Consider the following 55,429-nt stretch of genomic DNA (forward strand, 5'->3'; position numbering starts at 1 on the left):
GCAGTTTTGGCCCAAAAAATGAAAGTTTTTTGAAACTCACATAGATTCAATAAGTTACGTTCCAAAATTTCTTCACCGCCACTCCAGTCGTCCTCATTCCCCTCCTCGCCACGCCTGAAATCGCCCCGAAAACAGGCCTGAATCAGATTCGTTTTCGGCGATTCCAGCGAGTCTCCCCGTTTGAGACCCGGATTTTTATGCGAATCCGCCCGGATCACGCGTCCCGACTCGGGCACCCCGCAAACACTAGCTCTACAGCCCCCTTATATAAGTAGTATGACATCCGCCCGATAGCTGTCCGGTGCCGCCAAGCTTCCGGTTCTTCTCCCCCACCGCACGGAGAAAAGCTGGCAAGTCCGCATCACGCATGCCGCCATGCAGAATACAGCCTTCCCCAGCTCCGTTAGCGCTGCTATGAGGCCCGCGCACATATTAGGAGAAGGACCGATGGGTTATCGTGTCGTTGTCGCTGGTGCCACGGGCAACGTGGGCCGCGAAATGCTGAACATCCTGGCCGAGCGCCAGTTCCCTGTTGACGAGATTGCAGCTCTGGCCAGCCGAAAATCTCTCGGCACCGAAGTCAGCTTTGGCGACACCACTCTCAAGACCCAGGATCTCGACACCTTCGATTTCGAAGGTTGGGATATGGCGCTCTTTGCTGTCGGCTCTACCGCCACAAAGACCTACGCTCCGAAGGCCGCGGCCGCTGGCTGTGTGGTGATCGACAACAGCTCGCTCTATCGCTACGAGCCAGACATCCCGCTGATCGTGCCCGAGTGTAATCCCGACGCGATCATGAATTACCGGAACCGAAATATCATCGCGAACCCGAACTGTTCGACCGCTCAGATGGTCGTGGCACTCAAGCCGCTGCATGATCGCGCCCGGATCAAACGTGTGGTCGTGTCGACCTACCAATCCGTGTCCGGCGCCGGCAAGGAAGGCATCGACGAGCTTTGGAACCAGACCAAGGGCATGTATGTCCCCGGCCAGGAAGTCGAGCCGTCCAAGTTCCAGGCCCAGATCGCCTTCAACGTCATTCCCCATATCGACGTCTTCATGGAAGACGGGACGACCAAGGAAGAGTGGAAGATGGTCGCCGAGACCAAGAAGATCGTCGATACGTCGATCAAGGTCACGGCCACCTGCGTCCGGGTTCCGGTCTTCGTCGGACATGCGGAGTCGATCAATATCGAGTTCGAGGATTTCCTCGACGAGGACGAGGCCCGCGATATCCTGCGCGAGTCGCCCGGGATCATGGTCGTCGACAAGCGCGAAGACGGCGGTTACGTCACCCCGATCGAATGCGTCGGCGAGTTCGCGACCTATATCAGTCGCATCCGGCAGGATTCGACCATCGAGAACGGCCTGAACATCTGGTGTGTCTCGGACAACCTGCGCAAGGGCGCCGCCCTCAACGCGGTCCAGATCGCCGAGCTTCTGGGCAACCGCGTCCTCAAGAAGGGCTGAGTCGCCGCGAGCGGATGAACTGCGAAAGATCTCGGGCGAGAAAGGGATTTCTCCGCCCGAGACCGACCTAAACGCACAGTTAACACAACGTAAACCTGCGCAAATCCCGAAAAAACCTTGACCTGAAGGCTTGTGATCCGTCTTGTCGATAGCGCCAGTTTGGCGAATGAGTCGAGTCGCACTGCCATGCATGTCGACACATTGAAGCTGTTTTAAGAGCCGTGTTTTCGGGGGATTAAGGGTGCATCAGACAGGTTCAGGGCAACGGCCCAAAATTCGTGTTGCGATCCCGTGGATCAGCTTCAACCCGTTGAACCAATTTCGCGCTCACCGAGCGGCAAACGCCGCGAAGACACGACGCAATGCGCTCAAGGCTGAGATTTCGAGAGATATGTCGGTGATTGCGCCGCCGCCGCTGCGGCGCCAGATGGCCTCGAAATAGAGATTTCCCCTCCGAGACTGTAAGGGCGCCATAGGAATACGGCGCCCTGTTTTGTTGTTCAGACCCGGGCGAACCGCCCCTCTTCCGGCAAGTAGTGCTCAAGCGTCCCTTCGCCGATGTCGAACCAGAGTCCGTGCAGCGACAACCGTTCCTCCTCGATCGCCTTGCGAACGAAAGGAAACTCCCAGAGGTTCTCCAGCGAGACAACCACCGCTTCCTTCTCCAACGCCCTTAGAAGAGTCGGCTCATCTTCGATATGGGCGACACGCTCGTGACCGGGGCGAAGGATTTCCAGCCAACGCCCGATGAAGCTCTCCTTGCTCTCCATTTCCGGTGCATGCCCAGAGCACATCTGGTGGCACCCCCTGATGCCGCCGCAATCGGAATGTCCGATCACCAGGAGATGCGCCACGCGCAACACATTGACCGCATATTCCACCGTCGCAGAAGTGCCGTGCGGATCGCCGTCGGGCAGGTAGGGCGGCACGACATTGGCGATATTGCGGTGCAGGAAGATATCCCCGGTCTCCGCGCTGAACACCTTGTTCACATCAACGCGGCTATCGCAGCAGGCCACGGCCATGATCCGCGGATGCTGGCCATCGCTGGCCAGGCGGCGATACCAGATCTTGTTGTCCCGATAGGTTGTTGCGCGCCAACCGGCATAGCGGGTGGAGAGATAAGGCGGCAGTGGTGCGGCATGGACCTCCGCCCCTTTCGATTGCTTGATATCGTCTGTCATCTCGCGACTCCGTCTGTTTCCCCATCCCTAAGATGGATTTTTACGAAATTCGAGCGCAAATCCTGCTCCGCGCACTAACCGAATGTTCAACGCCCTTCGCGATCCTGTCGGCACCCAAGGGGTGGGATTTTGAACAACACGGGGATTCCGGTGGCCTATTTCGCGACACTGAACCATGAGGAACAGGTTCGACTCGATCCTGACAGTCTTGAATCGCTCTATGCGGAGCTTGGTCCCGCAGGGGCTGAGAACGTTGTCTGCCGGGCGATGGAGGAACTTGCGCTCCGCCTGGCGGACCTTGCCGCTTTGCACCGAACAGGCCAGCTGGACGAACTAACCCGTGTGGCGCGCAGCCTGATTGCGATCTCCAGCCAGGTCGGGCTCGCCAGCTTTGCCCGAGTCGCCAGGGACGTGGCGGACTGCGCAGAGGGCGACGATCCAATTGCCCTCGGGGCCACGCTCTGCCGCCTGGAGAGGATCGGGGACCGGTCACTCACAGCGGTCTGGGACCTGCAGGACCCGCCCTTCTGAAGGCTCTTGCAGGCAGGCCGCGAGGCGTTACTGTCCAATCTCCAATCACCGGATTGAGGACTGCCCAAAATGACGCTCCGCTTCGCCGAGCCCCAGGCCCCCGCGACCAAGCTTTATGTCGTTTCGCAGGAGGATCTGACCTCCTGGCGGGAAACACTCGCGCAGGAGCCGCGCAACTGGCTGGAACGGCTCAACTTTTCTGCGACCCTTGGAGAAGTCGCTCTACTTCCGGATGGACCTGGAGCAATCGCCGTCGCTGGTTGGGGCAGCCCGGCCAAGCAAGCGCGCGGCCGGTTCCACATGGCGACCATTGCCGGCAAGCTGCCCGAAGGGACCTACGAGATCGCCACGGAACTGCCCGAAGAGTTGCTTGCCGAAAGCGCTCTGGGCTGGCTCCTCGCCGGCTATGCCTTCGACCGCTACACGTCGAAATCCGGCGCAAAGGCACGACTCAAGGCACCTGACGGCATCAACGCCCCACTGATCGAGGCCATCGCGGCGGGCGAAGCGCTGACCCGTGACCTGATCAACATCCCGGCCAATGACATGGGCCCGGACGAACTCGAACAGGCCGCTCGCAACCTCGCCGAGGCGCATGGTGCCGCGATCGAGGTCACAACCGGCGATGCCCTACTCCCGGCAAACTTCCCACTGATCCACGCCGTCGGCCGCGCCTCCCCGCGTGCGCCGCGCCTGATCGACATGCGCTGGGGGGACACCGGTCCAACCCTCACCCTCGTCGGCAAGGGCGTCTGTTTCGACACGGGCGGGCTCAATCTGAAGCCGGGCGCTTCAATGGGGCTGATGAAGAAGGACATGGGCGGGGCGGCCAACGTTCTCGGGCTTGCCTCCATGATCCTGTCGCTCAAGTTGCCACTTCGCCTGCGCGTCCTGATTCCGGCAGTGGAGAACTCGGTGTCCGGCAACAGTTTCCGCCCGCAGGACGTGCTGCCCTCCCGCAAGGGCCTGACCGTCGAGATCAACAATACCGATGCCGAAGGTCGCCTCGTCCTCGCCGACGCGCTGGCGCTGGCCACCGAGGAGGACCCCGACTGCCTGATCTCCATGGCCACGCTCACCGGCGCCGCCCGCGTCGCCGTCGGGCCGGATATCGCACCCTTCTATACCTCGCAGGAGCCCATGGCTGCCGCCCTCGGGCCCGCCGCCGCCCGGGTCGCCGACCCGGTTTGGCGCATGCCTTTCCATGAACCATACGAATCCATGATCGAACCCGCCGTCGCGGATCTCGACAACGCTCCAAAGGGCGGCATGGCCGGCTCCATCACCGCCGCGCTCTTCCTGCGCCGATTTGCCGAGGGCGCCCGCAATTACAGCCATTTCGATATCTATGGCTGGCAACCGGCGGCCGCTCCGGGCCGCCCGGTCGGCGGCGTTGGACAGGGCATCCGGGCCATACTCGACGCGCTTCCGGAGGTGCTCGAGCTGTGACCGACCGTCGCCTGCTGCCTGCGAATGCGCGCGTCGTCGCCTCCGAACTGTCAGATTCGCACGCCGCGCGCCGCGTCACCGACGGAAGCTGGCACCGCGTCAGCCCGCCTGTCGTTGACCTGCTCTGCACCCCCGGTGGGAAGCGTGATCGTCAGCTCCTGCATGGTCAGCGCGTCCGCGTCCTCGATATCAACGAAGGTATGGCCTTCCTGCAATCCGAGCGCGACTCCTATGTCGGCTACATCCCCGAGACGGCGCTTGCTCCGGATGCGCACGCGACTCACCGCGTTGCGGCCCGCGCAACGCATCTCTACCCCGCGCCAGATCTCAAGAGCCCCGAATCCGGTTGGCTCTCCCATGGTAGCCTGGTGACTGTCACAGACCGGACCGGGACCTGGTGTGAAACCGACATGGGCCACTTCGTCCATCACGGCCATCTCGTCCCGCTCGGCTCACCGCCCGCAGACCCAGTCGAGGCTGCAAAAGTGCTTCTCGGTACGCCCTATCTCTGGGGCGGCAATTCCAGCGCTGGCATTGACTGCTCGGGCCTCATCCAGGCCGCGCTTTTCGCGGCGCAAATCCCCTGCCCCGGCGACAGCGACCTTCAGTGCGAGGCTCTCGGCGAGATGCTCCCCGAAAACGCGTCGCCAAGGCGCGGCGATCTCTTCTTCTGGAAGGGCCATGTCGCCCTTGCTGTCGATTCCGAAACCCTGATTCATGCCAATGCGTTTCATATGGCCGTCGCCTATGAGCCCATCGACACTGCCCTCGCCCGCATCGCCGCGAACGAGTTTGGTGCCCTGCTGGTCCGCAAGCGCCTCGCGTAGGGCCTTAGTCCACCGACCGGATCAACTTCCGCTCCAACACGCGCAGGACCGTCTTCAGGTCGTGCCCGCGCTTGAGGATCTGGCCGTCCATACCGATCACCGCGTACATGCCCTGCCTATGCCGCAGCTTGGGGCGTTTCTCGATCCGATAGAGGGGCTGTTCCGCGGTGCGCCGGAAGATGGAAAAGACGGCGACCTCGCGCAGGAAGGAAATCCCGTAGTCCCGCCACTCCCCGGCCGCGACCATTCGGCCATAAAGCCCGAGGACAATCCCCAGTTCCTTGCGATCAAAGGCCACCTGCTCCGGCAGGCGGCCGGACATCAATGGCGTGGGTGTCTCCATATTCATGGTCCAAGATTGAATCCTTCCGCACCCGAAAATCAAGCCTTGCCGCATTTCCGCCGCAAAATGACCCCCAGCTTTCCCACTTTTCCCCGCACCGACGCCCCAGCGCTTCGGCATATTATCGTCATGTAGAGAGCTCAGGCTCAATCCGGTGCCGCGAATTCACAGCCCCCACCCAGATCGCGGCACCGGATCTACATGCTTCCCTTCCGACCATTGACAGTGGCCCGCCGAACGGGCTACCCCGCCGCCCTCAATACAAAGGGACTCTCCATGGCACGCAGGCGCAAGGGGCGCGATATTTCGGGTTGGGTCATCATCGACAAACCCGCCGGCCCGACCTCCACCGCAGTGGTCAACAAGGTCCGCTGGGCCTTCGAGGCGAAGAAGGCCGGCCATGCGGGCACGCTTGATCCCGCCGCCACCGGCCTGCTCGCCATCGCGCTCGGCGAAGCGACCAAGACCGTTCCTTACGTGACCGACGCGCTGAAGGCCTATCGCTTCACCATCCGTTTCGGTCAGGGAACCAATACCGACGATGCCGAGGGCGAAGTGATTGCCGAGAGCGATACCCGTCCCGAGGATGACGCGATCCGAACCGCCCTCGCACCTTTCATTGGCGACATCCTGCAGGTTCCGCCGAAATACTCCGCCGTCAAGATCGATGGCGAGCGCGCCTATGCTCTGGCCCGCGACGATGAAGATTTCGAAATCGCGGCCCGCCCCCTCTACGTCGATAGCCTGGAACTCGTCGCACGGCCCGATGCGGACACAGCTGTACTGGAGATGGTCTGCGGCAAGGGCGGCTATGTCCGGTCCATCGCCCGTGACCTTGGCGCAGCCCTCGGTTGCCACGCCCATGTTCTGGAGTTGCGCCGCATCTGGTCCGGTTCCTTCGACACCGAGGGCGCGCTGACCTGGGAAGAACTCGAAGCCAAGGCCCGCACGCCGGAGTTGGACGCCCATATTCGCCCGCTCGAAGAGGGATTGGTCGACCTGCCCCGCCTGCCTTGCACGCCCGAAGGGGCCGCGCGGTTGCGTAATGGAAATCCGGGCATGGTCATGGCGGCACCGGATGTCGAATATGGCGACACCGCCTGGGCCGCCTATCAGGGCAAGCCGGTCGCCATTGGCATCTATCGCAGCGGCGAACTGCATCCGGCGCGCGTTTTCAACCTGCCCGAAGCCGAATGATCACCCGCGAAGCGATGAAGGGCGACGCCGCCTCCTCTGCGCTTTACTCGGAGTGTGAACAGTACCGCTACGCCCTCACCCGCTGTTGGGACACGGGCGGCAAGCGGTTGCTCTACATCATGCTGAACCCGTCCAAGGCAACGGAACAGGCCAATGACCCCACCATCGAGCGCTGCGAGCGCCGTGCCCGCGCGCTCGGCTATGGCGCCTTCCGAGCCTGCAACATCTTTTCCTGGCGAGAAACAGATCCGGCGGCGCTGAAACGCGCCGTCGAACCGATCGGCCCGAAAAACGATTCCGTCCTCCTCGAAAGCTGCAACTGGGCAGATGACATTCTCTGTGCCTGGGGCGCGCATGGCGACCACATGGAGCGCGGTCAGGATGTCGGCAGGCTATTGGCTGAGACCGGTCGCCCGCTGCTCTGTCTCGGAGAGACCCGCGCCGGACATCCACGCCATCCGCTCTACATCGGCTATGGCACCCGTCCGACGCCCTGGCCAGCCAGGCTCTGACAGAATCAAAGCGTGATGACGTCAATCAGGACGATCGGACCCGTCCTCAGCCCCTGGGCTCCACTCACTTCGGCCAGCAAAGCGCCGTCGAGCAAAATCGAGGCACCATCACCAGCCTCGTTATTCTCAGCCTCGACAACCGGCGAATCGTTCACCGTGCTGTCATAGATGACCGCAATCTGGTCTTCGCTGGTATCGAAATCGGTCACGATAGCCGGGTCGTCATCGACACTGAAGATGCCCTACACTCCGAGCGGACATCCAGAACCCAGAAGAGCCCAAAGCAAATCGGCGGTCACAGTACCCTCGACTACCAATCAAGAAACTCGGACGGACGCTGCCAAACAACGCCAAAATGGTCGAATTCTCCTGAGGCTCAAAGCAATATGGAAATAATATATATTTCCTATGCAGCCATTCTTTGCGCCTCGAAACAAGTGAACCCCTTGGCGAAAGGGCTTCCTTCAGGAACGAGAATCATCTATCAGCCCCCATCCGCCCAGCGAATCCGCCGGACGGTGTTTCTCCAAGGGCCTTGCTGGACGACATCCCGGCTCGCGCCATGAACCCTTTAGCCAAGGAGACCCCGATGTCGATCACTGTTGAAGAAAAGAACCGCGTCATGAAGGAATTCGCGACCAAGGAAGGCGACACCGGTTCGCCCGAAGTTCAGGTCGCCATCCTCACCTCGCGGATCAACACCCTGACCGAGCACTTCAAGACCCACAAGAAGGACAACCATTCCCGCCGTGGTCTTCTGAAGCTCGTCGCCCAGCGTCGTAAGCTGCTGGACTACCTCAAAGGCAAGGAAGAGGCCCGTTACCAGGACCTCATCAAGCGCCTCGGCATCCGCCGCTAAGAGTTTTCTCCGCAAGGAGACATGCGACGCCCGCCCCGCAAGGAGCGGGCGTTTTGCGTTCAGTGGCCCCGCATCGTCGCCTCGACCCGATCCCACCGGCCAGCGGCCATGTCCTCGGGACGGATCCAGAATTTCAGCGACCCCATGTCGCCAAAGCCCAATTCCATCAGGTTGTCATGGCTGAGCTGCAGCAGCATGTAGCGGTCCGCCATTTCGGCGTTCTCCTCCTGGATATCCCCCCCCGCGCCAAAGGCCTGATGCCACCCATGCGCGTGCGGCAGCCGGTATTCCCGCGCGATGATGGTCCGGACCTCTTCGGGCAATGTTCCAAAGGTCTCTGGCGGTGCCGAGGCAAGCGCCCGCAGCGTGTCGCTCGCGACGGCCTCAAGGCTGTGGTAGCGCCGCCCGCCCTGATCGTAGAATATGCCGAAGCGGCTTTGGACATTGGCGAAGAAGTCGAAGCGGGTCTCGGCGAAATACGCCTCCAGCCGCGCGATATCCTCCGGTCCCAAAGCCGCCCAACGGTCCCAACGCCCTGCCCAGCCGGAAATCTCCGCCTCAAAGTCCCTGAACTCCCCTCCCCCGTCGCGTGCCATGCGCAGATCCTGCTCGGCAATCGCGCATTGCTCTTTCAGTTTCGCGACCCGCTCCCGGTTCCCTCCACGCTGGATCGAGTCCAGGTCGCTTTTCAGACGCGACAATCGGGAGGTCGCGCGCTTCTCGGCGCGGGCCATCTCCTCGGGCGTCAACCGCAGCGAGCTTGCGAAACGCTGTGCGCTGTCCCAGAGCCACGGGCCTTCGCCATTGGGCAGATGCGCGGCAAAGGCCTTTGTTGAGAGGAAGTACCCCGCAGGTTCTCCGGCGATCCGGAAGATCTCGGCACGATCCGGCTCGCCCCTGTCATTGGCAGCAAGGCGGTGGAAGCTTACCGGCCAGCGTGGAAAGGCTCGAAGATCCTGTCGGTCCGGAAAAGCCCGTGCCTGCAACACCCCGCCGCTGCCCTGGTCCAACCGGTCCAGATCGTCCGGCGGCAGGGACATGCCCGGCGCAGTCACATGCACGACGCAAGGCGCGCTCATTCCATCGATCAGACGGAGGAAAAAGACCAACTGCCCGACCTTCGGAAGCCTCGCTTCCGGGATCTCCCGGGAAAGCTCCGGAAGATCCAGCGTCGCCAGGTGATGCATCGCCCGTCCCGAGGCATCGCGCGGCCAGGGACGGTTACCGAGAGTCGGCAAGCCTCCAAGCCAACTCGATCCGCGCCCGAAGGCCGCCCCGTCACCGCGATAGTCACGCAGAACGAGAACCGGCGGCAAGGGCTTGACCGGCTCCGGGAACATCGCGTCGATCTCGTCGAGCGACATCGCGGAAATCGCCTCGGCTTGTTTGCGGATCTGCTCTGGCATCCCCGCATCCGGATCCTGCGACCGTTCCTGCTCCGTCGTGTTTTGCGCGAACTCGTCGAAGACGGAGGCATAGCTCCGCTCCTCCAGCGTCGCTGGCTCCGCCACGGGTTTGCCCGGCTCGCTCATGGCCTCCGACAACCTGTCCGACAGGGCCTGTCGTTCCGTTTCGCTCATGCGATCCGTTTCGGCCAGCTTGTCGAAAGCGCTGCGTCGTTCCTCGCGCTTTCGAAATATCCCGCTCAATAATCTCAACACCATGACACACTCTACCCCTTCCGGCCCGGAGCTCTGACCGGTTCCTTCAAGGATTGGCACGCAATGCCAAGCATTCAAACTGTTTTCTTCAGGACGCTGCCTTCATCAGGACCAGTCCGGACAGGATCAGCCCCGCCGCGGCCAGCCGCATCGGCGTCACCGCCTCACCAAGCAAAACCACCCCCAGGAAGAAGGCGCCAAGCGCGCCGATCCCGGTCCAGACCATGTAGGCGGTGCCGAGCGGAAGGCTCTTCATCGCCAATGCCAGCAGCCAGACCGAGGCGATCATGGTCACCACCATAACCGCCGTTGGCCCAAGCCGGGTGAAGCCATCGGACTGTTTCATGCAGAAGGCCCAGATGATCTCCATCAACCCGGCCAGAAAAAGAAGGATCCAGGGCATGGAACGCTCCCCTCTACGGGCCGTCCCGATTGCTGCCCGTTGCGGGGGAGGCCGTCCTCCATCGCGCCATCGCGATCACCGCAGAACCTAGCCATTCCAAAGCTCCCGGGCAAGTCCAGCCCCTTTCCAAGTCAACGCCTTTCGCCCATATCAGAGACATGACACGCTGCCTGCTGACCCTCGGCCACGGCTATTCCGCCCGCGCCCTCGCCCACCGCCTTGCCCCTGAGGGCTGGCGCCTTCTCGGTACGACCCGCACGGCCTCCGAAGCGGGCGAAAGCCGCGCCGATCCGACCGAGATCCACCTCTGGCCCGGCAGCCCGCTCGAACCGCTGCTCGAGCAGGCCACGCACCTGCTCCTCTCCGCCGGACCGGGCGCCGAGGGCGACCCCTTCCTGCCCCATGTCGCCGACGCGCTGCGCAAGCACCCGCCTCACTGGGTCGGCTATCTCTCCACCGTCGGCGTCTATGGCGACCATCAGGGCGGCTGGGTCGACGAGGAGACGCCCCTGACCCCATCGACGAAGCGCGGCCAGCTCAGGGTCGAGGCGGAAGCCGGCTGGCAGGCGCTGGCCGAAGAGGCCGGGCTGCCGCTCCACATCTTCCGTCTCGCCGGGATTTATGGCCCCGGTCGCGGCCCCTTCGCCAAACTCCGCGCCGGCACCGCACGGCGGATCGTCAAGCCGGGCCAGGTCTTCTCGCGCATCCATGTCGAGGATATTGCCAGCGTGCTCCTGGCCTCGATGGAGCGGCCCAATCCCGGCGCGATCTACAATGTCTGCGACGACCTCCCTGCCCCGCCGCAGGATGTCATCGCCCATGCCGCCGAACTGCTCGGGCTGCCTGTCCCGCCAGCACAGGATTTCGAGCCCGCAGATATGACCCCCATGGCCCGGAGCTTCTATGCCGAGAGCAAGAAGGTCCGGAACGACCGCATCCGCGATGAGCTCGGCGTCGAACTGCGCTACCCGAACTACCGGGCCGGGCTGGAAGCTCTTGCGCAGGCGGAGGAAGCGACGACGGGAAGATGACCCAACTCGCCCTTCGCGCATTTGTCAGCACGGCCCTGTCCCTGCTCTTCGCCCTCATCCTGCCGCTGCTGGCGCAGGCGAAGGAGGCGCCCCATGGCCTTGCCTGGAATCGCACGGGGCTGCCGGCCGTGTTCCCATTGCAAGTGATGACGCGGGAGGGGCAGGATTACTTCCTGACCTTGCTGGATGCCGAAACCGACCAACCCGCAGTCGGGGCGCATATCGACGGGGGGCGCTTCTTCAAGCTGCTGGTGCCGCCCGGGACCTATCGGCTTCGCTTCGATGCTTTGCGCGCTGATGCGCCGCCATCGGAAAGCTTCTCCCTGCGCGATCCCCTGACCTTCGAGATCCGCGGAACGAGGAAGAAGTCGGGACATCTCGTGGATATCTCCGGCATCGGGTTGCTGGAGGCGAGGGCCGCCGAGATCCGGCCGCAAGTCATTTGCCAGGTGCTGGAACAGGATTTCGAGCCGCGCTTTCCGCTCGTGACCTTCGACGCCGCAGGCATGCCCCTGCCATATCAGCCGCGCGACTGGGCCAACTACCCGTCGCTGAACACACGGTCCTATTTCTGCGACTGAAGCGGGACGGGCTCAGCCCGAAGCGCTGGCTGCCCCGATCCGGGCGACGCCGAGCGTGTCGAGCACCTTGGCCTCGATCTCTTCGGCATTCATGCCGGCAACAGCATACATGTCCTTCGGGTTGGCCTGGTCGATGAAGATATCCGGCAGCACCATGGAGCGGTATTTCAGCCCCGTGTCGAAGATGCCTTCCTCAGCGAGGAGCTGCGCGACATGGCTGCCGAAACCGCCAATAGCACCCTCTTCGATGGTGATCAGCGCCTCGTGATTGCGAGCCAGGTCGAGAATCAGCTCCCGGTCGAGCGGCTTGGCGAAGCGCGCGTCTGCAACGCTCGGGCTGACCCCGCGCCGCGCAAGATTCTCGGCCGCTTTCTCGACCTCCTGAAGCCGCGTTCCAAAGGAGAGAAGCGCGACACCGCTGCCCTGCCGGATCATCCGGCCCTTGCCGATCTCCAGCACCTCGCCGCGCTCGGGCATTTCAACGCCAACCCCTTCCCCGCGCGGGAAACGGAAGGCGATCGGGCCATCGTCATGGGCGACCGCCGTGGCCACCATGTGCTTCAGCTCCGCCTCGTCCGCCGCCGCCATGACAACGAAACCGGGCAGGTTGCTGAGGAACCCCACGTCGAAAGCGCCGGCATGGGTCGCACCATCGGCGCCGACAAGACCAGCCCGGTCTATGGCAAAGCGCACCGGAAGGCGCTGGATCGCCACGTCATGCACGACCTGATCATAGCCGCGCTGCAGGAAGGTCGAATAGAGCGCGCAGAAGGGTTTCATCCCGCCAGCCGCCTGTGCGGCGGAAAAGGTCACCGCATGTTGCTCTGCGATGCCGACGTCGAAACACCGCGACGGGTAACGCTCAGCAAAGAGGTTAAGGCCGGTTCCGTCCGGCATCGCGGCGGTGATTGCGGTGATCCGGTCATCTTCCGCGGCGTGCTGCATCAGCGCCTCGGCAAAGACCTTGGTATAGCTCGGCGCGTTGGAGGTCGCTTTCTTCTGCGCCCCGGTCACGACGTCGAACTTGCCAACGCCATGGCCCTTGTCCAGCGCCTCCTCGGCAGGTGCATAGCCCTTTCCCTTGCGGGTGATCGCGTGGATCAGCACCGGCCCATCGGCGCGGGCCTTCACCGTGCGCAGCACCGAGAGCAGCATATCCATGTCATGCCCGTCGATGGGGCCGATATATTCGAAACCCAACTCCTCGAAGAGTGTGCCGCCGACGGTGGCATGCTTGACCATGTCCCGCGCCCGCTTCGCGCCCTCGTAGAAGGGTTCCGGCAGGAAGCTCAGTGCCCCCTTGGCCGCCGCCTTCAGGTCCTGGAAAGGCGCGCCGGCATAGAGACGGGAGAGATATGAGGAGAGGGCGCCCACAGGCGGCGCGATGGACATCTCGTTGTCGTTCAGGATCACGATCAGGCGCTTGTCGAGATGGCCGGCATTGTTCATCGCCTCAAAGGCCATGCCGCCGCTCATCGCGCCGTCGCCGATCACCGCGATGGCATCGCCCAGCCCTTCTTCTGTGATCCCGCCGAGATCGCGAGCGGTGGCAAAACCAAGCGCGGCAGAGATCGAGGTCGAGCTGTGCGCAGCGCCAAACGGATCATAGGGCGATTCGGAGCGCTTGGTGAAACCGGAGAGCCCGTCTTTCTGGCGCAGCGTGCGAATACGGTCGCGCCGGCCGGTCAGGATCTTGTGCGGATAGCATTGGTGGGAAACATCCCAGACCAGCTTGTCCTTCGGCGTATCGAAGACGGCATGGATGGCGACGGTCAGCTCGACCACGCCAAGCCCCGCTCCAAGATGCCCGCCGGTCTCGCTGACCGCCGAAATCGTCTCGGAGCGCAGTTCCTCGGCCAGATCGACCAGCTCGTCATCGCTGAACTGTTTCAGATCGGCCGGGCTCTTCACCCGGTTCAGAAGCGGCGTGGTCGGTCTCGTTCCCATGGCTCGGCCCTCCGTTGGCCGCGGCTCCACCGGCCCTGTCCAGGGCCGGTCGTCAATTCTCGCGCGCGACGACGAAACGGGCAGCTTCCCGCAGACGCACGGCGCGCGCACCATAAGCGGATAACGCCTCTTCCGCCTCCTCCACAAGGGCAAGCGCCCGCGACTTGGCGCCCTCCAGCCCCAGCAGCGAGACAAAAGTCGCCTTGCCCGCCTCCTCATCCTTTCGCAACGCCTTGCCCGCCTTGTCGGCATCGCCCTCGACATCCAAGATGTCGTCCGCGATCTGGAAGGCAAGTCCGAGCGCGGTCGCGTAGCGCCGCATCGGCTCCGGATTGGCCTGGCCCAGGATCGCACCGGCCTCGGCGGACCAACGGATCAAGGCACCGGTCTTGTTTTCCTGCAACTCGGTGATCTGCTCCAGCGTCAGTGGCGTTGACGCGGTCTCGGCAGAAATATCCTGCGCTTGTCCCAGCACCATTCCACGCGCGCCGGCCGCCTTCGCCAACGATCCGATCAGGCGTAGCCGAACCGCCGGATCGGGGGCGCAATCCTCATGCGACAGCAACTCGAAGGCCAGCGTCTGCAGGGCATCGCCAGCGAGTATCGCCGTAGCATCATCCCATTTCCTGTGCACGGTCGGATGGCCGCGCCGCAGATCATCATCATCCATCGCCGGAAGGTCGTCATGCACCAGAGAATAGGCATGCACCGCTTCGATCGCCGAGGCCGCCCAAACCGCCTGCCAGGCCGGAACGTCATGTAGCGCTGCGCTTTCCAGCACGAGGAAACCGCGCAGCCCCTTTCCGCCGCCAACCGCATATCGCATCGCGGCAATCACGGGCTGCTCCGCATACCCTGCCAGTTCGACCGACAGATGCGTCTGCACGCGCTCCGCCGCATCGGTCAAAGCCTCCTGGAAACTCATTCCGCGTCGAAAGCCTTGGTGCCCGTCGCGGCACCGCCGGCATCGGTGGTTATCGCCGCCACCTTCTCTTCGGCCGCCTTGAGCTGCGCCTCGCAACGCGCTTTCAGTGCCGCGCCGCGCTCATAGAGGAGGATCGACTCCTCCAGCGCCACCTGGCCATTCTCCAGCTTCTGAACCACCTGCTCCAATTCCGCCATTGCGGCTTCGAAGCTCATTTCATCAACCGGTGTCTCGCTCATCCGCTCCGCTCCATCAGCACTTTCACATGGGCAGCCGTGGAGGCCGCCAGCGCCTCCAGATCATAGCCGCCTTCCAAAGTCGAGACGAGCCGCCCGCCCGCATGGCGGTCCGCAAGATCGCAGAGCGCCTCCGTGACCCAGACAAAATCCTCAATCCCGAGTTCAAGCTGCGCTAGCGGATCGTCCTTGTGCGCGTCGAATCCGGCGGAGATCAGCACAAGTTCGGGTCGGAACTCCTCCAGGGCCGGCAAGACCTGCGCCTCCATCACCCTCCGAAACGCTGCGCCATCGGCCCCCGGCGGCAGTGGCGCGTTTAGGATATTGCCATGCGCGCCCGTCTCCCGCGCCTCGCCCGAGCCGGGATAGAGCGGCATCTGGTGCGTCGAGCAGAAGAGAACCCGCGCCTCGTCCCAGAGCAGGTCCTGCGTCCCATTGCCGTGATGCACGTCGAAATCGACGATCGCGACCCGCTCGAGCCCGTGATGATCCAGCGCCCGCTTTGCGGCGATCGAAACATTGCCAAAGAGACAGAAGCCCATCGGAGCGGTCTTCTCGGCATGGTGCCCGGGCGGGCGGATGGCGCAAAACGCATTGCCAACCTCGCGAGCCATCACTGCATCCAGCGCCGTTACGACGGCGCCGACCCCGCGCAGCGCTGCCGTCAGCGAGCCCGCCATGACATGCGTGTCCGCGTCCAGAGCGACCGAGCCCTCGGAGGGAATCGCTGCCTCAACCGCCGCGACATGCGCCTCCGGATGCGCCCGAAGCAGCTCCGAGCGCTCCGCCATCGGCGCCTCGCGCCGGTCAAGAGCGTCAAACTCCGGAGCTTCCAGCGCCTTCCAGATCGCACGCAAGCGGTCCGCCCGTTCCGAATGTCCCTCCGGCGTCAGATGCCCGAGACAATCAGGATGCGTGTACAGCGCTGTTGCCATGAATGGCCCCTCTTCCCTAATCAAAAATTCTCTCCGCCGGACTCACGATGTTCCGGCAGACCCTCTCCTCAGGCGCAGCGCCATCAATCCGGCGCCAGCATATATCCCGAGCCGCGCACCGTCTGGAGATAGCGCGGCTGGCGCGAATCCGTCTCGATCTTGCGCCGCAGCCGCGTGATCTGAACGTCCACGGCCCGTTCCTGGGCCGTGCCGCCATCGCGGCCAAGTTCCTCGACAAGGCGTGCCCGGCTCAACGGCTCGCCCGGATGGGCCGCGAAAATCCGCATGAGCGAAACCTCCGTCGCCGTCAGCCGAACAGGTTCCTCGCCGCTCCACAGTTCTGCCTTGTCCACGTCATAGCGCACCGGCCCGAGCGTCAGCATCTTCGGCCCGGCATCCACCCGCGCCTCCGCCGGCACCCGCCGCAGGATCGCGTTGATCCGAAGCAACAGCTCCTTCGGCTCAAAGGGCTTGGCGAGATAGTCATCCGCGCCCGCCTCCAGCCCGGCAATCCGGTGCTCGGTCTCGCCCTGTGCGGTCAACAGAAGGATCGGTGTTGGCATCTCCGCTCGAAGCGCGCGCGTCAGGCTCATGCCGTCTTCGCCCGGCATCATCACGTCGAGCACGATCAGGTCGAATTCCAGCCCCCCGAGCAGGCGCCGCGCATGCGCCGCATCCCGCGCCGCGCTGACAAGGAATCCGTTCCGCATCAGGAACTTCTTCAGCAAGCTCCGGATTCGCTCGTCATCATCCACGATCAGCAGATGCGCCTCGACTTCGGCGCCCGCCGGTATTTCACTCATCGGCCATTCTCCGTCAGCCGTTGATAGCGCCGCCGCATCTCCGGGTCCATCATCGCTTCGAGCACAGTGCGGAAACCGGCCACGGCACCGGGCCCGGCGGCCCGGAACGCATCCCGCACCCGCGCCTGCTGCGCATCCGAAAGCGCCCGCTCCAACAGCTTGCCCTCTTCGGTCAGGTAGAGATTGCGTTCCCGCTTGTCGCGCGTGCCGACCCGACTCTCCACCAGCCCATCCTCGATCAGCGTCCGAAGCACCCGGTTCAACGACTGCTTCGTCACCCCGAGGATCGCCAGCAGGTTGTTCACCGTGGTTCCCTCGGAACGATGGATGAAATGGACTGCCCTGTGATGCGCCCGCCCATAGCCGCGCGGCTCCAGAATACGATCAGGATCGGAGGTAAACCCCTTATAGGCAAAGAACATTGCCTCGATTCCCTTGCGCAGCTGTTCATCCGTCAGAAAGAGCAGCGTCTCGCCGTGTTGCCCGCCGGGCCTGGGACCTTCCGCCATATTCGCCTCTCGTCTCGTCTCTGCATCACGTTTTATGTCAGCCTTGTTGACATTGCTAGGGGCAACTGTTAGCTCCGATCAGTTTTTGCGCAATATTACGTCCGAAGCGGGCATTATTTGCGCAACTTTCGAAAATGGCCAAGGAGAATACGGTTATGGCTGGCGCTTATGATGATCGAGACGGAGTCATCTGGATGGACGGGAAACTCGTGCCCTGGCGCGATGCGAACGTACATGTCCTGACACATGCGCTGCATTATGCCTCCTCCGTATTCGAAGGCGAGCGCGCCTATCATGGTACGATCTTCAAGAGCCGGGAGCATTCCGAACGGCTTCGGAAATCCGCCGAGATGATCGATTTCGAGATCCCCTATTCGGTCGATGAGATCGAGGCGGCAAAGGCGCTCATTCTAAAGGAATCGGGGCTGCAGGACGCCTATGTCCGTGCAATTGCCTGGCGCGGAGCCGGTGAGGATATGGGTGTAGCGTCTGCGCGCAACCCGGTCCGCATGGCCGTCGCTGCCTGGGAGTGGGGCGCCTATTATGGCGACGCGAAATTCAAGGGCGCAAAGCTCGACATCTCCAAATGGAAACGTCCGAGCCCGGAGACCATTCCAAGCGCCGCCAAGGCGGCCGGGCTTTACATGATCTGCACCATGTCCAAACACGCCGCTGAGGCGAAGGGTTGCTCGGATGCGATGATGTTCGACTATCGCGGCTACGTGGCCGAGGCGACCGGCGCCAACATCTTCTTCGTCCGCGATGGAGAGGTGCACACACCGCTGCCCGATTGCTTCCTGAACGGCATCACGCGTCAGACCGTGATCGAGATGCTCAAACAGAAGGGCATCGAGGTGAAGGAACGCCACATCATGCCGGAAGAACTGGAAGGTTTCGAGCAATGCTGGTTGACCGGAACGGCCGCTGAAGTCACGCCCGTGGGCCAGATCGGCGACTACAGTTTCGACGTTGGCGCCCTGACGCGGGACATCGCTGACTCCTACGAGAAGATGGTCCGCGCCTGACCCTTTGCCGGCCCGCAAAACGGGCCGGCTTTTCTTAAAAACCGGGGCAGCGCTTAACGGCATATTGTCAAATGCGGTGCATCACTGCCCATATGGCAAAGTCGATCCAAGCCCACTCCCGGCGGCAACTCTCGGTCATCGCGATCCTCATCGTTGCAATCGCCACGCCGGCCACTCTCGCTCTAAGTTATTACCACATAACGGGAGATCCGACCTTTCGCCCACTCGCCCTGACGGTCGAACGGCTTGTCGCACGCGGAATCACGGTCGAACATATCGATGTTCAGGGCATCGTGAGGACGGATGGTACAAGAGAGGGCAACCTTGTGGGAAAAGAGCTCGCGCGAAAGCTCAATCGCGCTTTCTACGGAAAGGGTCTCAACTCGGTCTTCCGCATACAGCCCGTTGAAAACAATGGTCCGCCACAGATCTTCTATCATATCGACCAGAACCGATTGGGCCCCTTCTCCATGCGCGACGCACCGAACTCGGTTCGGTTCGCGGCCGAAGCAGTCGCGATCAACAAGCGCGAAAAGACGCGCGCGATACTGGAACACAACTGGTAGCGGCCTAGCAGATCACGCCCGAGGCAAAGCGAACAGGAAAGGCGGCCCGCAGATCAGACCGTGTATCCGCGGTCGATCCGGAAAAAGGCTCGCGCCCGCAGAGACGCGTTCATCGGCCCCTTTTTCCGACGCAGGAGCTGTTTCGCGGCAGGGTTGGAGCCTTCCGGAGCCGTGCGGCGGGTGACCTCGGCAAAGGGCATCACCTTCGAATGGGTCCGGCTGTGCTGACGATCAAGAATATGCTTGGTCATGGGATCCTCACTTGGTGTGTGCCTCATCCTACACGATTCGGCACGGGACCAGAAATGACCCTGATCAGATCGCGCGGGACAATCGATCCAGCGCCCAACACGCCGCATCGCTCACTACAGGGTCCGCGTCACCAAGGCAGCGTGCCGCAACCTCCCGCAACTCGGGCCGGCCGGAGTTTCCGATGGCATAGAGGACGTTGCGCAGAAAGCGATCCCGCCCGATCCGTTTGATCGGACTGCCGGCGAAACGCGCCCGGAAGGCCGCATCGTCCAGCTCGGCCAGTTCCGCAAGCTTCGGCGCGGCCAGATCATCCCGCGCCGCATAGCGCATTTCCCGCGCCTCAACTGCGAACTTGTTCCAGGGACAGGCGGCGAGACAGGCGTCGCACCCATAGATCCGGTTGCCCATCTTCGCCCGCAGATCCGGGGCGATCTCCCCGCGATGCTCGATCGTGAGATAGGAAATGCAGCGCCGCGCATCCATCCGGTAGGGCGCGACAAACGCATCGGTCGGGCAGGCATCGAGACAGGCACGACAGGAACCGCAATGATCGACCTCCGGATCATCCGGCGCCAGGTCCAGCGTCGTGAAGACCGATCCGATGAAGAACCAGTTCCCCAGATCCCGGCTGACGAGGTTGGTATGCTTGCCTTGCCAGCCCAGCCCAGCCGCCTCTCCCAACGGTTTTTCCGCCACGGGTGCTGTGTCCACAAAGACCTTCACCTCGCCGCCCGCCTCGGCAATCAACCAGCGTGCAAGGCGCTTCAGCCGCTTCTTGACCAGGTCATGATAGTCCTTGCCGCGCGCATAGACCGAGACAGTGCCGCGATCCGTGCGGGTGATGCTGACCTCTGGCACCTCCTCGGAGGTGTAGGGCTCCGCCAGGACAATGATCGAACGCACCTCCGGCCAGAGCGCTTTCGGGTCGCCCCGCCAGCCCATCCGCTCGGCCATCCAGTTCATCTGTCCGTGAAATCCCTGCCCGACGAAGTCTTCCAGCGCGGCAGGGACATGCCCGATCCGGTCCGGCGGGCAGATACGCATCTCCGCGAAACCCTCGGCAGAGGCCTGTCGCGCCAGACGCGCTTTCAGGTCGGCAGGATCAGAAGTCGAGATTGGCATATTGGCGCGATGGCGGGAAACCCGGAACCTGATCGGCCAGAAGCCCGCGGAAGGCCGGGCGCGACTTGATCTTGGCATACCAGTCGCGGACATTCGCGCTCCGGTTCCAGTCGACATCGCTGATATAGTCCAGCGCCGAAATATGCGCCGCGGCCGCGAAATCGGCCAGAGTCATCTGATCTCCGGCCAACCAGCGCCGCTGGTCGAGCAACCAGGTCATGTAATCGAGATGGTAGCGGACCGCCCGCGCCCCGGCTTTGACGTTCTTGCTCTCCGGGTAGCCCTGCTTGGTGATCTTCTTGTTGACCCGCTCGTAAAGCAGATTGGCCGTCACCTCGTGGTGAAACTTGTCGTCGAACCAGGTACAGAGCCTGCGCACCTCGTAGCGCTCCTTCGCCCCCTTGGGCAGGAGCGGCGGCTCGGGCACCGTCTCGTCGAGATATTCGCAGATCGCCTGGCTCTCGGCCATGGTCATCCCGTCCATCCGCAGCACCGGCACCTTGCCGGCCGGATTGCGTCGCAGGAAATCCGGATCCTGCTCCCAGTAGCGCTCCTCGACCAGCTCCACCTCGATCTTCTTCTCTGCCAAGGCGAGCCGCACCTTGCGGCAGAAGGGAGACAGGGGGACATGGTAGAGACGATTCATCGAAAGCCTTTGAACATAAAGCCGGAGGGATGGCCTTTTCTGCCGCGCCCAGCCGAGTTTTTCAATCCTCGAAACAGGCTGACCGGCCATCTGACGCGATGGTCGCAGCCCCGTCAGCGATGGATGACGCCCGCCTGCGCTGACTCTTGCTCAGATTGGCCGCATCGCGGCCCTTCGGATTGGGAAGGACGGCCGCGATCCGTGCGGCCTGCGCCGCGGTCAACCGGGACGCCGAACGATCGAAATAGGCGCGCGACGCCGCCTCGATGCCGAAGACGCCCTCATCCATCTCGGCCACGTTCAGATAAACCTCGAGGATCCGCTTCTTCGGCCAGACAAGCTCAACCATCGGCGTGATCCCCGCCTCCAGCGCCTTGCGCAGCCAGGACCGCCCCTGCCAGAGGAAGACATTCTTTACAGTCTGCTGTGTCAGCGTCGATGCGCCGCGATTGGCGCCCTCGTCCAGAGCGGCCCGAATCGCCGCCATGTCAAAGCCCCAATGCAGGCAGAAATTCGCATCTTCCGCCGCAACCACCGAGCGGGGCACGTGGTCCGGGATCTCCTCGATGGATACCCATTCCCGCTCCACCCCGCCAAGCCGACGGGCTTCTGTCCAGATCGTGTGGGTCGTCGGCGGGTTCACGAAGCGGAAGAGCAGGACGAGCAAGAACGCCAGCACAACGGGCGCCAGCATCGCTCGCCAGATCCACCTGCGAATGAACAGCGTAATTCGCACCACGAACGGGTCTCGCCGTGTGCGTCCGGCTTTCGCGCCGGTTTTCTTCTTGCTGCTCTTTGCCTGTGCCACGGTCGAAGGAATGCCGTGCCCGGCGCGGCGGCGTCAAGCATCCGGTTGCTCGCAGCGCCTTCCCGCGCGTGGGTGCCGCCGCAGGGTCACAAAAAGAAAGACCCCGGCCGAAGCCGGGGTCTCTCGATGAACGACTGTCGGGCTCACTCGGCAGGGATCGCCCCCTGCTCGATCGACAGCGGATGCGGGATATGAATCAGCATCTCCTTGGGGCAGACCTGCACGAAATGGCGCAGTTCCAGGTCCCAATGCTGGAGGATATCGGCCGCCTTGACCGATTCCGTCTCCGCCACATGCTTCTCGATCAGCCCCCGCAGTTCGGCTTCCCAATGCGGATGCGAGACCGGCGCCGTCACCAGAGTCTCCATGTTCATCATCTCGCGCGAGGTGCCGTCCGGGTCGTAGAGATAGGCCATGCCCCCGGTCATGCCGGCGCCGAAATTCGAGCCAACGGAGCCGAGGATGACCGCAACGCCACCGGTCATGTACTCACACCCGTTGGAGCCACAGCCCTCGATCACCACCTTGGCGCCCGAGTTCCGCACCGCGAAACGCTCGCCCGCGCGACCGGCGGCGAAGAGATAGCCATCCGTGGCGCCATAGAGCACGGTGTTGCCGATGATCGTGTTGGCATCCGCCTTGAGCGGCGAATTCATCGGCGGGCGCACGACCACGGTCGCGCCCGACAAGCCCTTGCCGACATAGTCATTGGCGTCGCCCGACACTTCCAGCTTGAGCCCCGGCGCGCCGAAAGCCCCCAGCGACTGTCCGGCCGAACCGGTGAGCTTGACCGTCAGGTGGTCCGGCTGCAGCGCGTTGCGCATGCCGAAACGCTGCACGATATGGCTCGACGTGCGCGTTCCGATGGTGCGATGCGTGTTCTGCACCGCGTAGGAGAGCTGCATCTTCTCCCCATCCTTCAAGAACCGCGCCGCGTCGGCAACGATCTGCGCGTCCAACGTATCCGGCACCGGGTTGCGCGGCTTGTACAGGTCGTAGGTGATCTCGTTGGCCCCATCGACCGTGATCAGCAGCGGGTTGAGATCCAGATCGTCCAGATGCGCATTGCCGCGCGAAACCTGAGCGAGCAGGTCAGTGCGGCCGATCACCTCTTCGAGGCTCTTGGCGCCAAGCTCGGCGAGGATCTCGCGCACCTCCTGGGCGTAGAAGGTGATCAGGTTCACCACCTTGTCCGCGCTCCCGGTGTATTTCTTGCGCAGGTCCTCGTTCTGCGTACAGACGCCGACCGGGCAGGTGTTGGACTGGCACTGCCGCACCATGATGCAGCCCATGGAGATCAGCGCCGCCGTGCCGATGCCGAATTCCTCGGCGCCAAGCATGGCTGCGATGACGATGTCCCGGCCGGTCCGCAAACCGCCATCGGTGCGCAGCGTGATCCGCTCGCGAAGCTTGTTCATCGCCAGCACCTGATGCGCTTCGGTCAGGCCCATTTCCCAGGGCAGGCCGGCATATTTGATCGAGGTCGCCGGCGAGGCGCCCGTTCCGCCATTATGGCCAGAGATCAGGATCACGTCGGCTTCAGCCTTGGCCACACCGGCGGCGATGGTGCCGACACCGGAGGAGGCCACGAGCTTCACCGTCACCTTGCAGCGCGGGTTGATCTGCTTGAGATCGTAGATGAGCTGCGCGAGGTCCTCGATCGAGTAGATATCGTGATGCGGCGGCGGCGAAATCAGCGTCACGCCCTTGGTGGAATGCCGTAGCCGCGCGATCAGGTCCGTGACCTTCATGCCCGGAAGCTGGCCGCCCTCACCAGGCTTGGCACCCTGGGCAACCTTGATCTCAAGCTCTTCGCAATGGTTGAGATATTCCGCCGTGACGCCGAAACGCCCCGAGGCCACCTGCTTGATCTTCGCCGAGGGGTTGTCACCATTGGGCTCCGGCACGAAATGCGCCGGATCTTCGCCGCCCTCGCCCGAATCGGACTTGGCGCCGATGCGGTTCATGGCGACGTTCAGCGTCTTGTGCGCCTCCGGGGAGAGCGCCCCGAGGGACATGCCCGGCGTCACGAACCGCTTGCGGATCGACGTGATGCTCTCGACCTCTTCGAGCGGAACCGGCCGACCGAGCGGCTTGAAATTCATCAGGTCGCGCAGATGGATCGGCGGGTTGGCCTGCATCTTCTTTGAATACTGCTTCCACAGCTCGAAGGAGCCGGAGTTACAGGCCGATTGCATCAGATGCATGGTCTGCGCACCCCAGGCATGGGTCTCGCCCGACTTGCGCGCCTTGTAAAAACCTCCCAGCGGCAGGATGTCTGTGCCGCCACCCCAGCCATCACGGTGCACTTTCTCCGCCTTGCGCTGGATACCGGCGATGCCAATGCCGGAGATGCGGCTTGTCATGCCGGGGAAGAACTCCGCGCACATCGCGCGGGAGAGCCCCACGGCCTCGAAGTTCAGGCCGCCACGATAGGAAGAGATGACCGAGATGCCCATCTTGGACATGATCTTGAGCAGACCTGCATCGATCGCATTGCGATACCGCGTCACCGCTTCGTTGAGCGGGCCGTCCAGCAGGCCACGGTCGATCCGATCTGCGAGGCTGTCCTCGGCGAGATAGGGGTTCACGACTGTGGCGCCACAGCCGATCAGCACCGCGAAGTAATGCGGGTCGACACATTCGGCAGAACGAACATTGATCGAGCAGAAGGTCCGCAACCCCTTGTTCGTCAGGCCGGAATGTACCGCCGACGTGGCCAGGATCATCGGCATCGAAACCTTGTCTTGCCCCTGGTAGTGATCCGTCAGCACGATATGGCCGGCCCCCGAGCGCACGGCATCCTCGGCTTCGGCGCGGATCCGATCCAACGCCTCGCGCAGCGCGTTTTGCGCGCCGCCTGCCGGGAAGGTACAGTCAATTTCGACCATCGGTGACTTGAACTCGCCAACCAGTTTGTCGAACTGCGCATTGCCGACAAAGGGGCTTTCGAGGATCAGGATTTCGGTCTGCGAGCTGTCCTCGTCGAGCACGTTCTTGAGATTGCCGAACCGCGTCTTGAGGCTCATCACGCGATACTCACGCAAGCTGTCGATCGGCGGGTTGGTCACCTGGCTGAAGTTCTGCCGGAAGAAATGGCTCAGCGGACGGTATTTCTCGGACAGCACGGCGGAGGGCGTGTCATCGCCCATGGAGGCGATGGCCTCCTTGGCGTCCTCGGCCATCGGCACGAGAACCTGTTCCAGTTCCTCCACGGAATAGCCGGCCGCGATCTGGCGCTTGCGCAGCTCACCGCCAGTATAGATCGGCGCCTCGGTCTCACCTTCGAGCACGGCCTCGAGGTCGACAACCTTCTGTACCCAGTCCCCAAATGGCTGGGAGGCCGCGAGCTTATCCTTCAGCTCGACATCGTGATAGAGCTTGCCGGTCGACATGTTGACCGCAATCATCTGGCCCGGACCAAGCGCGCCCTTCTCGACGACGCTGGTCTCGTCCGTCGGCACCATGCCGACCTCGGACCCGGCGATCAGCAGGCCGTCCCCCGTCACGACATAGCGCATCGGCCGCAGACCGTTGCGGTCGAGCCCACCCACAACCCAGCGGCCATCGGTCATCGCCAGCGCGGCGGGGCCATCCCAGGGCTCCATGACGGAGTTCACGTAGGAATACATGTCCCGCCACGGCGTGGGCAGGTCCACCGCCTGCTTTGACCAGGCTTCGGGCACGAGCATTGTCTTCGCCATCGGCGCGCTTCGTCCGGCGCGGACCAGCATCTCGAAGACCGAATCCAGCGCGGCGGAGTCCGACGAGCCCTGCGCGATGATCGGCTTGATGTCCTCGGCCATTTCCCCAAAGGTGCCATGCGCCATCCGGATCTCGTGCGATTTCATCCAGTTGGTATTGCCCTTCAGCGTGTTGATCTCGCCATTGTGGGCGAGCATGCGGAAGGGCTGGGCCAGCCACCATTGCGGGAAAGTGTTGGTCGAGTAGCGCTGGTGATAGATCGCGAAGGCGCTTTCGAAGCGCTCGTCCTGCAGGTCCGGATAGAACTCGGCCACCTGCTCGGCCAGCATCATTCCCTTGTAGATGATCGAGCGGCAGGACATCGAACAGACATAGAACCCGTCGATCCGCGACTGCGCGGCGGCCTTCTCGATCCGACGGCGGATCACGTAAAGCTCGCGCTCGAAGGTCTCCTCGTCCACGCCTTTGGAGTTCGAAATCAGGATCTGCTCGATCTCGGGACGGGTCGCATTGGCCTTCTCGCCGAGGCAGGAGATATCGACCGGCACGTGACGCCAGCCATAGATATAATAGCCCATCCGCAGGACTTCGCTCTCGACGATGGTCCGGCAGGCCTCCTGCGCGGCGAAGTCGATCCGGGGCAGGAAGACCTGGCCCACGGCAATCAGCTTCTCCACATCCGGCTCATGCCCGGTCCGGCGGATCTGATCATAGAAGAATGGAACCGGGATCTGCACATGGATGCCCGCGCCGTCGCCCGTCTTGCCGTCAGCGTCAACCGCGCCACGGTGCCAGACCGCCTTCAGCGCGTTGATGCCGTCCTCGACCACCTTGCGGCTCTTTTTGCCGTCGATGGCCACAACGAGTCCGACGCCGCAGGAGGAATGCTCCTCTTCCGGGGCGTACATTCCGGTCTCGGCGATCTTCGCGCGCGTCTCTTCTTCCCGCTTTGCCCAGCTTTCATCGAACTTGGTCATCAGGACTCTCCTTGTGCAAAGGAGGCATATTTCGCCTCGACTTCGGATTTCGTTTCGGTGGGACGCTCGCCGGCAAAGGAGAACCCTTGCGGCTTGCAGTCGATGTAGATTTCCTTGGCCAGCGCGAAGCCGCCGGCATCTTCGAACAGCCCCGCGGCGACCGCATATCGCTCATGCCCGGGCAATGTGACCTTGTACCAGAGCGTCGAGCCGCAGGTGTCGCACCAGGCCCGCTCGGCCCAGTCGGAGGAGGCGATGGTTTTCACGGGCCCCGCGACCGTCAGATCCGGTGCCGCAACGTCGATCTCGACGAAGACGGACCCGGTCCAGCGCCGGCACATCTCGCAATGGCACGCGTGCAGTTCGCGTTTTTCGGGCGCCACGTCCAGCGTGACCGCGCCACACATGCAGCGTCCCTTCATTCCGTAGCTCCCCCGTTCTTCGGGCGGAACAGGATTTCCTCGCTCGCATTGCATCCGTAGAGCGGAGTCATGTCAGTGAACCCCGGCTCGCCGGGACGGATGAACCGGACCGGGCTGAAATCATTGGACATCTCCTCGCCATTCTGGAGGAAGCTGTCAGGGCCGAGGAAGAAGAGCCGTTCCTCGACCAGCACGTATTGATTTCCGGCGACGGCGAAAATCTCCTCGCCGCTCACAGCGTCCATCGCGGTGGAGGCGAACTCCGTTTCCAACAGCTCCACGCCGTCGATCTCGACCTTGAGGCCCGTGAGCGTGTCATACCCCTGGTGAACGATGTCGCGCGTCCCTTCCGGCCCGTCCTCGCGGATCACGAAGGCATAGCTATCCGCGCCGGTCTCCAGAAGTTCGGTCAGCGAGGCCGGATCCGGCGCGTCGCCGACGAGATGCTCGCGGGTGCCGTCCCGGTAATACTGGCTGTCCAGCCACTGGAAATCGTGATCATAGACAGAGAGCGAAAAGACCCCTTCGCTGTCGTAATGCACTTCCCAGACCGTGCCATCCGGAGCCTTCTCGCAGCGCCAGTAATGCGACACGCCGCAGTTCTTTTGCTGCACCGTCAGGAAAGCTTCGCACCCCGCGGGCACCTCCACGGTCTCCGCCCGCGCCGACGCCGACAGCGTTACGGCACACGCGACAATCCAGATCCCTGTCAGATGTCGAACCACGTTCCGATCCCTTCCTGCGCCCGGAGCGGCCCTACTCGGCCGCCACACCATGCTTGGCTGCATCGAACCGCTCGATCATCGCATCGGCCGCTTCGCGTCCATCACGGATCGCCCAGACAACAAGCGAGGCGCCGCGCACGATGTCGCCGACCGCGAAGACGCCCGGCATGGAGGTCTCGTGGCTGCGGAAGTCCGCCTTGATCGTGCCCCAGCGGGTCACTTCAAGTTGAGGCGTGCCCCAGAGCGACGGAATTTCCTCCGGCTCGAAGCCAAGCGCCTTGATGACGAGATCGGCCTCCTCGACATAATCGGCCCCCTCGATCACCTCGGGACGCTGACGGCCAGAGGCATCCGGCGCACCGAGGCGCATCTTCTGCACCATCACGCCCGAAACCGGCTCGCCGGTGAAGCCCTTCGGTGCGGTCAGCCATTCGAAGACAACGCCTTCTTCCTCGGCATTCTGCACCTCACGCAGCGAGCCCGGCATGTTCGCCCGGTCGCGGCGATAGAGGCATTTTACCGAAGTCGCCCCCTGCCGGATCGCCGTGCGAACGCAATCCATCGCCGTATCACCGCCACCGATGACAACGACCTTGCGTCCCTCGGCATTCAGCTCGCCGCTGTCATATTCCGGCACCGCATCGCCGAAACTCTTCCGATTGGAGGCCGTCAGGTAGTCAATCGCCCGGACGATCCCCTTGGCTCCGGAGCCCGGCGCCTGCAGGTCGCGCGTCTTGTAGACGCCGGTCGCGATCAACACCGAGTCGTGCTTCTCGCGAATCTCGGCAAAGGAGATGTCCTCGCCGACATTGCAATTCAGCACGAAACTCACGCCGCCCTGCTCAAGCTGCTCGTTGCGGCGCATGACAATGTCCTTCTCGAGCTTGAAGCCCGGAATGCCATAGGTCAGCAGCCCGCCCGCGCGGTCGTAGCGATCATAGACGGTCACCTGCACGCCGGCGCGCCGCAGCCTGTCCGCCGCGGCCAGCCCGCCTGGGCCGGCGCCGATGATGCCGACACTTTCGACCCGTTCGGTCAACGGCGTGATCGGCTGCACCCAGCCGTTTTCCCACGCCGTGTCGGTGATGTATTTCTCCACTGCACCGATCGTCACGGTGCCATGCCCGGACTGCTCGATCACGCAATTGCCTTCGCAGAGACGGTCCTGCGGACAGATCCGTCCACAGATCTCCGGGAAGGTGTTGGTCAGTTGGCTGACCTCATAGGCTTCCTGCAGACGGCCCTCGGCCGTCATGCGGAGCCAGTCGGGGATATTGTTGTGCAGCGGGCAATGCGACTGGCAGTACGGCACTCCGCACTGGCTACACCGACCGGCCTGCTCTTCGGCTTTTGCCTCGGCAAATTCGCCATAGATCTCCAGGAAGTCATGCGCCCTCTGGTCAGCCTCGCGCTTGGCGGGCATCTGCTTGTCCACGGACACAAATTGGAGCATTCGCTGTTTGGCCACTGGCTGCCTCCATCATTCAGTCCGCGCTGCTTACACCCCTGCGACAGGGAAATAAAGTCATAAAGCATGACCTATTTGCAGGAAAGCCCCCTCCAATCCATACAACTTACGCCGCGTCGCCCCAAATTTAGGTCAGCATACGCGCCATACATGATCTCTTTCCATTCGAAATCATCCGGTTACAGTGCGCGCGATTTTCCCAAGAGGCCGCGCTCAGATGACCCTGTTTCACATTCTTCTTGTCGCTGTAATTCAGGGCCTTACCGAATTCCTGCCTGTTTCCTCTTCCGGCCACCTGATTCTTCTGCCCAGCCTGACCAACCTTGACGACCAGGGCCTGACAATCGATGTCGCCACCCATGTCGGTACGCTCTTCGCGGTCATCCTCTATTTCTGGTCGGATGTGAGAACCGCGCTTGGCGGCGTACCGCGCCTCATGACCGGCAAGGCAGACACGCCCGGCGCGCGCCTCGCTCTCCTGCTGGCCATCGCCACAATCCCGGTCGTAGTCGCCGGTCTGGCCCTGAAAGTGACCGGTCTCGACGAGGCTATGCGCTCCATCGCTGTGATTGGCTGGACGATGCTGGTCTTCGGCCTTGTCCTATACTGGGCGGACCAGAAGGGCGCGCAGGATCTCAAGGCCGAAGAGTGGTCCATGAAACATGCCTGGATCATGGGTCTCTGGCAGGCCGTGGCGCTGATCCCCGGCACGTCCCGCTCGGGCATCACCATCACCGGCGCCCGGCATCTCGGCTATGAGCGTTCGGATGCGGCACGTATCGCGATGCTGATGTCGATCCCGACCATCATCGCCTCGGGCACGCTGCTCGGCCTCGAAGTGATCTCGGATGGTAACATGGCGCTCCTGAAGGACGCCTCCATCGCCGCCGGATTCGCCTTCGTCGCAGCCCTGCTCGCACTGAGCCTGATGATGCGCCTGCTGCGTTCGACCAGCTTCACGCCTTTCGTGATCTACCGCGTCGTGCTTGGGCTGGCAGTGCTCTGGATCGCCTATTCCTGAACGAGAAAGGCCGGCGCGAGGCCGGCCCTTGCTTCCATGAAGATCGAAGACTGTCAGACCTTCAGGTTATCCGCTGATTCCTTCAAGGTTTCGAACTGTCCGGTCGGGCGATAGCGCCAGAGATACTCCGGCAGGACCGACCCGGCAGCAATCGGCTCGATCCCGAGCTCGGCAAAGCCTTGCGCCCCATCAGAAACGACATTGTCATGCGCCAGGTTCTTGATCTGGTCGCGGGTCAGCGGCGCGTCGATATTTCCGAAGCTGATCTTCTGGATCACACCGAACGTCCCGGCCATGAGATTGGCGATTCCCTTGGGCATGTCGTAGATCAGCTTGCCATCGCGCCGCACGATCCGAAGCATAAGCCGCATCCAGTCGCGGAAAGAGGCCACATCCGGCCCGCCCAGTTCATAGATCCCCGGGGCCGCATCCGTCACACCCGCGACGGCCGCCTTGGCGACATCGTCGACATAGACCGGTTGGAATTTCGTGTCTGCCCCGATGATATTGAGCACCGGACCGAAGCGGGACATGGACGCGAAACGATTGAAGAAATTGTCCTCAGGCCCGAAGACGACGGATGGCCGGAGGATCACCGCGTTGGGCACATGGCGCAGAACGGCAGCCTCCCCGGCGGCTTTGGTCCGGGAATATTCCGCCTCGGCTTGCGCATCCGCACCGATCGCGGAGATATGAACCATCTTTTCAATTCCTGCCGCCGCAGCCAGCCGCGCCACCCGTTCGGCTCCCTCGACATGAACACTGTCAAAGCTGTTCTTTCGGAAGGCCGCGAGAATTCCGACACAGTTGATAACAGCGTCGGCCCCCAGCATTGCGGCTTCAACGGACGCTTCATCGCGGATATTGCAGGCAACCGGCTCAACCTGCCCGACCTCGCCATAGGTGCGCACATACAGGTTCTCATCTGGCACCCGCGTTGCGACCCTGACGCGCCAGCCATCCTTGGCCATGCGGCGCGCGATATAGCGTCCTACAAAACCGGAGCCGCCATAAATCGTGACGAGCTTGGACATTTGGGCTTCCTCCGTTCGGTGGCTTGCGCTTCGAGATAGCGCCGCAATGGCTAGGGAACAAGCAGCGATTGCGTCGCGGCTGTATCGAAACTGCACACCCGATCGGGTGGCTTCTTAAAAAAGCGCCCAATAGCCGTTGACACCCCCTGAGACCGGATATAATCACCGCGCTCACGACACCTGCCCAGGTGGCGGAATTGGTAGACGCGCTAGCTTCAGGTGCTAGTGTCCGTATGGACGTGGAGGTTCGAGTCCTCTCCTGGGCACCATTTCCCCCTCAAGAACCCCTTAAATCATTGGTTTCGCTAGGCGTTCGGCTGGCGTTGTGGGAACTTTTGTGGGAACACGGGTGGGAAAAAGATGGTGGTCGTGGTGAAGCTGAAACACGTCGAAGAGAGAAAAGGCGGGACCAAGAGGTTCTTCCGCCGCTGGCCCAAAGACGTTAGAGACAAGCTCCCCAGTGACGGCATGAAGGTGACCATGAAGGCCCGTGAAGGGGCCGCGATGGTATCGGAGCAAGCCAAGCTGGTCAGAGAGTTCGATCACCGAGTCGCTATAGCCCGCAAGGAGACCACCCCAGCGCCCCGTGAGCAACACCGCATGGACAAGGCCGAAGCTGACCAGATGGTGTCCGAAGTGGTCGGTCTTGAAGGGCAAGAGGATGACCGCAGGGATGTCTTAGCTGAGTCGCTCGTCAGAATAGGCTATCGCCCCGAAGTGGTCCGTCTGGTATTGGATGGGGCCGCGAAACCCCCTTCGGTCACCCTTGAGGATGCCCGCCAGCACTACCTGAAAGAGGTGATAGGGGCCGACCAACAGAAGCAGAACAGACTTGATCGCGTTTGCAGGCGGCTGGTGGAACAATGGGGGCCACTGGACCAAGTTACCATAGCAGCCCTAACCCCTGAGCAGGTACGGGACCTCCGAGACGTTATGCTTTCCTCGGCCTCCAACAAGGGGAAGCCGCTTACGCCCGCGACCGTGAAGCGTGAACTTGGGATGGCGAAGGCGATGGTGAATGAAATCATCGAAGCCCTCAGGTTAGAACGGGAGCTAGACAATCCCTTCCGCATCAAGATGCCCGCCGAGGAGATTGTCAGTGGTTATGGTGAGGAACGAGAGTCGCTCCCAGCTGACGTTCTCTCTGCCATGAGAGCGCAGTTACTCGGTCATTGCGCTACCCCAGAGCTTGTCCTGATCTGGCGAATTATGACCGGTACCGGCGCGCGGCTGGGCGAGGTAACGGGGCTGGAAATCGGCGACGTTGTCCTCGGCCATGAGTTCCCCCACGTCCACCTCCGCTTCAACTCCATCCGGCGTCTGAAGAACAAGTCATCAATCCGCAAGGTGCCCCTCTCAAGTGACGCTCTTGCTGCCGCAAGGGGGGCATTGGTCGTCCGTGAGGGAGCAGCATCAGGCGAGCCGCTATTCCCGCGCTATGGCAAGCCTAGGGGTGCTGACGGGGCGTCTCAGGCGTTAATGAAACACCTGCGGAAGGTGACGACCAACGACAAGCACACCAACCACTCCCTCCGTCATTGTATGAAAGACTGGTTGGTCTCGGCTGACGTGCCTGACCTCGTTCAACAAATCCTCCTTGGCCACAAGCGGGAGGGGACGGGAAACACCGCCTATGGTAGCGAGCGCGCTAGGTTGGGGGTCTGTAGCCGCGCCCTGTTGTCGGTGGACGCGCTGGGCGTCATCCCAGAATGGGGCTAGTCTTCGGGTCTCCCCACGGGTCGCCTTTCCGGTAGCCCCTGATGCTCCACCCAAGCCGAAGCTCTGGTAGCCTGCTCCCTCGCCTCCATGGCTTGCCTGCCTCGCTCTCGCTGCTTTCTCTTGGCCTCCTTTGCCGCCTGCCTGTCGGCCTTCTGAGCGGCGTAGAGGCTTTGCCCTGACAGGCCCGCGTAGGGGGCCATGGAGGCAGCCCTTGCGGCCTCCTCAAGCTCAAGCCGTTCCATCTCTTCCAACAGCCGTTTCCTTCGCGTTGGTGTCATTCGGTGAACTCCTTCGTGTTTCTGGTGGTGTTGGTGGTGGGGCCGGTCGCTGATCTCCCTCTACCAGTCCCTCAGGTGCACCTACAGGAACGTGATAAGCTGCTGACGAACAGCCACCCGCCACGGCACCTCGGTCCCGTCTGGGAGGGTCACCAGTATGCTGCCGTCAGGTCGCACCGTATGGCCGTATTCGCCCTCGTCCAGCGCCGCCTTCACTTCGTCGGGCTGGAACTGGTCCATGCGTTCGAGGTAGCGGTCGGCGAGGTCATCCATTCCTGAGGTGCCCCTGTTCGTCGCCCAATCGCGGGCCACGTCTTGGACCATCTCAACGGCCCTGCGGTCGCTAGTGAGGAAGCGGTCGAAGGCTTCGTTTTCGAAACCGCCAACGCGAGACGCGAACTCCTCGACACCGGCTTGATAGAGACCAGCGTGAAGGGCTTCGACCTGTTCGCCCATCTCGTCTGGCTCCATGCCCGCGTCTTTGGCCATTCGTTCGATCACGCGGGGGATAACCTCCCCTTGGTGGATGACAGACTCGACCATGTTGATTTGGGATTGGGGCGAGGTGGTCTCCGCGATCTTCGCAGCCAGGGCTTCAGTGTTCACGTCTACGGCCCCCTCGGTCGGCTGTTCATTGCCCTCCGGGGCGGCGTTCGGGTTCTCTTGCTGGGCTTCGTCCTGCGTTTGGTCTTGCGGGGCAGGTGCCGCCTCAGGCTTTCCCGGCTGGGCTACGGTCGCACTTCCTTCGCGGTAGCCCCCGTTGCCGTCCCTTTCAAGGAATCCAAGGGAGATGGCCGTTGCGATGTTCGTTCGCATGCCACCAACATCTACCGTGTCGTTGTTCGTGAGGGGCCGCGCATGGATGACGCCATTGCCAGCGTCTCGGGCCGTGCCGAGTATGTCGTTGCGGCCCTGATAGGTTTCTTGACTGCTGACATTGTAACCACCCGACAGGGACTGCTTCATTGTTGCGTTCCCGTCGCCGTCGAAGGTGAGTTCAACTCCTCCACCACCGACCACAGCGCGGACTTCATGCGCGGTGTTCTCGGAGGCGAGGTTGGAGGGGGTGGGATTGATGGGGCCTTCTGCGTTGTACCAGCCAGACATAGGCTATCCTTTCTCAAGTGTGATGATGATTGTTCGGGACCAGCGACGGGTGTCACCTGGCCGGGGCGAACTCTTCTCGGTGGAGGAGTTCAGGGAGGGAGGCCGCGACCAGAGCGGACAGAACGTCAGCTTGGGAGACCTCCTTGTCGTTGCGGGCGAGATAGTTGGCTTGCAGTTCTCCGACTGCGACAGCCACTTCCGGGCGCACCCGCATGGATGCCCATCGCTGAGGCCGTCCGTTTGCCCAATGCTCCGCCTCCCACTTGTCCATGCGGGCGGAGTAAACGGGCCATCCGAGGGACTTCATGAGGACGCTGCGAAGCTGTCGGTTGAAGCGTGAACGGGCCTTGAGGCCGACCTTGCGGGCTTCCGCTTCGGGGCGCTTGGCAATGGCCGTGAGGGGGGCTGATTTCATGGTCTATCCTTCCGGGTTCTGCTCAATAAGAAGGCCGGGAACGGAGATTTCCGCGCCCGACCCAACCCTTTGATTTCGTTAAATGTGCCACATGGGAGCCGCGCAACTTGCGCTCCTATACATGTGCGTGGTGGTGGTTCAGAAACCGGCTTCCTCACTACCTCTCGGGTCCATCTTCAGGTCATCTTCCTCAAGGAATATCTCGTCCCCGCCATCGGTTCTTAGGTAATCAATGAGGTAGCGCATCTGTTGAATGCCAAGCGCCTCCTCCAGCGCGTCCGCGAGGGTTGCCAAGTCTTTCGTGAAGTTGCTGTTGAGGGTCTGTCGGAAGCCTTTCGCTAGGGCCGTGACCATCTCCGCCTTCTGCTCGTCAGTCGGTGGGCAATACTCCTTGACCTCTTTCGGCCACCGAAGGTCTTTTCGCCAGTCCAGCGAAGGGGTGTCGTTCGCGTCCCTGAAGGCCTTCCGTTGTCGGCGCATTGTGAGAATGGTCCGAGGGGAAATCCCGGAGGCTGCGGCCAGTCGGGGTTTCGGGATGCTGTCCCCAAACTCCCAGACCATCCGCCAAGCAGCGTTCGACCGCTCCGAATAGGTGAGCGGAAGGGTCTCCTTCGAGTTGCTCTGAAGAGCAATCAACAGGGCCTCCGCCTTGGTCACCGCGTAGATGCGGGCGGGGATGGTAACAGGGGTCGGTTTCTTGCCGAGCTTCTTCCGGTCCTTCGTCGCTTGCTCTGCGCGATACGCTGCAATCCTGTATCGACCATCCAGCACGACAAGCCGTCCAGTCGTTCCACCTTGGCCATCGACCTCCTGCCAGAGCTTGACGGGGTCCAACAGCCCACCGTTCTTCAGGACGGTCCTCAGGTGCTGTAAGTGGGTCCCGCTAACACGCCCCTTCGGCTGTTTGTTCAGGTCCACCTTCCGGCGCTGCTCACGCATGCTGAAGGTATCGTCCAGGGCGATCTGGTCGAAGGTGACGGTGGTGACGTTGCTCTGCAATCGCATATCGGTTTCCTTGTGGATGGTGTGGGGTGCCCCGTGCGGTGCTGCGTGAGGGGTGGTTGAAGCGTGGTTGGCGCTGTGCGCATCTGGTGAAACAGACAGACGACACTCCTGCTAACAGACACGCCTTGAGGAGAAGCGACCCAGATCACTGGTGCCACGGTTGGCGGAAAATCCTGAAAAACTTCGACTGTGGGGCCGCGCAAGGTCGCCTCACCTCAGGGCGCACGTTCGGGTGAAGCGTTCGGGGGCGTCCCACTCCCTGCGGCAGGAGAAAGGAACCACGCAGATGGACTGTCGCAGGGTACGCGGCCCGAACACCTCACCGGAAAATGCGTTCATGTACGGCATTGTTGGGGGTGAATCGCGCGCACCCCCGGTCCGGTGACCGTCAGCCTGACGCACCAAGGATGCGATAGACGGTCGATCTGGCGAGACCAGCCTCCTGGGCGATCTGGGTCGGGGTCTTCCCTGCGGCCTTCATCGCCTTAATAACCCCCACCTTCTCGGCATCCATCGGGGGCCTGCCCTTGTACCGACCTTCGGCCTTGGCCTTGGCGATGCCCTCGCGTTGACGTTCCAGCATCATGGCCCGTTCGAACTCCCCAACGGCCCCCAGAACCTGCAACATCAACTTCCCGGTCGGGGTTCCCGTGTCGAGGTCCATATCGAGGATGCGAAGGGTTGCCCCGGTGCTGTTGATCGTCTCCACGATCTCAAGAAGGTGCTTCATGTTCCGGGCAAGCCTGTCGATCTTCGTTACAACGAAGGTGTCGGCCTCGCGGATGAAGTCCAAGGCACGCCCCAACTCCGGCCTGTCAGCATCGGCCCCGGAGGTCTGTTCGTCATAGACGCGGGTGCATCCAGCGGCCTCGAGATCTCTCTTCTGGGCCTCTAGCCCTGCGATCTGGTCCGTGGTGCTGGTCCGTGCATATCCTATGGTCTCACCCATGACGTGTTCCTTGGCGTTCGATTGAGTTCTAGAACTCCAATAGGAATACGTTCGATAATTGTCAATCGACTTATTTCGGACGCCCCTCGGAGCGGCCAGTGGTGTGTCCTATAACGTTGGTCAAATCGGACACCCCTACCCGGCGGCAGGACAAACACCGGGGCGCAGAGCCACGTCTGTTCGTCTATCCCGCTGCAGGAGAGGGAAGCCACGGACGGTGGGGGCGGCAGGCATAGGGAAGCCCGCAGGACTCCACCAGCGGACCCAGAGCGGGCCTTCTCGGGTTCCCGAGGGTGTCTGTCCATGCGGGCGTGAAAGGGGCCTGAACGTCCCTTCTAGAGTCGCTGCGAGGGGCTGACTAGCAGGTGAACTTGCGGCGGTCCGTGAAAGCGACGGAGAGGAACGGTATGTCGAAGACGATCTCACCCGAACGGCGCTGTCCGATGCGGCAATACCCCGCTCCTTCCTCACGCTTGATGAAGACCTCGAACGGGCCAACCTGAAGGCTGAAGTCTCCGGGTTCCTTCCGGATGTCGAGGGTGAGGCCGAAGGGTTCGCGGTGGATGTGAAAGGTCATTGTCGGGTTCTCCTTGTTGGTGACACGGAGGGGCTACGCCCGTGACGATTACCTGTCAACGCATTGATTTACATGCAATAATGGGAATTTCCCGCAGATGGAGACAGTTGGCCGGAGGCGCACCCCCACGGGGGGATACGCGGGACCTCTCTATCAATTTCTGGGTCTCAGGTTTTTCCGCAAGTTTTAGTCCGGCGCCTTGCGCAGCGGTGGTCGATGGGCGACCCTCCGCCCAGGGTAACTAGGAAGAATGCGATATGTCGAACGATAGTCCAATCAACGTCGCCACGACAGGGCAACGCTACTCAAGGAACTACGAGCGCGAAGAAGTGCTGCGGCATGACTGCCCTAGAGCTAGGCGAAGGGTTTATCGGATAGCTGATCGAACGCTCCCCTCACCTGATAACCGGTTGAAGTTCGGGTTGCTTGTGGAGGAGGTTATAGGGATAGACGTGATCGAAAGTGGCCCCTACTCCAACTACTTATCCTTCGAGCAGTTTTGGCACAACCTCTCCCGCGTTGACTTCTTCGACGCCATTACCTTGTTCTATAGGTTCTTGGCGCCCGTCGGGCGCCGAGATGCTCAAAAGGGGTTTCGCGATGCCGTGGAGAAGGTCTTCCGCGAGCGACAGCTGGCGTACACTCTAGATGAGGATTGCGGCGTCCACCCATACGTGGACCAAGAGTTCGACAGAAACCTCACAGTTTGCGTGCGAGGGCTTGCCGACGAAACGTTCGCTGCAGCGCGTTACAACATAGAAACCATGGAAAAGGCGCTTCAGGGTGTTCCGTTAGATGGCAGGCAGGCCATTCGGTCTGTGTACGACGCAGCTGAGAACATCTACCAGCAGATGTTTGGTGGCAACCAGATCAAGTCAGGTGAGATCGCCTCCAACCTTAACCCGATATGTCAAAGGCTTCACCAAGGGCACCAAAGGGCCACCAGCGCAGCGGCGAAGGAGGTGGCGTCGTTCAAGGCATGGGTAGAGGCATGTCACAACTATCGGCATGAGGACGGACAACCCGAACCCAGCCAACCACCAGAAGAACTGACGATCCTAATGGTATCGCAGGGTCTATCCTTTGTTCGCTGGCTTGCATCCCTCTCAGCCCCCGTAGCCGAAGCGCCCACGGAGTGAACTGCTGTCACCTTGCAAATGGGAACCTCCAAGGGTATCCAGTGGGAACTTGGCAGCCCACAGCCGTACGCAACCAATTGATTTACAACGGGTTTGATCACAGAGAACGGTTCCCAGAGTCCTCTCCTGGGCACCACCCCATCAGGTAAGCCGCTGTTTCCCTTCAGTTTTCGCCAATGCGAGCTGGAGCGTAGACCATGCTGGAGACCAAATCTGCCCCTTTCACATTTGTGAAACAGGGGGTCTTCTATTTCTCACGACGGGTCCCGAGCGACCTTCCCCATTACTACACGACCGACAGGATTAGCTACTCGCTGAGGACCAAGTCAGCTGTCGTGGCGAACGCGAGAGCCGCTAGAGCGGCCCTACAGCTTGACGAGCACTGGTATCACCTTCGCGTTCAGGATGTAGATCTCCCCGGCAAGCATCGTTTGAGATGTCCGAACCTGTCGCCGATGGGCGTACCGATCCCTCAGGCAGCGGCTGTTCAAGAGAAGCTCACGCTTTCGGAGGCTGTCGCGGTCTACCTGCGCCTCAAGGGGAATGGACGTCCCGTCACGTTCCATCGGGCAGCTGAGCGCTCCTGTGGCTATGTCATCGACGTCTGTGGCAACAAGGACATCTCCGCGTATACCAAGGCTGATGCCAATGCCTTCCGCGATGATCTCATTGACCGCCAACTTGCAGGAAGCAGCACCACACGGATCTTCGGCACGGTTCGATCCATCATCAACTTCGCGGCCAGCGAGACCGGTATCGACATGACTAATCCCTTCGGCAGGGTCTACTTCGACCGCAAGGCTGGCGTTGAGGAGAGAGCGCCGCTGCCACTCGACAGCATCCGGCAGCTGCAAACCGAGTGCTGCAACCTCGACGACGAACTGCGCTGGCTGGTCGCCTTGGTCTCTGACACAGGGTTGCGTCTTGCGGAGGCCGCTGGGCTACTTCGGGAAGATCTCAAGCTGAATGATCCGGTTCAGCACCAGTCGCCCGCTCATCCGGGCCAAGGTGCTGACGTTGACCTTGTAGAGAAGCGTTGCTCCAAAGAGGTAGGTGCCGCCCTCGGCCACTGTTTTCGCCGTCCAGAGCGCAGCGTTGAGCTTGGCCGAAAACGGGTTGGCGGCACGCCAGTCCGACCAGTTCTTGGTCTTGTACGTCGTTGTCGCCCAGCTGTTTATGCTGCTCGGCTACCACACTGGATTCACGACATGAATCCCCTACGGGGATCTTTACAAAAGAGCCATTCGGGCCGATGGTTCACAACGCACAAACGGCGTTGCCCTCGGCCTCGAGGCGGGCGCGGACATTCGCTGCGATTTCCAGGCTCTCCGGGGTGTCCCCATGGACGCAGATCGTATCCACCCGGCACGGCAGGCGCTTGCCGGAAGCGCAGATAATGGCCTGCTCGCGAACCATCGCAGCCATGTTCGCGGCGGCTTCGGCACCGTCATGGATCATCGCTCCTGCCTGGGAGCGATCCACGAGGGTTGCGTCCTCGTTATAGGCGCGGTCGGCAAAGATCTCGCCCGCCCAGATGCCGCCGAGCGCCTCCATCGCCTCTTGCATTGCGGTGAGCGGCAGGATCAGGATCACCAGGTCCGGATCAAAATCGAGCGCCGTCTCGTAGCAGGCCCGTGCCAGCGCGGCATCTTCGGAGGCCATGTTGGACAACGCGCCGTGGAGCTTGAAGTGGCGCAGCCGGCCCCCGGCTGCGCGGGCCATCGCATCGGCCGCGCCAAGCTGGTAGCGGATCATGTTGCGTAGTGAGGCCTCGGGGAGTGTCATCCGGCGACGACCGAACCCCTGGAGGTCGGGAAAACCCGGGTGAGCACCGAGATTGACGCCCTTCTCCAATGCCAGGGCCATGGTTTTCGCCATCACGTCGGCGTCCCCCGCATGCAGCCCGCAGGCGATATTGGCCGAGGTGATATGCTGTAGCAGCGCCGCATCGTCACCGATGCTCCAGCGGCCATAGCCTTCTCCCATATCCGCGTTGAGATCGATTCGCCGGGTCATGAGCCGTCCTTGCTGTCAAAGATGTCGATGGCCACACCCGAGATCAGGTTCTCTGCCATCAGGATTTCATAGGGGGTACGGTCCTGTTCCTGCAGCCGGGTCAGCGCCGCCGCGTGGAGATGTTCCACCGCATGAAAGGAGGACAGGGCCTCGTCTCGAGTGACGAGTCGAAAGCGGAGCCGCGCGCCTGGCGTAGCCTGCATCACGCGGGGCAGATCCTGCGGCGCGACCGTTCCAATGCGGGGATAGCCGCCGATGGTCTGGCATTCCGGGCCGAGCACATAAGGGGTGCCGTCGCCAGTCACCTGGATGTCGCCCGGGACAATGACCTCGGAGATCAGGTTGAGTCCCCCTGTCGGACGAAAACCCTCACCCTCATGGCCGAGCTTCACACCCTGCCGGTTCGCCCAGGCTGTGCGCGTGAAGCGTGTGGCGAGGAAGCGATTGAGTACGTCTGGCGGAAACAGGGGGGTCTGTGGGCCGGCAAGAATGCGGATCTCGCCGCCGCCGAACCGGTCGTCCTCTGGCAGGGTGCGGGCGAGCAAGCCGGGCTCTGGCGCAGGCCCAATCGGCAGTTCCTCTCCATCGGTCAGAGGCGCGCCGAGACCGGCGGTGAGATGGGCGCCGCGCCCCCCGACCTGCGGGGGCGTCGCGATGCCGCCCGCGAGATGCAGATAGGCATAGTTTCCCTCCGTCGCGGGGCCAAGACGCAGCCGCTCTCCCGGCGCCAGCAGGTGGCAGGCATTCCAGTTGAGGGGCTGGCCGTTTCGGCTGGCCTGTTTCGGAGCGCCGGTGAGCGCGATCCATGTGGGGTCCGTGACCTCGACCTCGATGCTGGCAATGATCTCGAGCGCGGCAAATTCCGGCGATTGGCCGAGCAGAGCGGCCCCTTCGGCCAGCGCGACCGGGTCGGCGGCGCCACCGCGGGACAGCCCTTGGGCGAGAAAGCCCGAACGGCCAAGATCCTGAACGGTGGTGCCGGGACCGGTTCGGTGGAGAATTAGGGACCTCATCGGGCCGGCTCGCAGATTGCGCCGCCATCAGGGGCATCGACGAGGCGACTGAAATCCCGCGCCTCTGCGGCTGTGAAAGTGATCTCGTCGCCGGGCTGCAACGGAAAAGGATTGTCGTGCCCGGGGCGGAAACCGCGAAAAGCGGTCGTGGCGATATGGCGCCAGCCGGTTGGGCTTTCGGCGGGAAAAAGCACGAACTGGCGGATCGCAAGACCGAGCGCACCGGGCGGTACGGTTGTTTTCAGGTCGTCATGGCGCGGCAGGTTCCAGCGCTCGGAGAGCTGGCCGAGATAGGGAAAGCCCGGGGCAAAGCCAATCGTCATGACGCGCAGGCGGGCGGTAGACAATTCTTCGATCGCCGAGGCCGTGTCAGTGCCGGCCATATCGGCCGTGGCGTCGAGTTGGGGGCCATACGCGCCACCATAGACGGTCGGAATCCGCCAGATCCGATGGTCGGCCGGCAAGGGCGCGCTGTACCAGTTCCTTTCGGCGAGCAGCGCGCGGAGCCTGTCTTCGAGCGCGCTGTGCCGATGGGCATGGGGATCGAAGCGAAGATAGACCGCACAAAGGGACGTGGAAGCTTCCTGAACGGAGTCCAGTGCTCCGGCGACGTCGCGGAATGCGAGAGCCGCGCGGTTGGCGGCGTCGTCGAACCGGTCGGCGAATCGCACCAGCAGACCGTCGAGTCCCAAGGAGACGATCTGCGGAAAGCCCGATTCTTGATCTCTTATCACGTCAATGCTGCCTTTTTAGGCGGTTTGTTTTCAAATTCCAAAGGTCTTCGTAGGGTGTAAGTTACAAAACGCTTGAAATTTGTCAACGTATTGTCCCTGATGTCATCATCAACACCCGGACATACCGGGAAGACCCAGCAGGAGTGAAAGAGATGATCAGGTTTGCCGCCCCCGCCCTGGCCGCATTGGTGATTGCCGCACCGGCCACCGCCGAGTCGTGGGACATGCCCACCCCCTATGGCGACGCCACCTTCCACACGCAGAACATCCGCAGCTTCGCGGAAGAGGTCGCGGCGGCGACCGATGGCGGGCTGGAAATCACCATCCACTCGGCCAACTCGCTCTTCCCCCATGCCGAGATCAAGAATGCGGTCCGTTCTCGTCAGGTGCCGATCGGGGAATTCTTCCTGTCGCGCCTGTCCAATGACGACCTCGCCTACGGTCTCGACAGCCAGCCCTTCGTCGCCACCTCCTACGAGGATGCCGCCAAGCTCTGGGACGCCCAGAAGCCGGTCGTGACCGAGCTGCTGGCCAAGGAGGGCATGATGCCGCTCTTCTCGGTGCCGTGGCCGGCCCAGGGCCTCTACACAAATGGCGAGATCGCGACCGTCGAAGACCTCGCCGGCCTCCGTTTCCGCGCCTATAATGCCGCGCTGGAAGAGTTCGCCACGCTGGCCAAGGCCGCGCCGGTGCAGATCGAAGCCGCCGACATCCCGCAGGCCTTCTCCACCGGCCAGGTCGAGGCGATGATCACCTCGCCCTCCACCGGCGCCAACTCCAAGGCCTGGGATTTCGTCACCCATTACACCGCCATCGACGCCTGGGTGCCCAAGAATGTCGTCGTGGTGAACAAGCGTGTCTTCGACAAGCTGGACCCGTCCGTGCAGGAGGCCGTCCTGGCCGCTGCCGCTGCCGCCGAGACCCGCGGCTGGGAGATGTCCAAGGAAGAGGCCGCCGCCAAGACCAAGGTCATGGAAGAGAACGGCATCACCATCGTCCAGCCCTCCGAAGAGCTGGTCTCCGGCCTGCAGGCCATCGGCGCGCAGATGCTGGAGAAGTGGAACGAGACCGCCTCCGACGAGGCGAAGGCCATTCTCGACGCCTACAAGATGTAATCCCGATGGCCCCCCGTTTTCTCGCGGGGGGCCTCTTCCTATCGAGGGGAACCCCCTATGCGACGTGTCCTTGATGCGCTCTACACCGCCGCTGGCGGGCTGGCTGCGCTCAGTATCCTGGCGATCTGCCTGCTCGTCTCGGCCCAGGTGGGGCTGAACATCCTCGCGCGGATCGGAGGGCCGTCGCTCTCCTACACGATCCCCTCTTATGCCGATTTTGCTGGTTTTGCGCTGGCGGCGGCAAGCTTCCTCGCCATGGCCTACACGTTGCGGGCCGGGGCGCATATCCGGGTGAACCTGCTGGTGTCGCGGCTGCCGCCGCGCGGCCAGTGGATCGCCGAGATCCTGTCGCTCGCCCTCGGCGGGGCGATGGTCGGCTACGCGACCTGGTTCTCCGTGTTGCTGCTGGCCGAAAGCCTGCATTACGGCGACACCTCGCCGGGCATCGTCGCCGTGCCGCTCTGGATTCCGCAGACCACCATGGTTGTCGGCCTCGGCCTGCTGACCCTGGCGCTGCTGGACACGCTGGTCGAGTCGCTGCGCAGCGGTCGCCCGGTCCTCATCGATTTCGGATCGGAGTAAGATCATGGCCGAACTTTCCGATCCCGTCATATTCGGCATCCTCCTCACCCTGCTGATCGCGCTCCTGGCCTCCGGCCTCTGGGTGGCACTGTCGCTGATGATCATGGCTTTCGTCGCCATCGTCGCCTTTTCCAACGCGCCTGCCGGGCTGGTGCTGGCCACCACACTCTGGGGCCACAGCCATTCCTGGCCGCTGGCCGCCCTGCCGCTCTTCATCCTGATGGGCGAGATCCTGCTCCGATCCCGGCTTTCGGAAGACATGTTCTCCGGCCTCGCCCCCTGGCTCACCCGGATGCCGGGACGGCTGCTGCATGTGAACGTGCTTGGCTGCGCCATCTTCGCCGCCGTCTCCGGCTCCTCGGCCGCGACGGCCGCCACCATCGGGCGGATGTCCGTGCCGGAACTCAAGGAGCGCGGCTACCCTGAAGACCTGATCCTCGGCACGCTCGCCGGCTCGGCCACGCTCGGCTTCCTGATCCCGCCCTCGATCATCCTGATCGTCTATGGCGTGGCCACCGAACAGAGCATCGCCCGGCTCTTTATCGCCGGCATCCTGCCCGGCGCGATGCTGGTCTGCCTCTTCGGCGGTTACGTGATGCTGCGCGCGTGGATGTCGCCGGCATCGATTCCGAAAGAGGACGACACGATGTCCTTTCGGGAGAAACTTGTCGCCTCTCGTCGTCTACTGCCGGTGATGCTGTTGATCATCGGCGTGATCGGCACGATCTATACCGGCGTCGCCTCGCCGACCGACGCGGCGGCCGTGGGCGTTGTGCTGGCCACCGTGCTGGCGGTGATGACCGGCAGTTTCGGCCGTAAGGAATTCACCGCAGCGCTGATGTCGGCCACACGCACCTCCTGCATGATCGCCCTGATCCTCTTCGGCGCGGGCTTCCTCGCTATCGCCATGGGTTTCACCGGCATCCCGCGCAACCTTGCCACCTGGATTGGAACCTTCGACCTCTCGCCGGGCGCCTTGCTGGCGGTGCTGACGGTATTCTTCGTGTTGCTGGGCTGCTTCCTCGACGGGATCTCCGTGGTGGTGCTGACCACTTCGATCATCCTGCCAATCGTGCAGGCCGTCGGGATCGACCCGCTCTGGTTCGGCATCTTCCTCGTGCTCGTTGTCGAGATGAGCCAGATCACCCCGCCGGTGGGCTTCAACCTTTTCGTCATACAGGGGCTGACAGGGATCGACATTCTGCGGGTCGCCAAGGCAGCGTTGCCCTTCTTCCTGCTGTTGATGCTGGGACTGCTGCTGATCACCGTCTTCCCGGGCATCGTGACCATGCTGCCCAACGCCATGGGGAACTGATGCCGTCAGGGCGGCGGCATCAAAGGGATGCTGCCGCCCGGCTTGCCTGATCGTATTGCCCCGAAAGCGTCCGCAGGAAGGAGGCCACGGCGCGCAACTGTTCGCCGTCATTGCCACCCTGCAGAAGCGGCTCGAGCAGGCATTGCTCCCGGATCTCCCGGTACCTGTCGCACAATCCGCGCCCCGATTCCGAGGCGCTGTAAAAGACTTCCTTGCCGCGTTTCTCGGACACCAGAAGATCCGCCTTCATCAGCTTTCGCAGCGCATAATTCACCGTGTGCATGTCCTCGATATTCAGAAGAAAACAGATGTCGGACAGACGCTTCTCCCGGTCGCGGTGATTGACATGGTGAAGGACGAGAATCTCCAGCGGCCCGAGATCGGCGCCCCCGGCGGCACTCATGCAACGCTGCATCCAGCGGTTGAACGCATTGTGGGCAATGATCATGCCATATTCGAACTCTGACATCTCCCAACCCTCTCCTTCGGCGAGATGGCGGGAAGAAACGATGCGGCGTGGCGCGGTGCTGGTCACGTTCTTATCCAGATATCATTGATGTTTCATCGACATATTACCAACGTCAGGATGAATTGCGAGAGGGCAACGTTTCGGAAACGCCGTCCTCGTGCGCAATTTCTCAGAGTTTACCGCGACGTCCGACCGTGCGGATCAGAGCCAGTCCCGGATATGTGGAATCAATGGGATATCGGCCTCGGGCATCGGATAGTCGCGCAACGCCTCCCCACGGACCCATTTCAGCGCCTGCCCCTCGCAGGACACCGGCGTGCCATTCCACTTACGGCAGATGAAGAGCGGCATCAGCAGGTGAAAGCTCTCATAACTGTGGCTCGCAAAGGTCAGCGGCGCGAGGCAGGAGGCCCAGGTGTCGATGCCAAGCTCTTCCTGCAACTCGCGGATCAGGGCGGCTTCGGGCGTCTCTCCCGGCTCGACCTTTCCGCCGGGGAACTCCCAGAGCCCGGCCATGGACTTGCCGTCCGGGCGCTGCGCCAGCAGCACCCGTCCGTCGACATCCACCAACGCGACCGCAGACACGAGAACCGTCTTCACGAGCGGTAATCCGCGTTGATGGAGATATAGGCGTGGGTCAGATCGCAGGTCCAGGCGGTGAACGCACCGCGCCCCAGCCCGAGATCGACCGAGAGCAGCAGTTCCGGTTGTTTCATATAGGCCGCGCCAGCCTCTTCCGTGTAGCTCTCGGCCACCCAACCCTTCTCGGCAACGAGGATATCGCCAAAGCGGATCGTCAGGCGATCGCGATCGGCCGGGGCGCCGGACTTGCCAACGGCCATGACGACGCGGCCCCAATTCGGGTCCTCACCGGCGATGGCTGTCTTGACCAGCGGCGAGTTGGCGATGGCCATGGCGACCGTTTTCGCATCGTCGTCAGAGGTGGCGCCCGCAACCCGGATCTCGAGGAATTTCGAGGCACCCTCGCCATCCCGCACGACCTGGTGCGCAAGATCGAGCATGACCTCGCCCAGAGCACCGACAAAGGCCCGGCCCGGTGCGCTCTCGATGTCATCGATCTGTACCGCGCCCTGTCCGGTTGCGGCCAGAAGCAGCGTGTCGGAGGTGGACGTGTCGCCATCGACGGTGATGGCGTTGAAGCTGGTTTCCGTGAGCGAGGAGAGCGCTTGTTGCAACAGTGGCTGCGGCACACGCGCATCGGTAAAGATGTAGACCAGCATGGTCGCCATGTCGGGCGCGATCATACCGGAGCCCTTGGCGATGCCGGCAAGACGAATCTCGCCCGCCGCAGTCTCAATCACACGCCCCGCGCCCTTGGGATAGGTGTCCGTGGTCATGATGGCCTGCGCGGCCTCGGCAATGCCATTGTTGGCGAGCCCGGCAACCAGCGTCTCCAGCTTGGTGGTTATCCGGTCATGCGGCAGCCGTTCGCCGATCACGCCGGTCGAGGCAGTGAAGACGCGCGCCGTTGGCACATTTGCCGCCTCGGCGACAGCCAAACAGATTGCCTTGACCGATCTCTCACCGGCTGCACCGGTGAAGGCATTGGCATTGCCGGAATTGACCAGGATCGCAGCACCCGCTTCCGGGGCGGCGCCGGCGGCCAGCTTGGCCTCGCAATCAAGCACCGGGGCCGAGCGGGTGGACGAGCGGGTGAAAACGCCCGCCACAGCGCTGCCCGGCGCCAATCGCGCCATCATCACATCGGAACGGCCGGCGTAGCGCACCCCCGCTTCGACAGCGGAGAACTCCGCTCCGGCGATCTCCGGCAGATCCGGGAAGGCCTCAGGGGCGAGCGGCGAGACGGGGTGCGATCCGGCCATCTGTGCCTCCGTTACTCGGCCAGGAGATCGACACTGTCGAGCAGGCTGGGGTCGAACTCGGCTTCGGGATAAACCACCTCGGTCTTTTCCATCGCCATTTCGAGCGCGGTCTCGACCGTCGCCGTCTCGATCTCGGCTGCCAGGTCGCCCCGGACCTCTTCGAGCGGCGGCGCATCGGACAAGCGGGTTTCGAAGAGCTTGACGACGTGCCAGCCGAACTGGGTCTGAACCGGGTCGGAGACGCTGCCGGCCTCCAGCGCCATCACCGCATTCTCGAACTCCGGCACCATCATGCCTTCGCCGAACCAGCCAAGGTCACCGCCGCCGGGGCCGGAGGGGCCGGTCGACTTCTCCATCGCCAGCGCCGCGAAATCGGCACCCCCATCGAGATCGGCCTTGATTGCCTGCGCGTCTTCTTCGCTCTCGACGAGAATATGCGCAGCGTGGAACTCCTTGGACGGCTCGGCATCGGCAAACCGCGCGTCGTAGGCGGCTTGCAGCGTCTCTTCAGTCACGGCCTCCTGCACCGCCTTGCCGATGGCCTCGCCGGCGAGCAATCCGGAGATCGCGTTATCAATGGCGAATTGCGTCGCCGGGGTCACCTCGGCGCCAAGAGACTGGGCCATGGCGTTCTGTTGAACGAGCTGATCCAGCAGGCCCTGCCACAGAACGTCCGCTTCCAGCTGCTGGTATTGCGCCGGCAAAGTGCTGCGCGCGGCGACCATGTGACCGATGGTGATTTCGGCCCCACCAACGGTTGCCACGACCGTATTGGCGGTCTCGTCAGCGGCCTGCGCAGGCAGGCTCGCGCTCATCGCGAGGGCAAAGAGCCCGGCGCCCCAGGTTTTGTTGGTCATCGACATCGTGATCAGCTCCTTCGAGGCCGCGCCCCTGCGCAGCGTTGACACTCACAAGGCGCGCCCTTACATCGCGGATGGTCCGGGAGACGGGCGGCTCTGCGTTTGATGCCTAGGTAACGCTGCGCGGAAGGGCCGGCAAGGCGTCCTCTCACACGAATTCGTAATGGCGGAGCAGATATGCTGGGATTTGGAACGATCGCGAAAAAGGTCTTTGGTACGCCCAATGACCGCAAGATCAAGGCAACCCGCCCCGTCATCGACAGGATCAATGCGCTGGAGCCGGAATTCGAGAAGAAATCCGACGAGGAGCTGATCGCCGTGACGCGGGCTTTGCAGGAACGCGCACGGAATGGCGAGGATCTCGACTCGTTGTTGCCGGAGGCCTTTGCCAATGTGCGCGAAGGTGCCAAGCGGGCGCTTGGCCTGCGCGCCTTCGACGTCCAGCTCATGGGCGGCATCTTCCTGCATGAGGGCAATATTTCCGAGATGAAGACGGGCGAGGGCAAGACGCTTGTCGCTACCTTTCCTGCTTATCTCAACGCGCTTGGCGGTCATGGCGTCCATATCGTCACTGTCAACGACTATCTCGCCAAGCGGGATGCGGAGTGGATGGGCAAGGTCTATGCTCAGCTCGGCATGACCTGTGGCGTTGTCTACCCGCAGCAGCCCGAGGCCGAGAAGCTCGGCGCCTATGGCTGTGACGTGACCTACGCGACCAATAACGAGCTCGGCTTCGACTACCTTCGGGACAACATGAAAGCCGAACTGAAGGATGTCGCCCAGAAATACCACAATTTCGCAATCGTGGACGAGGTCGACTCGATCCTGATCGATGAAGCCCGGACGCCGCTGATCATATCCGGCCCCTCCCAGGACCGCTCCGAGCTTTACCGAACAATCGACAAGATCATCCCCGAGGTGCAGCCCGCGCATTACACGCTCGACGAGAAGACGAAGAATGTCACCTATACCGACGAGGGCAACGAGTTCCTCGAGGAGCGGCTGACGCAATACGAGATCCTTCCCGAGGGGCAGAACCTCTACGACCCCGAGAGCACGACACTGGTGCACCACATCAACCAGGGCCTGAAGGCGCACAAGCTGTTCCAGAAGGACAAGGATTACATCGTCCGCAACAACGAGATCGTTCTGATCGACGAGTTCACCGGCCGGATGATGGCCGGTCGACGCCTCTCCGACGGCCTGCACCAGGCGATCGAGGCCAAGGAAGGCTGCGAGATCCAGCCCGAGAACGTGACGCTGGCCAGCGTCACCTTCCAGAACTATTTCCGCCTCTATGACAAGCTCTCCGGCATGACCGGCACGGCGCTGACCGAGGCCGACGAGTTCATGGAGATCTACGCGCTCGGCGTGGTCGAGGTTCCGACCAACCTGCCCGTTGCGCGCGAAGACGAGCATGATCAGGTCTACCGGACCGGCGACGAAAAGTTCAACGCGGTGATCGAGGAGATCAAGAAGTCGCACGAAAAGGGCCAGCCGGTCCTTGTCGGCACGACCTCGATCGAGAAATCCGAACTGCTCAGCCAGATGCTGAAGAAGGAAGGCGTGAAGCATAACGTGCTCAACGCCCGCCAGCACGAGCAGGAAGCGCAGATCGTCGCCGATGCCGGCAAGCTCGGCGCCGTGACCATCGCCACCAACATGGCCGGCCGCGGCACGGACATCAAACTCGGCGGCAATGTCGAATTCAAGGTGATGGAGGCGATCGCCGCCGATCCCGAAGGCGATCCCGAACAGATCCGCGCCGCGATCGAGGCGCAGCACAAGGATGACGAGGAAGCCGTGAAACAGGCCGGCGGGCTCTACGTGCTCGCCACCGAGCGCCATGAAAGCCGCCGGATCGACAACCAGCTGCGCGGTCGCTCCGGCCGTCAGGGCGACCCCGGTAAATCCTCCTTCTTCCTCAGCCTCGAAGACGATCTGATGCGGATCTTCGGCTCCGAAAGACTCGATTCCATGCTCAAGAAGCTTGGCATGAAAGAAGGCGAGGCGATCGTGCACCCCTGGGTGAACAAGTCGCTGGAGCGTGCACAAGCGAAGGTCGAGGGCCGGAACTTCGACATCCGCAAGCAGCTCCTCAAGTTCGACGACGTGATGAACGACCAGCGGAAGGTCATCTTCGGTCAACGTCGCGAGATCATGGAGTCCGAGGATCTTTCCGATATCGTGCAGGACATGCGGCACGAGGTGGTCGACGAGTTGGTCGATCAATACATGCCGAAGAAGACCTATGCGGACCAATGGGAGACCGAGAAGCTCTATGCAGATGTGATCAAGCATCTTGGCGTCGATGTGCCGGTGATCGAATGGGCGGATGAAGAAGGCGTCGATGACGGTGACATCCGAGAACGCCTCTACAAGGCCTCGGACGAGTTCATGGCCCAGAAGGCCGTGGATTTCGGCCTTGAACAGATGCGCTCCATCGAGAAGCAGCTCCTGCTGCAGACCATCGACGGCAAGTGGCGTGAGCATCTGCTGACGCTGGAACATCTGCGCTCCGTTGTCGGTTTCCGCGGCTATGCGCAGCGCGATCCGCTCAACGAGTACAAGAACGAGGCCTTCCAGCTCTTCGAGAGCCTGCTCGACGGGCTGCGCGAGGAAGTGACCGAGAAGCTCAGCCAGATCCGCCCGCTGACCCCCGAGGAGCAGCAGCAGATGATGGCACAGATGATGGCGCAGCAGGCGGCGATGCAAAAGGCAACCGACGCCAAGGATGCTGCTGCCGGGAAAGACCCGCTGGTCGCTGATTTCGACGAGAACGATCCCTCGAGCTGGGGCAATCCGGGCCGCAATGACCCCTGTCCTTGTGGCTCCGGCAAGAAGTTCAAGCACTGCCACGGCGCTTTCTGAGCCACATACTATCCCGAAATGAACAACAATCCCGGCAAATTGCCGGGATTTCTCTCCCGTGGGGCCAAATGCAGCCCTTCGCGTGCCACGGCCCCGCCCAATTTCGAGGGTATTGATCGAGCAAGCGTGTTCCCTCAGGAGGCAGCCTTGCAGATCCCCCGATCCATCACAGTGGCCGTTGCGACCTTCCTGCTGACCTTTTCCGCGGGCTATCTTGCGCTCAATGCCGACGCTCTCGCCGCACGGTTCGCCGGAGCGGAATCGGGCACGCCCATGCGGCTGGACACCTCTGTCTCCGTCACCCGTGTCGCCCGCGCAGCCCCCAGCGGGGAAGAGATCTACCTGCCAGAGGATCCCCTGGTCGAACAGCTTCCACGCCCGGCGCCACAACTCTACGAACTTCGGCTCCCCGAGGATGGGTCCGAGCTCCGCTGAGCCCGCACATAACCGATGCAAAACCGACTCAACCGGCTTTCCTCTTTCCGACAGGCCAAATCGCTTGTTGAAGCCCATGCCCTTCGTCCCGAATATCGCCGCCAACAAAGGCAGGCCGATCCGTCACCATGGGACTAACAAGACTTTGCGCTGTGGTTCTCGCGCTTCTCCCACTCGGGGCACCCCCCGCATTGGCGCAGGATGCCTTTCTCACCTCTCGCGATGGCTCGATCAGCCTGGAAGGCGACATGCTCGGTTTCGACGGCGCGTTCTATCGGCTGCGGACCGATTTCGGCGTCATCACACTTGATGCCGAAGGCGTCTATTGCGAGGGGCCGGGCTGTCCCGACCTGATCCATCCGATCGCCGAAATCCGTTTCTCGGGCGAGGCCTCCGTGGGCGACATCCTGCTTCCAGCCCTGCTCGAAACCTTCGCCGCCCGCAGTGCCCTTCTGGCGAAGCGGCTGGAGACTGGACCGGACAGCTTCAGCTATCATCTCGTCGATCCGACCGAAGGCCGGCTCGTTGGCCGGTTCCACTTCTCCCTGAACGATTCGACGACCGGCATCGCCGACCTGATCGCCGATCGCGCCGACCTCGCCATGGCCAACCGCATCGCGACCGCTGACGAGATTGCCGAGGGCAAGAAGGCCGGGTTTGGCGATCTGACAGCGCCGCGCCGGGCGCGGATCGTGGCGCTGGACGGGCTCGTGCCAGTCGTTTCACCGCATAATCCGATCCGCCGGATCAGCTTCGAACAGCTCGAGGCGATCCGCGCCGGTACGTTGCTGGACTGGGCGGGGTTGGGCGGCACCGCCGCGCCGATCGACCTGCATGAGCCAGTCTCCGATGGCAGCGTCGAGCAGATATTGCCGTCGCCGAAGAGATCTCCGGGAAAGGACAGCCAGGGCTGGCTGGTGCGCCACGAATCCGGAGCCGGGCTGGTGGATACGGTTGCCCGAAGCCCCGATGCGCTTGGCCTGGCGCGCTTCTCGGACCTTGGCAACGCCCGGCCGCTGGAATTGACCGGCAATTGCGGACGCCAGATCTCCCTCTCGCGTGAGGCACTGAAATCCGAAGACTACCCGCTGCCGCTGCCGCTCTATCTCTATGTTCCGCCGCGCAGACTGCCGCTTTTGGCGCGCGAGTTCCTTGACTGGCTCAATACGCCAGCCGCCGGCATGGCTGTCCGACGCGCGGGATATGTAGATCAGATCGCCGTCGAGATCCCGCTTGCCGCACAGGGCGAACGGCTCGCCAATGCGATCGCAGCGGCGGGCGACGAGGTTCAGATCGAGGACCTGAAGGCAATGGTCGGGGCAATGGTCGGGGCGCAGCGTCTGACATCCACCTTCCGCTTCCAGAACGGATCGACCCAGCTTGACCCACAATCGGAGGGGAACCTAGACCGCCTCGCTCGCCAGATCGAGATCGGCAGCTATGACAATCGCGAAATTCTTCTGGCCGGCTTCTCTGATGGGCTCGGCCCGGCGGAAACGAACCAGGCCCTGTCGCTGAAGCGCGCCGAGGTGGTGGCGGAAGCGCTGCGGTTGGCGGCCCCGCTTGCGGACTGGAACCGGGTGGTGCTGAGCGCTGTCGGGTTCGGGGAAGCGCTGCCGCTTGCCTGCGATGACCACGAACGTGGACGCAAGACCAACCGCCGGGTCGAGGTCTGGCTTCGCTAGGCGTCGGCGCGACGGCTTCGGCACTGTCCGCTTTAATCGACCTACTCCGTATCGGGCCTCAGTAGTTCGGCTTCGCGGAAGCTGAACTCGTCTTCCCGACCGATGATCAGGTGCTCATGGACCGTCAGGCCGAGTGCTTCGGCAGCCCGCAAGATGGCCTGTGTCATGGAGATATCCGCCGATGAAGGGGTTGCATCGCCGGAGGGATGGTTGTGGACAAGGATCAGCGCCGACGCATTGAATTCCAGCGCTCGCTTGACCACTTCGCGCGGGTAGACAGGGACGTGATCCACCGTGCCCTGCGCCTGCTCCTCATCGGCCAGCAACGCGTTCCTGGCGTCGAGGTAGAGCACGCGGAACTGTTCCGTTGCCCGATGCGCCATGGTCGTGTGGCAATAGTCGAGCAACGCGTCCCAATTGGACAGGACGTGGCGGTTCAAGATGCGGGCTCGGGCCATGCGATGCGCCGCAGCTTCCACGATCTTGAGGTCCTGTACGACGGCCGGACCGACACCCTCGATCTCCAACAGCCGTCCCTCGGGTGCCGAGACCACCTCGTTGAAGTCGCCGAATTGCTCCATGAGCCGGTTGGCCAGCGGCTTGACATCCTGACGGGGCATGGCGCGGAAGAGGAGGAGTTCCAGCAATTCGTAGTCCGGAACGGAGGCGGCACCGCGTTCCGCGAAACGGGTCCGCAGGCGATGACGATGATCGTGGAGATAGGATGGTTCCCGAGTGCTTGACGAAGCCGAAGGATGCGCCTGCGGAAGATCTGTCAGGGCGAAAAGCGGCAGAGCCGAGTCAGCAAGGGCCTGGGTATGTCTCATAGGGAGATCTAAGCCCAGGCCCTTGAATTTAGGGTTAAGAACAAAAGGCGATCAGCCTTTCATCTCGTCCCAGAAATTCTTCACCTTGGAGAAGAAGTTCGAGGAGCGCGGGTTGTTCTCCATGCTGAGCTCGTCGAACTCGCGCAGCAACTCCTTCTGCCGGGTGGTCAAGTTAACCGGAGTCTCGACTATCATCTCTATGAACATGTCGCCCGAGCCGCCTCCGCGCAGGGTTGGCATGCCCTTGCCGCGCAAGCGCATCTGCTTACCGGTTTGCGATCCGGCCGGAACTTTCACGCGGCTGCGGCCACCATCGATGGTCGGCACTTCGATATCTCCACCCAGCGCGGCAGACGCGACCGAGACCGGGACCTGGCAGAAGAGATGTTGCGCATCGCGATTGAAGATTTCGTGCTCTGCAACCTCGATAAAAATGTAGAGATCTCCCGACGGCCCGCCTCGCGTCCCCGCATCACCCTCGCCGGCGAGGCGGATGCGCGTCCCGGTCTCGACCCCGGCAGGGATATTGACCGAAAGAGACCGCTCCTTCTCGACCCGGCCATTTCCATGGCAGGTCTGGCAGGGATTCTTGATGCTCTGGCCAAGGCCGTTGCAGGTCGGGCAGGTCCGCTCGACGGTGAAGAAACCCTGCTGCGCGCGCACCTTGCCCATTCCCGAACAGGTCGGGCAGGTGATCGGTTCCGCGCCACCTTCCGCGCCGGTACCCGAACAGGCAGAACAGGCGACCGAGGTCGGCACGTTGATCGTCTTCTGGACGCCGGCGAAGGCCTCCTCCAATGTCACGCGTAGGTTGTAGCGCAGGTCCGAGCCGCGCGCGGCGCGCTGGCGTCCGCCACCACGCTGGCCGCCCATGAAATCGCCGAAGAGATCGTCGAACACATCCGAGAAGGCAGAAGCGAAATCGCCCTGGCCATGGAAACCGCCGCCGCGCGGGCCGCCGCCGCCACCGCCCATGCCGCCTTCGAAGGCAGCATGGCCGAAGCGATCATAGGCTGCCTTCTTCTCCGGGTCCTTCAGGATGTCATAGGCTTCGTTCGCTTCCTTGAACTGGGCCTCGGCATCGGGATTGTCTGAATTGCTGTCTGGGTGCAGTTCCCGGGCCTTCTTGCGAAAGCCCTTCTTGATCTCGGCTTCCGAGGCTCCACGCGCGACGCCCAGCACCTCGTAATAGTCACGTTTTGCCATCGGTTATCCTCTCGCCTCCATGACGTGAGCCGGCCCGGTTTCCCGGACCGGCCCGCTGGAGGTTCTAATGGCTCAGCGCTTCTCGTCGCCGAGA

General features: G+C 62.6%; 58 protein-coding genes, 1 tRNA gene and 1 pseudogene (1 of these 60 cut by a window edge). 22 read left to right on the forward strand and 38 right to left on the reverse strand.

The window, feature by feature from the left end; genetic code table 11:
* Positions 1–218: hypothetical protein (locus tag R3X27_RS15305; protein WP_317709747.1), on the reverse strand; the 218-nt coding region annotated here is incomplete at its 3' end.
* A 229-nt stretch (positions 219–447) separates the two neighbouring features.
* Between R3X27_RS15305 and R3X27_RS15310 the strand changes: the two genes are divergently transcribed.
* Entirely contained in the window at positions 448–1,470 is a 1,023-nt protein-coding gene (locus tag R3X27_RS15310; RefSeq protein ID WP_317709748.1) for an aspartate-semialdehyde dehydrogenase, read from the forward strand.
* Positions 1,471–1,970: 500 nt separating this feature from the next.
* Here the strand turns inward: R3X27_RS15310 and R3X27_RS15315 are convergent, their stop codons facing one another.
* Entirely contained in the window at positions 1,971–2,654 is a 684-nt protein-coding gene (locus R3X27_RS15315; RefSeq protein ID WP_317709749.1) for a carbonic anhydrase, read from the reverse strand.
* 129 nt (positions 2,655–2,783) lie between these two features.
* Here R3X27_RS15315 and R3X27_RS15320 point away from each other — a divergent pair, with 129 nt between their 5' ends.
* The 3 genes from R3X27_RS15320 (at position 2,784) to R3X27_RS15330 (ending at position 5,461) form a co-directional block, all read left to right on the forward strand.
* The gene (locus R3X27_RS15320; protein ID WP_317709750.1) at positions 2,784–3,185 is read left to right on the forward strand and encodes a hypothetical protein; all 402 of its coding nucleotides are present in this window, start codon (positions 2,784–2,786) and stop codon (positions 3,183–3,185) included.
* Positions 3,186–3,254: 69 nt separating this feature from the next.
* Positions 3,255–4,634: a leucyl aminopeptidase family protein gene (locus R3X27_RS15325; RefSeq protein WP_317709751.1), complete on the forward strand. Its 1,380-nt coding sequence runs from the start codon at positions 3,255–3,257 to the stop codon at positions 4,632–4,634.
* On the forward strand, positions 4,631–5,461 hold the full coding sequence (locus R3X27_RS15330; protein ID WP_317709752.1) for a C40 family peptidase: 831 nt from the start codon (positions 4,631–4,633) through the stop codon (positions 5,459–5,461). Before R3X27_RS15325 ends, R3X27_RS15330 begins: the two co-directional genes overlap by 4 nt.
* A gap of 4 nt (positions 5,462–5,465) precedes the next feature.
* Here the strand turns inward: R3X27_RS15330 and R3X27_RS15335 are convergent, their stop codons facing one another.
* Positions 5,466–5,810 (reverse strand): DUF2794 domain-containing protein, encoded by a 345-nt coding sequence (locus R3X27_RS15335; RefSeq protein ID WP_317709855.1) that lies wholly within the window; start codon positions 5,808–5,810, stop codon positions 5,466–5,468.
* A gap of 270 nt (positions 5,811–6,080) precedes the next feature.
* On the opposite strand from R3X27_RS15335, the gene truB reads away from it, so the two are divergent.
* Together truB and R3X27_RS15345 are read left to right on the forward strand one after the other, a co-directional pair.
* Positions 6,081–7,001, forward strand: coding sequence for a tRNA pseudouridine(55) synthase TruB (gene truB / locus R3X27_RS15340; RefSeq protein WP_317709753.1), 921 nt, complete (start codon positions 6,081–6,083; stop codon positions 6,999–7,001).
* Positions 6,998–7,513: a DUF1643 domain-containing protein gene (locus R3X27_RS15345; RefSeq protein WP_317709754.1), complete on the forward strand. Its 516-nt coding sequence runs from the start codon at positions 6,998–7,000 to the stop codon at positions 7,511–7,513. The genes truB and R3X27_RS15345 overlap by 4 nt, the downstream gene beginning before the upstream one ends.
* A gap of 5 nt (positions 7,514–7,518) precedes the next feature.
* Here the strand turns inward: R3X27_RS15345 and R3X27_RS15350 are convergent, their stop codons facing one another.
* A complete protein-coding gene (locus tag R3X27_RS15350; RefSeq protein ID WP_317709755.1) occupies positions 7,519–7,722 on the reverse strand; it encodes a hypothetical protein in 204 nt (67 codons plus the stop codon).
* 380 nt (positions 7,723–8,102) lie between these two features.
* On the opposite strand from R3X27_RS15350, the gene rpsO reads away from it, so the two are divergent.
* Positions 8,103–8,372, forward strand: a complete 270-nt coding sequence (gene rpsO / locus R3X27_RS15355) for a 30S ribosomal protein S15 (protein WP_317709756.1) — start codon at positions 8,103–8,105, stop codon at positions 8,370–8,372.
* A gap of 59 nt (positions 8,373–8,431) precedes the next feature.
* Here rpsO and R3X27_RS15360 read toward each other — a convergent pair whose 3' ends face one another.
* Positions 8,432–10,036 carry a DUF1963 domain-containing protein gene (locus tag R3X27_RS15360; protein ID WP_317709757.1) on the reverse strand — a complete coding sequence of 535 codons (1,605 nt, stop codon included), beginning with the start codon at positions 10,034–10,036 and terminating at the stop codon, positions 8,432–8,434.
* An 85-nt stretch (positions 10,037–10,121) separates the two neighbouring features.
* The gene (locus R3X27_RS15365; protein ID WP_317709758.1) at positions 10,122–10,436 is read right to left on the reverse strand and encodes a multidrug efflux SMR transporter; all 315 of its coding nucleotides are present in this window, start codon (positions 10,434–10,436) and stop codon (positions 10,122–10,124) included.
* Positions 10,437–10,594: 158 nt separating this feature from the next.
* On the opposite strand from R3X27_RS15365, the gene R3X27_RS15370 reads away from it, so the two are divergent.
* Both R3X27_RS15370 and R3X27_RS15375 read left to right on the forward strand, forming a co-directional pair.
* Positions 10,595–11,467 (forward strand): SDR family oxidoreductase, encoded by an 873-nt coding sequence (locus R3X27_RS15370; RefSeq protein ID WP_317709759.1) that lies wholly within the window; start codon positions 10,595–10,597, stop codon positions 11,465–11,467.
* Complete coding sequence (locus R3X27_RS15375; RefSeq protein WP_317709760.1) at positions 11,464–12,048, forward strand: hypothetical protein; 585 nt, start codon at positions 11,464–11,466, stop codon at positions 12,046–12,048. The genes R3X27_RS15370 and R3X27_RS15375 overlap by 4 nt, the downstream gene beginning before the upstream one ends.
* Positions 12,049–12,060: 12 nt before the next feature.
* Here the strand turns inward: R3X27_RS15375 and dxs are convergent, their stop codons facing one another.
* The 6 genes from dxs to R3X27_RS15405 form a co-directional block, all read right to left on the reverse strand.
* Positions 12,061–13,995, reverse strand: a complete 1,935-nt coding sequence (gene dxs / locus R3X27_RS15380) for a 1-deoxy-D-xylulose-5-phosphate synthase (protein ID WP_317709761.1) — start codon at positions 13,993–13,995, stop codon at positions 12,061–12,063.
* A 52-nt stretch (positions 13,996–14,047) separates the two neighbouring features.
* Positions 14,048–14,920 carry a farnesyl diphosphate synthase gene (locus R3X27_RS15385; RefSeq protein ID WP_317709762.1) on the reverse strand — a complete coding sequence of 291 codons (873 nt, stop codon included), beginning with the start codon at positions 14,918–14,920 and terminating at the stop codon, positions 14,048–14,050.
* Complete coding sequence (locus R3X27_RS15390) at positions 14,917–15,159, reverse strand: exodeoxyribonuclease VII small subunit (RefSeq protein WP_317709763.1); 243 nt, start codon at positions 15,157–15,159, stop codon at positions 14,917–14,919. The genes R3X27_RS15385 and R3X27_RS15390 overlap by 4 nt, the downstream gene beginning before the upstream one ends.
* Positions 15,156–16,091 (reverse strand): histone deacetylase family protein, encoded by a 936-nt coding sequence (locus tag R3X27_RS15395; RefSeq protein ID WP_317709764.1) that lies wholly within the window; start codon positions 16,089–16,091, stop codon positions 15,156–15,158. Before R3X27_RS15395 ends, R3X27_RS15390 begins: the two co-directional genes overlap by 4 nt.
* An 83-nt stretch (positions 16,092–16,174) precedes the next feature.
* On the reverse strand, positions 16,175–16,894 hold the full coding sequence (locus R3X27_RS15400) for a response regulator (RefSeq protein ID WP_317709765.1): 720 nt from the start codon (positions 16,892–16,894) through the stop codon (positions 16,175–16,177).
* Entirely contained in the window at positions 16,891–17,403 is a 513-nt protein-coding gene (locus tag R3X27_RS15405) for a MarR family winged helix-turn-helix transcriptional regulator (protein ID WP_317709766.1), read from the reverse strand. Before R3X27_RS15405 ends, R3X27_RS15400 begins: the two co-directional genes overlap by 4 nt.
* A gap of 155 nt (positions 17,404–17,558) precedes the next feature.
* On the opposite strand from R3X27_RS15405, the gene R3X27_RS15410 reads away from it, so the two are divergent.
* Together R3X27_RS15410 and R3X27_RS15415 are read left to right on the forward strand one after the other, a co-directional pair.
* Positions 17,559–18,428 carry a branched-chain amino acid aminotransferase gene (locus R3X27_RS15410; RefSeq protein WP_317709767.1) on the forward strand — a complete coding sequence of 290 codons (870 nt, stop codon included), beginning with the start codon at positions 17,559–17,561 and terminating at the stop codon, positions 18,426–18,428.
* 71 nt (positions 18,429–18,499) lie between these two features.
* Complete coding sequence (locus R3X27_RS15415; protein WP_317709768.1) at positions 18,500–18,994, forward strand: hypothetical protein; 495 nt, start codon at positions 18,500–18,502, stop codon at positions 18,992–18,994.
* 53 nt (positions 18,995–19,047) lie between these two features.
* Here the strand turns inward: R3X27_RS15415 and R3X27_RS15420 are convergent, their stop codons facing one another.
* The 8 genes from R3X27_RS15420 to R3X27_RS15455 all read right to left on the reverse strand — a co-directional run bounded on the left by R3X27_RS15420 (position 19,048) and on the right by R3X27_RS15455 (position 29,119).
* Positions 19,048–19,245 carry a hypothetical protein gene (locus R3X27_RS15420; RefSeq protein WP_317709769.1) on the reverse strand — a complete coding sequence of 66 codons (198 nt, stop codon included), beginning with the start codon at positions 19,243–19,245 and terminating at the stop codon, positions 19,048–19,050.
* A gap of 64 nt (positions 19,246–19,309) precedes the next feature.
* Entirely contained in the window at positions 19,310–20,368 is a 1,059-nt protein-coding gene (gene queG / locus R3X27_RS15425; protein WP_317709770.1) for a tRNA epoxyqueuosine(34) reductase QueG, read from the reverse strand.
* The gene (locus R3X27_RS15430; RefSeq protein WP_317709771.1) at positions 20,349–21,014 is read right to left on the reverse strand and encodes a glutathione S-transferase family protein; all 666 of its coding nucleotides are present in this window, start codon (positions 21,012–21,014) and stop codon (positions 20,349–20,351) included. The genes queG and R3X27_RS15430 overlap by 20 nt, the downstream gene beginning before the upstream one ends.
* Positions 21,015–21,075: 61 nt before the next feature.
* Entirely contained in the window at positions 21,076–21,708 is a 633-nt protein-coding gene (gene mtgA / locus R3X27_RS15435; protein WP_411572500.1) for a monofunctional biosynthetic peptidoglycan transglycosylase, read from the reverse strand.
* A gap of 257 nt (positions 21,709–21,965) precedes the next feature.
* A complete protein-coding gene (gene gltB, locus R3X27_RS15440) occupies positions 21,966–26,504 on the reverse strand; it encodes a glutamate synthase large subunit (protein ID WP_317709773.1) in 4,539 nt (1,512 codons plus the stop codon).
* The gene (locus R3X27_RS15445) at positions 26,504–26,926 is read right to left on the reverse strand and encodes a GFA family protein (protein WP_317709774.1); all 423 of its coding nucleotides are present in this window, start codon (positions 26,924–26,926) and stop codon (positions 26,504–26,506) included. Before R3X27_RS15445 ends, gltB begins: the two co-directional genes overlap by 1 nt.
* Positions 26,923–27,651: a hypothetical protein gene (locus R3X27_RS15450; RefSeq protein ID WP_317709775.1), complete on the reverse strand. Its 729-nt coding sequence runs from the start codon at positions 27,649–27,651 to the stop codon at positions 26,923–26,925. The genes R3X27_RS15445 and R3X27_RS15450 overlap by 4 nt, the downstream gene beginning before the upstream one ends.
* A 31-nt stretch (positions 27,652–27,682) precedes the next feature.
* Positions 27,683–29,119, reverse strand: coding sequence for an NAD(P)-dependent oxidoreductase (locus R3X27_RS15455; RefSeq protein ID WP_317709776.1), 1,437 nt, complete (start codon positions 29,117–29,119; stop codon positions 27,683–27,685).
* Positions 29,120–29,336: 217 nt separating this feature from the next.
* Here R3X27_RS15455 and R3X27_RS15460 point away from each other — a divergent pair, with 217 nt between their 5' ends.
* Complete coding sequence (locus tag R3X27_RS15460) at positions 29,337–30,140, forward strand: undecaprenyl-diphosphate phosphatase (RefSeq protein ID WP_317709777.1); 804 nt, start codon at positions 29,337–29,339, stop codon at positions 30,138–30,140.
* Between the two features lie 53 nt (positions 30,141–30,193).
* Here the strand turns inward: R3X27_RS15460 and R3X27_RS15465 are convergent, their stop codons facing one another.
* Positions 30,194–31,174: a complex I NDUFA9 subunit family protein gene (locus R3X27_RS15465; protein ID WP_317709778.1), complete on the reverse strand. Its 981-nt coding sequence runs from the start codon at positions 31,172–31,174 to the stop codon at positions 30,194–30,196.
* Positions 31,175–31,356: 182 nt separating this feature from the next.
* Here R3X27_RS15465 and R3X27_RS15470 point away from each other — a divergent pair.
* Both R3X27_RS15470 and xerC read left to right on the forward strand, forming a co-directional pair.
* Positions 31,357–31,443, forward strand: a tRNA-Leu gene (locus tag R3X27_RS15470).
* Positions 31,444–31,534: 91 nt separating this feature from the next.
* Complete coding sequence (xerC, locus tag R3X27_RS15475; RefSeq protein ID WP_317709779.1) at positions 31,535–32,893, forward strand: tyrosine recombinase XerC; 1,359 nt, start codon at positions 31,535–31,537, stop codon at positions 32,891–32,893.
* Between the two features lie 359 nt (positions 32,894–33,252).
* Here the strand turns inward: xerC and R3X27_RS15480 are convergent, their stop codons facing one another.
* From R3X27_RS15480 to R3X27_RS15500, 5 genes are all read right to left on the reverse strand, one after another.
* Positions 33,253–34,278 carry a hypothetical protein gene (locus R3X27_RS15480; RefSeq protein ID WP_317709780.1) on the reverse strand — a complete coding sequence of 342 codons (1,026 nt, stop codon included), beginning with the start codon at positions 34,276–34,278 and terminating at the stop codon, positions 33,253–33,255.
* A gap of 52 nt (positions 34,279–34,330) precedes the next feature.
* Positions 34,331–34,693 (reverse strand): hypothetical protein, encoded by a 363-nt coding sequence (locus tag R3X27_RS15485; RefSeq protein WP_317709781.1) that lies wholly within the window; start codon positions 34,691–34,693, stop codon positions 34,331–34,333.
* Between the two features lie 138 nt (positions 34,694–34,831).
* Entirely contained in the window at positions 34,832–35,692 is an 861-nt protein-coding gene (locus R3X27_RS15490) for a hypothetical protein (protein ID WP_317709782.1), read from the reverse strand.
* 394 nt (positions 35,693–36,086) lie between these two features.
* Positions 36,087–36,647 carry a recombinase family protein gene (locus R3X27_RS15495; protein WP_317709783.1) on the reverse strand — a complete coding sequence of 187 codons (561 nt, stop codon included), beginning with the start codon at positions 36,645–36,647 and terminating at the stop codon, positions 36,087–36,089.
* Between the two features lie 358 nt (positions 36,648–37,005).
* The gene (locus R3X27_RS15500; protein ID WP_317709784.1) at positions 37,006–37,224 is read right to left on the reverse strand and encodes a hypothetical protein; all 219 of its coding nucleotides are present in this window, start codon (positions 37,222–37,224) and stop codon (positions 37,006–37,008) included.
* Between the two features lie 257 nt (positions 37,225–37,481).
* Here R3X27_RS15500 and R3X27_RS15505 point away from each other — a divergent pair, with 257 nt between their 5' ends.
* Complete coding sequence (locus R3X27_RS15505) at positions 37,482–38,363, forward strand: hypothetical protein (RefSeq protein ID WP_317709785.1); 882 nt, start codon at positions 37,482–37,484, stop codon at positions 38,361–38,363.
* Positions 38,364–38,560: 197 nt separating this feature from the next.
* A pseudogene (locus R3X27_RS15510) lies at positions 38,561–38,701 on the forward strand (DUF6538 domain-containing protein); the annotation flags it as partial.
* Positions 38,702–38,728: 27 nt separating this feature from the next.
* Here the strand turns inward: R3X27_RS15510 and R3X27_RS15515 are convergent.
* The 5 genes from R3X27_RS15515 to R3X27_RS15535 all read right to left on the reverse strand — a co-directional run bounded on the left by R3X27_RS15515 (position 38,729) and on the right by R3X27_RS15535 (position 42,126).
* The gene (locus R3X27_RS15515) at positions 38,729–39,217 is read right to left on the reverse strand and encodes a hypothetical protein (RefSeq protein ID WP_317709862.1); all 489 of its coding nucleotides are present in this window, start codon (positions 39,215–39,217) and stop codon (positions 38,729–38,731) included.
* Between the two features lie 87 nt (positions 39,218–39,304).
* On the reverse strand, positions 39,305–39,433 hold the full coding sequence (locus R3X27_RS15520; protein WP_317709863.1) for a hypothetical protein: 129 nt from the start codon (positions 39,431–39,433) through the stop codon (positions 39,305–39,307).
* A gap of 187 nt (positions 39,434–39,620) precedes the next feature.
* Positions 39,621–40,379, reverse strand: coding sequence for a 5-oxoprolinase subunit PxpA (locus R3X27_RS15525; protein ID WP_317709786.1), 759 nt, complete (start codon positions 40,377–40,379; stop codon positions 39,621–39,623).
* Positions 40,376–41,392 carry a biotin-dependent carboxyltransferase family protein gene (locus R3X27_RS15530; RefSeq protein ID WP_317709787.1) on the reverse strand — a complete coding sequence of 339 codons (1,017 nt, stop codon included), beginning with the start codon at positions 41,390–41,392 and terminating at the stop codon, positions 40,376–40,378. The genes R3X27_RS15525 and R3X27_RS15530 overlap by 4 nt, the downstream gene beginning before the upstream one ends.
* On the reverse strand, positions 41,389–42,126 hold the full coding sequence (locus tag R3X27_RS15535) for an allophanate hydrolase subunit 1 (RefSeq protein WP_317709788.1): 738 nt from the start codon (positions 42,124–42,126) through the stop codon (positions 41,389–41,391). The genes R3X27_RS15530 and R3X27_RS15535 overlap by 4 nt, the downstream gene beginning before the upstream one ends.
* A 152-nt stretch (positions 42,127–42,278) precedes the next feature.
* On the opposite strand from R3X27_RS15535, the gene R3X27_RS15540 reads away from it, so the two are divergent.
* Genes R3X27_RS15540 through R3X27_RS15550 form a run of 3 tightly spaced genes read left to right on the forward strand, consistent with a single transcriptional unit; the run spans position 42,279 to position 45,138 of the window.
* Entirely contained in the window at positions 42,279–43,241 is a 963-nt protein-coding gene (locus R3X27_RS15540; RefSeq protein WP_317709789.1) for a TRAP transporter substrate-binding protein, read from the forward strand.
* A gap of 57 nt (positions 43,242–43,298) precedes the next feature.
* Positions 43,299–43,823 carry a TRAP transporter small permease gene (locus R3X27_RS15545; protein ID WP_317709790.1) on the forward strand — a complete coding sequence of 175 codons (525 nt, stop codon included), beginning with the start codon at positions 43,299–43,301 and terminating at the stop codon, positions 43,821–43,823.
* A gap of 4 nt (positions 43,824–43,827) precedes the next feature.
* Positions 43,828–45,138: a TRAP transporter large permease subunit gene (locus R3X27_RS15550; RefSeq protein WP_317709791.1), complete on the forward strand. Its 1,311-nt coding sequence runs from the start codon at positions 43,828–43,830 to the stop codon at positions 45,136–45,138.
* A gap of 19 nt (positions 45,139–45,157) precedes the next feature.
* Here R3X27_RS15550 and R3X27_RS15555 read toward each other — a convergent pair whose 3' ends face one another.
* The 4 genes from R3X27_RS15555 to R3X27_RS15570 form a co-directional block, all read right to left on the reverse strand.
* Positions 45,158–45,607 carry a winged helix DNA-binding protein gene (locus R3X27_RS15555; RefSeq protein ID WP_317709856.1) on the reverse strand — a complete coding sequence of 150 codons (450 nt, stop codon included), beginning with the start codon at positions 45,605–45,607 and terminating at the stop codon, positions 45,158–45,160.
* A 201-nt stretch (positions 45,608–45,808) separates the two neighbouring features.
* Positions 45,809–46,207 carry an 8-oxo-dGTP diphosphatase MutT gene (mutT, locus tag R3X27_RS15560; protein ID WP_317709792.1) on the reverse strand — a complete coding sequence of 133 codons (399 nt, stop codon included), beginning with the start codon at positions 46,205–46,207 and terminating at the stop codon, positions 45,809–45,811.
* Entirely contained in the window at positions 46,204–47,451 is a 1,248-nt protein-coding gene (gene argJ / locus R3X27_RS15565) for a bifunctional glutamate N-acetyltransferase/amino-acid acetyltransferase ArgJ (RefSeq protein WP_317709793.1), read from the reverse strand. The genes mutT and argJ overlap by 4 nt, the downstream gene beginning before the upstream one ends.
* Before the next feature lie 11 nt (positions 47,452–47,462).
* Positions 47,463–48,308, reverse strand: coding sequence for a peptidylprolyl isomerase (locus R3X27_RS15570; RefSeq protein WP_317709794.1), 846 nt, complete (start codon positions 48,306–48,308; stop codon positions 47,463–47,465).
* A 180-nt stretch (positions 48,309–48,488) separates the two neighbouring features.
* Here R3X27_RS15570 and secA point away from each other — a divergent pair, with 180 nt between their 5' ends.
* From secA to R3X27_RS15585, 3 genes are all read left to right on the forward strand, one after another.
* Positions 48,489–51,182 (forward strand): preprotein translocase subunit SecA, encoded by a 2,694-nt coding sequence (secA, locus tag R3X27_RS15575; protein ID WP_317709795.1) that lies wholly within the window; start codon positions 48,489–48,491, stop codon positions 51,180–51,182.
* A gap of 147 nt (positions 51,183–51,329) precedes the next feature.
* On the forward strand, positions 51,330–51,617 hold the full coding sequence (locus tag R3X27_RS15580; RefSeq protein WP_317709796.1) for a hypothetical protein: 288 nt from the start codon (positions 51,330–51,332) through the stop codon (positions 51,615–51,617).
* 152 nt (positions 51,618–51,769) lie between these two features.
* Positions 51,770–53,302, forward strand: coding sequence for a phosphate ABC transporter substrate-binding/OmpA family protein (locus R3X27_RS15585; protein ID WP_317709797.1), 1,533 nt, complete (start codon positions 51,770–51,772; stop codon positions 53,300–53,302).
* Between the two features lie 41 nt (positions 53,303–53,343).
* Here the strand turns inward: R3X27_RS15585 and radC are convergent, their stop codons facing one another.
* The 3 genes from radC to dnaK form a co-directional block, all read right to left on the reverse strand.
* Complete coding sequence (gene radC / locus R3X27_RS15590) at positions 53,344–54,129, reverse strand: RadC family protein (RefSeq protein WP_317709798.1); 786 nt, start codon at positions 54,127–54,129, stop codon at positions 53,344–53,346.
* 51 nt (positions 54,130–54,180) lie between these two features.
* Positions 54,181–55,335, reverse strand: coding sequence for a molecular chaperone DnaJ (gene dnaJ / locus R3X27_RS15595; protein WP_317709799.1), 1,155 nt, complete (start codon positions 55,333–55,335; stop codon positions 54,181–54,183).
* A gap of 72 nt (positions 55,336–55,407) precedes the next feature.
* On the reverse strand, positions 55,408–55,429 hold the 3' end of the coding sequence (dnaK, locus tag R3X27_RS15600) for a molecular chaperone DnaK (RefSeq protein ID WP_317709800.1). The gene runs 1,892 nt beyond the window's last position; only the last 22 of its 1,914 coding nucleotides appear in the window; its start codon lies off the right edge, out of view; the stop codon is at positions 55,408–55,410.

The organism is Tropicimonas sp. TH_r6 (genome assembly GCF_033101155.1).
Classification (GTDB): Bacteria; Pseudomonadota; Alphaproteobacteria; order Rhodobacterales; family Rhodobacteraceae; genus Tropicimonas.

Bases quoted from the DNA above. Each gene is read 5' to 3' on its own strand.
- R3X27_RS15540 (WP_317709789.1), top strand. From the start codon at position 42,279: ATGATCAGGTTTGCCGCCCCCGCCCTGGCCGCATTGGTGATTGCCGCA.
- R3X27_RS15465 (WP_317709778.1), bottom strand. From the start codon at position 31,174: ATGTCCAAGCTCGTCACGATTTATGGCGGCTCCGGTTTTGTAGGACGC.
- R3X27_RS15335 (WP_317709855.1), bottom strand. From the start codon at position 5,810: ATGAATATGGAGACACCCACGCCATTGATGTCCGGCCGCCTGCCGGAG.
- R3X27_RS15400 (WP_317709765.1), bottom strand. From the start codon at position 16,894: ATGAGTGAAATACCGGCGGGCGCCGAAGTCGAGGCGCATCTGCTGATC.
- R3X27_RS15530 (WP_317709787.1), bottom strand. From the start codon at position 41,392: ATGAGGTCCCTAATTCTCCACCGAACCGGTCCCGGCACCACCGTTCAG.
- R3X27_RS15500 (WP_317709784.1), bottom strand. From the start codon at position 37,224: ATGACCTTTCACATCCACCGCGAACCCTTCGGCCTCACCCTCGACATC.
- R3X27_RS15410 (WP_317709767.1), top strand. From the start codon at position 17,559: ATGGCTGGCGCTTATGATGATCGAGACGGAGTCATCTGGATGGACGGG.
- R3X27_RS15545 (WP_317709790.1), top strand. From the start codon at position 43,299: ATGCGACGTGTCCTTGATGCGCTCTACACCGCCGCTGGCGGGCTGGCT.
- R3X27_RS15325 (WP_317709751.1), top strand. From the start codon at position 3,255: ATGACGCTCCGCTTCGCCGAGCCCCAGGCCCCCGCGACCAAGCTTTAT.
- R3X27_RS15360 (WP_317709757.1), bottom strand. From the start codon at position 10,036: ATGGTGTTGAGATTATTGAGCGGGATATTTCGAAAGCGCGAGGAACGA.
- R3X27_RS15415 (WP_317709768.1), top strand. From the start codon at position 18,500: ATGCGGTGCATCACTGCCCATATGGCAAAGTCGATCCAAGCCCACTCC.
- R3X27_RS15570 (WP_317709794.1), bottom strand. From the start codon at position 48,308: ATGACCAACAAAACCTGGGGCGCCGGGCTCTTTGCCCTCGCGATGAGC.
- rpsO (WP_317709756.1), top strand. From the start codon at position 8,103: ATGTCGATCACTGTTGAAGAAAAGAACCGCGTCATGAAGGAATTCGCG.
- secA (WP_317709795.1), top strand. From the start codon at position 48,489: ATGCTGGGATTTGGAACGATCGCGAAAAAGGTCTTTGGTACGCCCAAT.
- radC (WP_317709798.1), bottom strand. From the start codon at position 54,129: ATGAGACATACCCAGGCCCTTGCTGACTCGGCTCTGCCGCTTTTCGCC.
- xerC (WP_317709779.1), top strand. From the start codon at position 31,535: ATGGTGGTCGTGGTGAAGCTGAAACACGTCGAAGAGAGAAAAGGCGGG.
- R3X27_RS15525 (WP_317709786.1), bottom strand. From the start codon at position 40,379: ATGACCCGGCGAATCGATCTCAACGCGGATATGGGAGAAGGCTATGGC.
- R3X27_RS15385 (WP_317709762.1), bottom strand. From the start codon at position 14,920: ATGAGTTTCCAGGAGGCTTTGACCGATGCGGCGGAGCGCGTGCAGACG.
- R3X27_RS15375 (WP_317709760.1), top strand. From the start codon at position 11,464: ATGACCCAACTCGCCCTTCGCGCATTTGTCAGCACGGCCCTGTCCCTG.
- R3X27_RS15315 (WP_317709749.1), bottom strand. From the start codon at position 2,654: ATGACAGACGATATCAAGCAATCGAAAGGGGCGGAGGTCCATGCCGCA.
- R3X27_RS15405 (WP_317709766.1), bottom strand. From the start codon at position 17,403: ATGGCGGAAGGTCCCAGGCCCGGCGGGCAACACGGCGAGACGCTGCTC.
- R3X27_RS15550 (WP_317709791.1), top strand. From the start codon at position 43,828: ATGGCCGAACTTTCCGATCCCGTCATATTCGGCATCCTCCTCACCCTG.
- R3X27_RS15445 (WP_317709774.1), bottom strand. From the start codon at position 26,926: ATGAAGGGACGCTGCATGTGTGGCGCGGTCACGCTGGACGTGGCGCCC.
- R3X27_RS15555 (WP_317709856.1), bottom strand. From the start codon at position 45,607: ATGTCAGAGTTCGAATATGGCATGATCATTGCCCACAATGCGTTCAAC.
- R3X27_RS15430 (WP_317709771.1), bottom strand. From the start codon at position 21,014: ATGAATCGTCTCTACCATGTCCCCCTGTCTCCCTTCTGCCGCAAGGTG.
- R3X27_RS15310 (WP_317709748.1), top strand. From the start codon at position 448: ATGGGTTATCGTGTCGTTGTCGCTGGTGCCACGGGCAACGTGGGCCGC.
- R3X27_RS15460 (WP_317709777.1), top strand. From the start codon at position 29,337: ATGACCCTGTTTCACATTCTTCTTGTCGCTGTAATTCAGGGCCTTACC.
- R3X27_RS15365 (WP_317709758.1), bottom strand. From the start codon at position 10,436: ATGCCCTGGATCCTTCTTTTTCTGGCCGGGTTGATGGAGATCATCTGG.
- R3X27_RS15345 (WP_317709754.1), top strand. From the start codon at position 6,998: ATGATCACCCGCGAAGCGATGAAGGGCGACGCCGCCTCCTCTGCGCTT.
- R3X27_RS15420 (WP_317709769.1), bottom strand. From the start codon at position 19,245: ATGACCAAGCATATTCTTGATCGTCAGCACAGCCGGACCCATTCGAAG.
- queG (WP_317709770.1), bottom strand. From the start codon at position 20,368: ATGCCAATCTCGACTTCTGATCCTGCCGACCTGAAAGCGCGTCTGGCG.
- R3X27_RS15370 (WP_317709759.1), top strand. From the start codon at position 10,595: ATGACACGCTGCCTGCTGACCCTCGGCCACGGCTATTCCGCCCGCGCC.
- R3X27_RS15480 (WP_317709780.1), bottom strand. From the start codon at position 34,278: ATGTCTGGCTGGTACAACGCAGAAGGCCCCATCAATCCCACCCCCTCC.
- argJ (WP_317709793.1), bottom strand. From the start codon at position 47,451: ATGGCCGGATCGCACCCCGTCTCGCCGCTCGCCCCTGAGGCCTTCCCG.
- R3X27_RS15485 (WP_317709781.1), bottom strand. From the start codon at position 34,693: ATGAAATCAGCCCCCCTCACGGCCATTGCCAAGCGCCCCGAAGCGGAA.
- dnaJ (WP_317709799.1), bottom strand. From the start codon at position 55,335: ATGGCAAAACGTGACTATTACGAGGTGCTGGGCGTCGCGCGTGGAGCC.
- dxs (WP_317709761.1), bottom strand. From the start codon at position 13,995: ATGGGAACGAGACCGACCACGCCGCTTCTGAACCGGGTGAAGAGCCCG.
- R3X27_RS15395 (WP_317709764.1), bottom strand. From the start codon at position 16,091: ATGGCAACAGCGCTGTACACGCATCCTGATTGTCTCGGGCATCTGACG.
- R3X27_RS15495 (WP_317709783.1), bottom strand. From the start codon at position 36,647: ATGGGTGAGACCATAGGATATGCACGGACCAGCACCACGGACCAGATC.
- gltB (WP_317709773.1), bottom strand. From the start codon at position 26,504: ATGACCAAGTTCGATGAAAGCTGGGCAAAGCGGGAAGAAGAGACGCGC.
- R3X27_RS15505 (WP_317709785.1), top strand. From the start codon at position 37,482: ATGTCGAACGATAGTCCAATCAACGTCGCCACGACAGGGCAACGCTAC.
- mtgA (WP_411572500.1), bottom strand. From the start codon at position 21,708: ATGCTGGCGCCCGTTGTGCTGGCGTTCTTGCTCGTCCTGCTCTTCCGC.
- R3X27_RS15390 (WP_317709763.1), bottom strand. From the start codon at position 15,159: ATGAGCGAGACACCGGTTGATGAAATGAGCTTCGAAGCCGCAATGGCG.
- truB (WP_317709753.1), top strand. From the start codon at position 6,081: ATGGCACGCAGGCGCAAGGGGCGCGATATTTCGGGTTGGGTCATCATC.